The organism is Parabacteroides sp. AF17-28 (assembly GCF_003479205.1).
GTDB lineage: Bacteria > Bacteroidota > Bacteroidia > Bacteroidales > Tannerellaceae > Parabacteroides > Parabacteroides acidifaciens.
In genome coordinates, this window is record NZ_QUGV01000015.1 from 57672 (window position 1) to 115342 (window position 57671).

At 44.1% G+C, this 57671-nt stretch carries 41 protein-coding genes (2 of these 41 cut by a window edge); 27 read left to right on the forward strand and 14 right to left on the reverse strand.

What is annotated here, in order from left to right; genetic code table 11:
* On the forward strand, positions 1-443 hold the 3' portion of the coding sequence (ahpC, locus tag DWW90_RS12165) for an alkyl hydroperoxide reductase subunit C (RefSeq protein ID WP_115499644.1). It extends 124 nt beyond the left edge of the window; only the last 443 of its 567 coding nucleotides appear in the window; the start codon falls outside the window, past its left edge; it ends in the stop codon at positions 441-443.
* A gap of 5 nt (positions 444-448) precedes the next feature.
* The gene (gene ahpF / locus DWW90_RS12170; protein ID WP_122345158.1) at positions 449-2035 is read left to right on the forward strand and encodes an alkyl hydroperoxide reductase subunit F; all 1587 of its coding nucleotides are present in this window, start codon (positions 449-451) and stop codon (positions 2033-2035) included.
* A 90-nt stretch (positions 2036-2125) separates the two neighbouring features.
* Here the strand turns inward: ahpF and DWW90_RS12175 are convergent, their stop codons facing one another.
* Positions 2126-4594 (reverse strand): prolyl oligopeptidase family serine peptidase, encoded by a 2469-nt coding sequence (locus DWW90_RS12175; protein WP_122345159.1) that lies wholly within the window; start codon positions 4592-4594, stop codon positions 2126-2128.
* A 13-nt stretch (positions 4595-4607) separates the two neighbouring features.
* Positions 4608-6926: a glycoside hydrolase family 20 protein gene (locus tag DWW90_RS12180; protein ID WP_122345160.1), complete on the reverse strand. Its 2319-nt coding sequence runs from the start codon at positions 6924-6926 to the stop codon at positions 4608-4610.
* 196 nt (positions 6927-7122) lie between these two features.
* Here DWW90_RS12180 and DWW90_RS12185 point away from each other — a divergent pair, with 196 nt between their 5' ends.
* A complete protein-coding gene (locus DWW90_RS12185; protein WP_122345161.1) occupies positions 7123-8856 on the forward strand; it encodes a helix-turn-helix domain-containing protein in 1734 nt (577 codons plus the stop codon).
* A 24-nt stretch (positions 8857-8880) separates the two neighbouring features.
* Here the strand turns inward: DWW90_RS12185 and DWW90_RS12190 are convergent, their stop codons facing one another.
* Entirely contained in the window at positions 8881-9708 is an 828-nt protein-coding gene (locus DWW90_RS12190) for an MBL fold metallo-hydrolase (protein WP_122345162.1), read from the reverse strand.
* 98 nt (positions 9709-9806) lie between these two features.
* On the opposite strand from DWW90_RS12190, the gene DWW90_RS12195 reads away from it, so the two are divergent.
* Genes DWW90_RS12195 through DWW90_RS12210 form a run of 4 tightly spaced genes read left to right on the forward strand, consistent with a single transcriptional unit; the run spans position 9807 to position 13761 of the window.
* Positions 9807-10733, forward strand: coding sequence for a Mur ligase family protein (locus DWW90_RS12195; protein ID WP_122345163.1), 927 nt, complete (start codon positions 9807-9809; stop codon positions 10731-10733).
* Entirely contained in the window at positions 10730-11278 is a 549-nt protein-coding gene (locus DWW90_RS12200) for a DUF4924 family protein (RefSeq protein WP_122333218.1), read from the forward strand. Before DWW90_RS12195 ends, DWW90_RS12200 begins: the two co-directional genes overlap by 4 nt.
* Positions 11279-11285: 7 nt before the next feature.
* On the forward strand, positions 11286-12152 hold the full coding sequence (rfbD, locus tag DWW90_RS12205) for a dTDP-4-dehydrorhamnose reductase (protein WP_122345164.1): 867 nt from the start codon (positions 11286-11288) through the stop codon (positions 12150-12152).
* Between the two features lie 28 nt (positions 12153-12180).
* The gene (locus DWW90_RS12210) at positions 12181-13761 is read left to right on the forward strand and encodes a peptide chain release factor 3 (protein ID WP_122345165.1); all 1581 of its coding nucleotides are present in this window, start codon (positions 12181-12183) and stop codon (positions 13759-13761) included.
* A 92-nt stretch (positions 13762-13853) separates the two neighbouring features.
* Here the strand turns inward: DWW90_RS12210 and DWW90_RS20955 are convergent, their stop codons facing one another.
* The 6 genes from DWW90_RS20955 to DWW90_RS12235 all read right to left on the reverse strand — a co-directional run bounded on the left by DWW90_RS20955 (position 13854) and on the right by DWW90_RS12235 (position 19121).
* Positions 13854-13982, reverse strand: a complete 129-nt coding sequence (locus tag DWW90_RS20955; protein ID WP_255418864.1) for a hypothetical protein — start codon at positions 13980-13982, stop codon at positions 13854-13856.
* A gap of 81 nt (positions 13983-14063) precedes the next feature.
* Positions 14064-14759, reverse strand: a complete 696-nt coding sequence (locus DWW90_RS12215; RefSeq protein WP_122345166.1) for a YjjG family noncanonical pyrimidine nucleotidase — start codon at positions 14757-14759, stop codon at positions 14064-14066.
* Positions 14756-15628, reverse strand: coding sequence for a hypothetical protein (locus DWW90_RS12220; RefSeq protein WP_122333222.1), 873 nt, complete (start codon positions 15626-15628; stop codon positions 14756-14758). Before DWW90_RS12220 ends, DWW90_RS12215 begins: the two co-directional genes overlap by 4 nt.
* Before the next feature lie 18 nt (positions 15629-15646).
* The gene (gene rsmI / locus DWW90_RS12225; RefSeq protein WP_122345167.1) at positions 15647-16351 is read right to left on the reverse strand and encodes a 16S rRNA (cytidine(1402)-2'-O)-methyltransferase; all 705 of its coding nucleotides are present in this window, start codon (positions 16349-16351) and stop codon (positions 15647-15649) included.
* Between the two features lie 13 nt (positions 16352-16364).
* Positions 16365-17123 carry a hypothetical protein gene (locus tag DWW90_RS12230; protein WP_122345191.1) on the reverse strand — a complete coding sequence of 253 codons (759 nt, stop codon included), beginning with the start codon at positions 17121-17123 and terminating at the stop codon, positions 16365-16367.
* A 582-nt stretch (positions 17124-17705) separates the two neighbouring features.
* Positions 17706-19121: an ATP-dependent RecD-like DNA helicase gene (locus tag DWW90_RS12235; protein WP_122345168.1), complete on the reverse strand. Its 1416-nt coding sequence runs from the start codon at positions 19119-19121 to the stop codon at positions 17706-17708.
* Positions 19122-19214: 93 nt separating this feature from the next.
* On the opposite strand from DWW90_RS12235, the gene DWW90_RS12240 reads away from it, so the two are divergent.
* The 3 genes from DWW90_RS12240 to DWW90_RS12250 are packed head-to-tail and all read left to right on the forward strand — an operon-like array spanning position 19215 to position 21226.
* Entirely contained in the window at positions 19215-19844 is a 630-nt protein-coding gene (locus DWW90_RS12240; RefSeq protein ID WP_115499659.1) for a hypothetical protein, read from the forward strand.
* A gap of 9 nt (positions 19845-19853) precedes the next feature.
* Complete coding sequence (locus DWW90_RS12245) at positions 19854-20681, forward strand: DUF3822 family protein (RefSeq protein WP_122333225.1); 828 nt, start codon at positions 19854-19856, stop codon at positions 20679-20681.
* The gene (locus tag DWW90_RS12250; RefSeq protein ID WP_122333226.1) at positions 20669-21226 is read left to right on the forward strand and encodes an RsmD family RNA methyltransferase; all 558 of its coding nucleotides are present in this window, start codon (positions 20669-20671) and stop codon (positions 21224-21226) included. Before DWW90_RS12245 ends, DWW90_RS12250 begins: the two co-directional genes overlap by 13 nt.
* Here DWW90_RS12250 and cls read toward each other — a convergent pair.
* From cls to DWW90_RS20645, 3 genes are read right to left on the reverse strand one after another with little or no spacing between them, the layout of a single operon-like run.
* Positions 21198-22643, reverse strand: coding sequence for a cardiolipin synthase (cls, locus tag DWW90_RS12255; protein ID WP_115499662.1), 1446 nt, complete (start codon positions 22641-22643; stop codon positions 21198-21200). The two genes, DWW90_RS12250 and cls, sit on opposite strands and share 29 nt — an antisense overlap.
* A gap of 37 nt (positions 22644-22680) precedes the next feature.
* Positions 22681-23187, reverse strand: a complete 507-nt coding sequence (locus DWW90_RS12260; RefSeq protein WP_233547733.1) for a DUF6169 family protein — start codon at positions 23185-23187, stop codon at positions 22681-22683.
* Entirely contained in the window at positions 23184-23339 is a 156-nt protein-coding gene (locus tag DWW90_RS20645; protein WP_199662195.1) for a hypothetical protein, read from the reverse strand. The genes DWW90_RS12260 and DWW90_RS20645 overlap by 4 nt, the downstream gene beginning before the upstream one ends.
* A 198-nt stretch (positions 23340-23537) precedes the next feature.
* Here DWW90_RS20645 and DWW90_RS12265 point away from each other — a divergent pair, with 198 nt between their 5' ends.
* The gene (locus tag DWW90_RS12265) at positions 23538-24131 is read left to right on the forward strand and encodes a rhomboid family intramembrane serine protease (protein ID WP_122345169.1); all 594 of its coding nucleotides are present in this window, start codon (positions 23538-23540) and stop codon (positions 24129-24131) included.
* A gap of 110 nt (positions 24132-24241) precedes the next feature.
* On the opposite strand, the gene DWW90_RS12270 is transcribed toward DWW90_RS12265, so the two are convergent.
* Entirely contained in the window at positions 24242-27049 is a 2808-nt protein-coding gene (locus DWW90_RS12270; RefSeq protein ID WP_122345170.1) for a TonB-dependent receptor, read from the reverse strand.
* 229 nt (positions 27050-27278) lie between these two features.
* Entirely contained in the window at positions 27279-27830 is a 552-nt protein-coding gene (locus tag DWW90_RS12280) for an RNA polymerase sigma-70 factor (protein WP_122345172.1), read from the reverse strand.
* Between the two features lie 272 nt (positions 27831-28102).
* On the opposite strand from DWW90_RS12280, the gene DWW90_RS12285 reads away from it, so the two are divergent.
* The 16 genes from DWW90_RS12285 to DWW90_RS12360 all read left to right on the forward strand — a co-directional run.
* Positions 28103-29161 carry a FecR domain-containing protein gene (locus DWW90_RS12285; protein WP_122345173.1) on the forward strand — a complete coding sequence of 353 codons (1059 nt, stop codon included), beginning with the start codon at positions 28103-28105 and terminating at the stop codon, positions 29159-29161.
* 248 nt (positions 29162-29409) lie between these two features.
* A complete protein-coding gene (locus DWW90_RS12290) occupies positions 29410-32916 on the forward strand; it encodes a TonB-dependent receptor (RefSeq protein ID WP_122345174.1) in 3507 nt (1168 codons plus the stop codon).
* An 11-nt stretch (positions 32917-32927) separates the two neighbouring features.
* Positions 32928-34727 carry a RagB/SusD family nutrient uptake outer membrane protein gene (locus tag DWW90_RS12295; protein WP_122345175.1) on the forward strand — a complete coding sequence of 600 codons (1800 nt, stop codon included), beginning with the start codon at positions 32928-32930 and terminating at the stop codon, positions 34725-34727.
* A gap of 30 nt (positions 34728-34757) precedes the next feature.
* Positions 34758-37796, forward strand: a complete 3039-nt coding sequence (locus DWW90_RS12300) for a SusC/RagA family TonB-linked outer membrane protein (protein ID WP_122345176.1) — start codon at positions 34758-34760, stop codon at positions 37794-37796.
* Between the two features lie 4 nt (positions 37797-37800).
* Positions 37801-39540 carry a RagB/SusD family nutrient uptake outer membrane protein gene (locus DWW90_RS12305; protein ID WP_122345177.1) on the forward strand — a complete coding sequence of 580 codons (1740 nt, stop codon included), beginning with the start codon at positions 37801-37803 and terminating at the stop codon, positions 39538-39540.
* A gap of 34 nt (positions 39541-39574) precedes the next feature.
* Positions 39575-40549: a DUF5627 domain-containing protein gene (locus DWW90_RS12310; protein ID WP_122345178.1), complete on the forward strand. Its 975-nt coding sequence runs from the start codon at positions 39575-39577 to the stop codon at positions 40547-40549.
* 33 nt (positions 40550-40582) lie between these two features.
* Positions 40583-42433 (forward strand): heparinase II/III family protein, encoded by a 1851-nt coding sequence (locus tag DWW90_RS12315; RefSeq protein ID WP_233547735.1) that lies wholly within the window; start codon positions 40583-40585, stop codon positions 42431-42433.
* 116 nt (positions 42434-42549) lie between these two features.
* The gene (locus DWW90_RS12320; protein WP_122345180.1) at positions 42550-45747 is read left to right on the forward strand and encodes a polysaccharide lyase family 8 super-sandwich domain-containing protein; all 3198 of its coding nucleotides are present in this window, start codon (positions 42550-42552) and stop codon (positions 45745-45747) included.
* Positions 45748-45763: 16 nt separating this feature from the next.
* Positions 45764-47623: a heparinase II/III family protein gene (locus tag DWW90_RS12325; RefSeq protein WP_122345181.1), complete on the forward strand. Its 1860-nt coding sequence runs from the start codon at positions 45764-45766 to the stop codon at positions 47621-47623.
* 2 nt (positions 47624-47625) lie between these two features.
* Complete coding sequence (locus tag DWW90_RS12330) at positions 47626-48825, forward strand: glycoside hydrolase family 88 protein (protein ID WP_199662196.1); 1200 nt, start codon at positions 47626-47628, stop codon at positions 48823-48825.
* 229 nt (positions 48826-49054) lie between these two features.
* Complete coding sequence (locus DWW90_RS12335) at positions 49055-49603, forward strand: gluconate 2-dehydrogenase subunit 3 family protein (protein ID WP_115499675.1); 549 nt, start codon at positions 49055-49057, stop codon at positions 49601-49603.
* Positions 49593-51242, forward strand: a complete 1650-nt coding sequence (locus DWW90_RS12340) for a GMC family oxidoreductase (protein WP_122345183.1) — start codon at positions 49593-49595, stop codon at positions 51240-51242. Before DWW90_RS12335 ends, DWW90_RS12340 begins: the two co-directional genes overlap by 11 nt.
* Before the next feature lie 18 nt (positions 51243-51260).
* Positions 51261-52214, forward strand: coding sequence for a multiheme c-type cytochrome (locus tag DWW90_RS12345; RefSeq protein ID WP_122345184.1), 954 nt, complete (start codon positions 51261-51263; stop codon positions 52212-52214).
* A 1065-nt stretch (positions 52215-53279) separates the two neighbouring features.
* The gene (locus DWW90_RS20995) at positions 53280-56189 is read left to right on the forward strand and encodes a DUF6383 domain-containing protein (RefSeq protein ID WP_122345185.1); all 2910 of its coding nucleotides are present in this window, start codon (positions 53280-53282) and stop codon (positions 56187-56189) included.
* Between the two features lie 323 nt (positions 56190-56512).
* Positions 56513-57061 carry an RNA polymerase sigma-70 factor gene (locus tag DWW90_RS12355; RefSeq protein WP_122333302.1) on the forward strand — a complete coding sequence of 183 codons (549 nt, stop codon included), beginning with the start codon at positions 56513-56515 and terminating at the stop codon, positions 57059-57061.
* A gap of 77 nt (positions 57062-57138) precedes the next feature.
* Positions 57139-57671, forward strand: the 5' portion of a protein-coding gene (locus tag DWW90_RS12360; protein WP_122345186.1) for a FecR family protein. 406 nt of this gene lie beyond the right edge of the window; the window shows 533 of its 939 coding nt (coding positions 1-533); it begins with the start codon at positions 57139-57141; its stop codon lies beyond the right edge, outside the window.

The window sequence follows — 57671 nt, forward strand, 5'->3', positions numbered from 1 at the left end:
CCGACTTTACCTTTGTTTGTCCGACCGAACTGGTAGACATGGCCGACAAGTACGATAAATTCCAGGCAATGGGTGTTGAAGTATATTCCGTAAGCACAGACTCCCACTTCGTACACAAAGCATGGCATGATGCTTCCGAAACAATCCGTAAGATCAAATATCCGATGTTGGCAGACCCGACAGGCGCTTTGAGCCGCGCATTCGGCGTGATGATCGAAGAGGAAGGTATGGCATACCGCGGTACATTCCTGGTGAATCCGGAAGGCAAGATCAAGATTGCCGAAATACACGATAACGGTATCGGCCGTAACGCAGACGAACTGCTTCGTAAGGTTGAAGCTGCCCAGTTTGTAGCGTCCCACCCGAATGAAGTTTGTCCTGCAAAATGGAAGAAAGGTGAAGCAACGCTGAAACCGAGCATCGACTTGGTTGGTAAGATCTAAAAGCTATGTTAGATTCTGCAATGAAAAGCCAGCTTTCCGGAATATTTTCCGGGCTGGTTTCCCAATATGTATTTGAGATAGAAGTATCTCCCAATCACGAAAGCCGCCAGGAGCTAATCGAACTGTTAGGAGATGTGGCGTCTTGTTCGGATCATCTGTCATGCCATATCTCAGATGGTGAGGGGCTTCAGTTTACAATTGTAAAAGATGGTACGCCCACCGGTATCCGGTTTCGTGCAGTGCCCAATGGACATGAATTTACATCCCTGCTATTAGCTATCCTGAATAGTGACGGAAAGGGTAAAAATATACCGGATGAAAGCATCCGTGCCCGTGTCAGCGCCTTGAACGGCCCGATCAAGCTGACCACTTATGTATCGCTGACTTGTACCAACTGCCCGGATGTAGTGCAGGCATTGAACATCATGACGACGCTCAACAGCCAGATTACACATGAAACGGTAGATGGCGCTATCAACCAGAAGGAAGTTGAGGCCATGAAAGTGCAAGGCGTCCCTTCTGTCTTTGCCGACGGAAAACTGATTCACGTAGGCCGTAGCGATTTCGGCGAACTGCTTGCCAAACTCGAAGCCCAGTATGGGATTAATGAAGAGACTGTTGATAACTCTGTTGAAAAACCTGTTAAGAACTATGATGTGATAGTCGTGGGAGGCGGTCCTGCCGGTGCGGCGTCTGCTATCTATTCGGCGCGTAAGGGCCTGAGTGTCGCTGTCGTAGCCGAACGTGTCGGCGGACAGGTCAAGGAGACGGTCGGCATCGAGAATCTGGTCTCTGTTCCCCATACGACGGGCGAACAGTTGGCGAGTGACCTTCGCACGCATATCAACGATTACCCGATCGACATACTGGAACACCGTCGCGTTGTTTCTGTGTCCACGGAGACAGACGGCCGTCTGTATTCACCGCGATCAACGATATTGACAACTTCTACCGGTGAACGCTTTTCGGCTCCTGCCGTTATTGTTGCTACGGGGGCAAGCTGGCGCAAACTGAATGTTCCCGGTGAGGCGGAATATATCGGGCGGGGTGTCGCTTTCTGTCCGCATTGCGACGGCCCGTTCTATAAAGACAAGCATGTCGCGGTAGTCGGTGGAGGCAACTCCGGTATCGAAGCTGCGATCGACCTGGCCGGTATCTGTTCCAAAGTGACGGTGCTGGAATTTATGGACGAACTGAAAGCGGATCAAGTATTACAGGAAAAACTGAAAAGTCTGCCGAATGTGGAAGTATTCCTGCACTCCCAGTCTTTAGAAGTGATCGGTAACGGTGATAAAGTGACCGGCCTTCGTGTAAAAGACCGTAAAACGGAAGCGGAACGGGTGATCGACCTGGACGGAATCTTCGTGCAGATCGGTTTGGCAGCCAATAGCGGCGCTTTCCGTGATGTTGTCGAAACGAATAAACCGGGAGAGATTGTGATCGACGCGCATTGCCGGACAAACGTTCCCGGCATCTATGCCGCCGGCGATGTCTCGACCGTTCCTTATAAACAAATTATCATAGCAATGGGCGAAGGGGCAAAAGCGGCTTTGTCTGCTTTTGAAGATAGAATGAGAGGTTTGTTAAGTTAGTATTAGTACTTGCTATGATTAAGAGGGTGTGACCGTTGTCCTTACAGGACTTCTGCCATACCCTCTTTTATAATTTTTAATTCTTAATTCTCAAAGCGCCTTCTCCGAATACATTGCCTCCCACCATTCCGGCTGGTCTTTCAACCATTTGGCGAACCAGGCGTAGATTGTTTTATTCCATTCGGCCCGTTTCTTATAGTCGAATATCTGGTGGTTCTGTCCCATGACCTGGACGAAAGCAGTCGGTTTGCCCAACAGTTTAAGCGCTGTAAACATCTGAATACTTTCGCCGATAGGCACGTTGGTGTCGACTGAACCGTGCAGGAACAGAATCGGCGTGTTGATTTTGTCTGCATTGAACAAGGGACTTTGCTGTGTGTACATATCCCGTGCATTCCAGGGATAGCTGTTGGCACTTGCCAAGGCGCTGTAGGAATATCCCCAGTAGCCTTCGCCCCAATAGCTGGTGATGTCGCTGATCCCGGCGTGCGAGATAGCGGCGGCGAAGATATCCGTCTTCGTTTGCAGGTACTGCGTCATGAAACCACCGTAGGAAGCGCCGATACAGCCGATCTTTCCGGCATCGACAAACGGATGTTCCGCACAGAATTTCTTTGTCCCTTCAATGATTTCATCTCCCGTACGTTTACCCCACGCATTCACGTGGCGGGCGGCGAATTCCTGTCCGAAACCGGTTGCCCCGCTGGGCTGGATGATGTAAACGATATATCCCAATGCGGCATATACGTGCGACGGGTAACGGTTTTCGAGTGAACGCTCCGTCGGGCTGGTGCCGCCGTAGTAGTTGACGATCATCGGATACTTCTTGTTTGCATCGAAATGAGGAGGCAGGTAATAACGCCCGTAGATCGTGTCGCCCGCAGCCGCCTGGAAATTCCAGTCGTGCACTTCTCCCAGTGTCACATCTTTCAGGATGCCGGCAGAGAGGTCTTTCAGGCAAACGGAAGTGTTCTTCTTCAGGTTGACGGAGTAGAGACGTTGCGAGTTAGAAGCGCTTTCACCGAAGTAGACCAGTTCGGGCACCGTATTGGCCAGTGTGAAATCCGAGAGGATATCCTCTTTCAACGGTATAGGGCTGATCGACCCGTTTGCCGGATTCAGGACATAAAGGCGCACGCAATCCTTATCTTCTCCCTGCAGGTAGATCTGTTTGTCAGCCCTGCTCCAGACGAAACTCTGGACAGCCGGGTCGAAGTCTTTGGTGACAGCTGTCGCCTGTTTGCTTGCGGGATCGTAGAGGAAAAGCTGCCCGTCGCCCATATTGGAGGTCTGTCCCGGAGCGATATTCAAACCGATCTGGTTGAACGCTTCGCCGGAAGCCGCTATTGCGAGCTGCTTGCCGTCGGGTGAGAACTGGGCATAGTTGATGAACGGATCTTTCAGCAGCAATTCCGTCTCGAGCGTCTGCAGATCCATCCGGTAGAGCAGGGTGGTGGCGAAGGGACGTTTTGTCAAATCCCGTTCGCTACACGTAAAGAGCATGTAGCGCCCGTCCTCCGAAATGTCGTTGATCGAAGTGGATGTGTGTCCGTAGGTAAGGCGCTGGAACAGGCCGGTAGCCAGGTCGTATTTATGGATAAACGAGCGGGTGCGCCAGCCCGGCTGACGGTCGTCGGGTACAAGGATCTCCTGCAGGTCTTCTCCTTTTTTCGGCCCTTCTTCGGACACGTTGAAGAGCAGGAAGTCTTCTGTCGGGGCAAAGCTGAACCAACCGTCGGGAAGGTTAGAGGCAAGGACGGTTTCCGCCTTTGTTGCCGGGTCGACGGTGACCAGCTCTTTTCCCTGCATCCCTTTACGGGTGTAGTAGAGGCGGTTGCTGCGGGGCATCCAGCTATAATGGTTGCTGCCGCTTTCCATCAGAACTTGTCCGGTGGCGCGGTCGGTCACTTGCTGGAACGATTCGGTTTCGCCACCGGTGAAGGTCGTCTGGTAGGCCGTCAACAGGTATTTCCCGTTAGGTGAGAGGCTGACGGAGCGAAGACGTGTCCCGTCGAAAACGTCGTTCAGGGTATATCGCTTTTCGGGACTGGTTGTAGCCGTGACGACTGCTTTGCTATCTGTTTTAAAGGTAGCTTTCGGTGCGTCGTTCGTTTTGCCCGGAATCGCGAGATATTTGATAACGACTTCGTAGCGGCGGGGTTCGAGTGTCAGTTTGATTTCGCCGTTGGCGGGTGTCTGTTTCGCATTGTCGAGATAGACTTCGTATGTCTCCGGTCCGCTGATCAGCAAAGTTCCGTCGGTATAGCGGTCACTGTTCAAATAGAACGAAACAAGGCTGACGGAGTAGGCATCAGCTTGTCCTGCCGCTGTTCCGGCATCCAACGTTTGTGCGCTTTCCCGCACGTTGTCGAACGGGACAGCAGTTTTTAGCAGCTCTTTCTCTGTGAATTTCTTACTGTTCACGTCGAGGCTGTCGGCAAGGAAGGGTTTCTTTATTTCGTATGGCCCTGCATACCTGAATTGTTTCACCGTCACCTCCTCAGCAAACAGACTGCAACAGGCGCAAAGTGCAGATAGGATAAGAATATTTCTTTTCATGGAATATGTGTTATTACTGAATATTGATCTCATCCACAAACAAGAACGCCGGATTGCCTGCACCGCCGTGCCATGCCGGGAGTTTGTCGCTCTTGATGATGACTTCGACGTAGCGGGCTTTGACCGGGGTGAAAGTGATTTCCTGCGGGTAAAGTCCGTCTTTGTCGTCCTTGCCTAAAGACGGGATTGTCTTGGCGGCTACCTCTTTGAAGGTCTGGCCGTCGTCAGATACTTTTACGGTTATGCCGGCAGCGCCCATGATCCAGTCGCCTTTTACGACATTCGTGTTGAAAGCGACCCGGCTGAATTCGGTCGGCTCTTTCAGGTCGATGACAGCATCCACGTCTTTGCCTTGGAAGCCGAGCCAGCGTCCGGTCTTGTAGTTATCGTTACCGCTCAGGCCGTCGGTCAGTTCCGGACCGCCGTTGAAGTCGTAGCCTTTGCTGGGAGTTACCCGCAAGGTGACCGGTTTGGCCGTTGCCTTGTTGAAGTCTATCTTTTCGGAGAAGATGCGGCTGTTGCCGGTCGGACGGATGGCGACTGCTTTGATTTCTACATTCTCCTTGATGCGGAGAGGCGCTTCATATTTCGGACTGGCCGTGTTTGGTTCGCTACCGTCGAGCGTATAATGGATATCGGCATCGCCTTCCGTTTCAAGTGTGACAACCACTTCGCCTTTGTCGCCGTCGGTGGCGAAGGAAGCGCGGATGTCGAAGATATGTTTGGCATAGTTGTAGCCTAAGCGGTCGTACAGTTTCGTCATACGGACGAGACGGGACAAAAATGCTTTATAGTCTTTCGGGGCATTCGACCATTGTACGTCCGCCAAAGCATCCATACGCGGCATGATCATATATTCCACCTGGCTGAACGTCGGGATATATTCCGTCCAGAGGTTTGCCTGTGCACCGATCACATACTTCCGGTATTCTTCCGGTATTCCGTCTGTCGGCTCAAACGAGTAGACACGTTCGAGAGGCAGGTAACCGCCGATCGCCAGCGGGTCGTGTTCCGTGTCGGTCGATTGGTAATAGTCGAAATAGAGGTAAGAGTTCGGAGTCATAATCACGTTGTGCTGTTGCTTGGCTGCCTCAATACCGCCGCCGACACCGCGCCAGCTCATCACCGTTGCATTCGGAGCCAGTCCGCCTTCCAGTATCTCGTCCCAACCGATGATATGGCGTCCTTTGCTTTCGACAAACTTTTCCATGCGCGAGATCACGTAGCTTTGCAGATACTCTTCGGCACTGTGCTTGCTGTCTCCCTTGATACCTTCCGCCTTGATGCGTGCCTGGCATTTCGGGCATTTCTGCCAACGTACTTTCGGACATTCGTCACCGCCGATATGGATATATTCGGAGGGGAAGAGGTCGATCACTTCGGCGAGCACGTCTTCCAGGAATTGCATGGATTTCTCATTTCCGGCGCAGATCACGTCGTCCGACACGCCCCACTGCGTCCATACCTCATACGGACCTCCCGTACATCCTAACTCGGGATAAGTGGCGAGGGCTGCCAACTGGTGGCCCGGCAGGTCGATTTCGGGAATGATCGTGATGAAACGTTCCTTTGCGTAGGCAATGACGTCGCGTATCTCGTCCTGCGTATAGAAGCCGTCGTAAGGTTGTCCGTCATACTTCCCGGAGTTGCGTCCGATCACCGTCTCTTTGCGTTTGGAGCCGATCTGTGTCAGTTCCGGATATTTCTTGATCTCGATGCGCCAGCCCTGGTCGTCGGTCAGATGCCAGTGGAAACGATTCATATTGTGTAAGGCAAGAATGTCGATAAACTTCTTGACCGAATCCGTCGGGAAGAAATGACGCGACACGTCGAGGTGCATCCCGCGATACGGAAAACGCGGATAGTCGTTGATGCTGACTGCCGGCAGTTCGACCTGTATGCCGTCTGCCGCTGCAGGGATCGATTTGCGCAACGTCTGTACGCCATAGAAAATACCGGCGTTGGAAGCGCCTGCAATCTCGACACCGTTCTCGCTCACCAGTAGGCGGTAGCCTTCCTTGTTTTGGATGTCGGAAGCGATAGACAGGTGGATACCCTTGCCGGCATCTCCCGTCGTAACTTTCGGTTCATAACCGGTTACCTCTTTGATATAGGAGGCGAGGAAACGGGCGGTCTGTTCCATTTCCGCATCGCCTTCCTGATAGGTGATAGGCGTGGAGGGTTTCAACAGGAACGGGGCACTGCCCTGTACAGCCACCTCTTGCGGCAGCGGAATGACGGCGTAATCGCCTTGTGCTTTCTGACCATCCGAACAGGCTACTGCTCCGGCAATAGCTGTCAGGATACATGCGTACTTCGTTAGTTTGTTCATGCGTTTAAAAAATTAAGTTGAATGATGTTGCCAAAGATAGTGAAAAACCGGCAAACCATCCTTGACCAAGTTTATATTTCTTCTCTTGATGCAATATGGCGATTTGTCAATTCAGGGAGAAGCAAATTCTTGTTTTTGATTGTTCTAATGGAATAAAGCAGTATATTTGTAGAGAACAAAGTAAATAAGTGACATTATGAAAAACATCGTCAGCCCGGTTGTTCTATGGGGAACCCTGTTCCTGTTCCTTTTTTCGTCCCTTTCGGCGCAAAATTCCCGTCAGCGGGCAAAAGATTCTCTGCGGCTTGTCGTTTCAAAAACAGAAGGAGCCGAGCGGCTGGCAGCCAATAGGAAGCTGGTTGGCCTTTATCAGTTGGAAGTAAATAAAGACCAGGTGCTTGATACGATCCTTACCATTTACGATGCCATGAATGCCGATGCTCGGAAGCTTGGAGACCTGAAGGAGCAAGGAGTTATCCTCCACAACCGTCTGGCGGCAATCAGTAGCAAAGGCCTTTATGACGAAGTGATCCGTCAGGCCCCTGCCACTCTCGATTTCCTCGCAAAGAATGAATTGTGGAAAAACTATTACTTGGTGTGTAGTCAGTTTATCAATGCCTATAGTCGACAGGGAGAGTATGAAAAAGCCCTTGTTAAGGCCGACAGTATTTATAACTACGCAAAAGCACAGAACAACCGTGCCGGAATGGGAGTAATACTGCACGACATCTCCATGATATATACCTTTCAGAGGCGGTATCCCGAGGCAGAGAAATGTTTGCGCGAGAGTATTGACATGCTGCAAGATCAAACATCCTATCTAAATATGCTGGCAACCGTTTCTTACCATCTTGTAACGAATCTCATTGCCCAGGAGCGCTATGACGATGCCCTGAAGGCTGCCTGCGAAACCGAGGAGGTGAACCGTCGTTTCGATGCTGCAGCAAAGTCTCCGCAACTGTCAGCCTGGTGCAACCTCTGGTTCAGTTACATCGATTTATACCGCCAAATGAATGAATTCGACAAGGCGCAGCTCTACATTAATAAAGTAGACAGTGCTACGAAAGGTAGTGTCAAACTATACAAGGAACGCGGACATGTCCTTTACGGGAAAAAGCGCTATCACGAAGCGCTCGAAATGTTAGACAAAGCAATAGAACAATATCCCAACAAGCTCGAAGCGAAAGGATTGAAACTGATGACTCTTATCCAGATGGATGAGCCGGAGAAAGCGGTTGAACTGTTTTACAAATTTATTGAGGAGCGGAATGCGGATTTTAATAGGGACTATAACGCCAAGCTCGATGAGATCCGTACACAGTATGAGGTGGACAAATATGTTGCCGAGAAAGAACGCAACCGGATTTATTTCCTCTTCGCGCTTGGCCTCTGTCTCTTCCTCGTCCTGCTGCTTGCCGGGGTTGTTTACTATAACCGTATCATTGCCGCCAAGAACCGTAACCTGTACAGGCAAATCAAAGAGCAAGACCGGATGGCAAACGAATTATCACTGCTGTCCGGCACGCCTCCACCAGTGGAGGATACGAGTTTGGCTGCTGCCGAAGAACTGCCCGGCAGCAGCCAGCAGCGTAAACTGGTTGCGCAATTGCGTGAGTATCTGCTTAAGGACAATAACCTTTTTAACGCGAATCTCGCCCGTGACGAGATCGCTTCGGCTCTCGGTACGAACAAGAACGCACTGAATGAAGCTGTCAAGGCCGTTATTGGAAAAACTCCGATGGAATATGTCCGGACGATGCAACTCGACGAGGCTCGCAGGTTGTTGGAGAAACACCCTGAACTGACTGTCGAAGCTGTCGCGTTGAACTGCGGTTTCAATGTGGTCGAAACATTTTATCGCCTTTTCCGCAAACATTATGGTATCACTCCTGCGGAATATCGGAAGATTGCCTTGTCGGAACAGAACTGATAACTGCTATCCCAATATAGGGCTTCATATCTTAATTACATCCTCTTTCCTGTAGAAATCGTTAACCTTTTTCACCGTGCTGCAACGCGTATAGGCGTCGTGGCAATAAATAAGCGCCTGTTTCTCGCGGGCAGCTTCTTCCAGCATACGGACTTTTTCGCGGTAGGAGAGGACCGGGTAGGTGTCGTAGGCCGAAATCCATTCGGGTGACACGCTGGCGGCGAGCGGGATGACGTCGCCGGCAAAGACGTAGGTGCGTTCGGGCGTTGTGATGTAAGGTGCGATCTGTCCGGGCGTATGTCCGTCGAAAAGACGTAGGTTTACGGTGGGGCAAAGCTGTGTTTCTCCATCTATTAAACATAGTTTGCCGCTATCCTCGACTGCTTGCATATTTTCAATGAAATAAGAATCCTTTTCGAGCGCGTTCGGGTGGAGAAAATTTTCCCATTGCCGCCGGCTCACCCAATGCGTGGCGTTGGGAAAGGAGAGCGCGTAGCCCGGCTGTTGTGTTTTCCGGGTGGTGTAGCCGCAATGGTCGAAATGGAGGTGAGTAAGGATGACATCCGTAACCTCCTCGCACGCGACTCCCCGCTTTTGAAGCTCTTCGCCCAGATCGGCAAGGTCGAAGAAGTTGTAATAGCTGAGCTGTTTCAGGTGTTTGTCGCCCGCTCCGTTGTCGATCAGTATGATGCGCCCGTTGTCGTCGCGGACCAGGACGCTACGCATCGCCAGGACACAGCCGTTCTGCTCGTTGCTTGGATAACGCCGGCTCCAGGCTGTCTTGGGTATGGCGCCGAACATGGCACCGCCGTCAGCGTAGAAAAACCCTGTGTCTATTAGTTGAATATCCATAAATTATACTTTTTGATACAAATATAGGGAAGTTTTTTCTTCTGTTCCCATACAACGGGTAAATGAAATTGTTTACCTTTGCCAGCAAAATCTGAGTGATGCGAAAAGTTCATTTAATCTCCGTAACCGAGCCTCTGTTGTTTGATTTGGCCTTGGCTATTCACCAAAAAGGGTACGAAGTCAGTGTATCCGGTGACGGGCTGGCTGATGCGACGCTTGCCAGACTGGATGAAGAAGGTTGTACCTGCCATGGAGACGGATGGTTTCCGGAGAGATTAACTAAAGATATGCAATTTGTCGTATTGGGGGCTACGGTCCGGCAGGACAATCCCGAACTGATACGTGCAAAGGAACTGGGATTATTAGTGCTTTCGATTCCTGAATTTATTTTTCAACGGACGAAAGAGAAGACGCGGGTCGTTGTTGCCGGCAGCCGGGGAAAGAAAACAATCATTTCGATGATTGTCTGCGCCCTGAAGCGGCAAAAACTTGCGTTCGACTATGCGTTGACCAGCGAAGTGCCTTTGTTGCCTAACCGTGTACATCTGAGCTATGAAGCCCGGATCGCGATTATCGAGGGTGACGAGCATGTCACGTCTGCCCTGGAGAAACGCTTCCAGCTCGAGTTCTATCGCCCTCACATCGCAATCCTGACAAACTTGATGTGGACTTCCGCCACCGACCACGCCACGCCGGAAGCCTATCATACGACTTTCCGTACGTTCGCCTCGTCCATCGAGCGCGAAGGCAAGCTGATCTATTTCGACGGCGACCCGGTCGTGAAGCAGCTTGCGCAGGAGGTACGCGAAGATATTACGGCCATGCCCTACGACGAGCATGTCGTGATCGAGAAAGAGGGAAAGACCTTCCTGCAAACTCGCTACGGGGATTTCCCCGTCTATATTCCGGACCGCTTTTTCCTGATTAATTTGAATGCTGCCCGCCTGGCCTGCCGCCAGTTAGGTGTAAAAGATGCGGATTTTTATCAGGCATTATCCGAATATAGTGTATCTTTGCAACCATGATTATTGCGAGACAAAAAAGAAAAGAAAATATTGCCGAGTATCTGTTGTACATGTGGCAGGTGGAAGACCTGATACGTGCCAACAACTTCGATATGGATTCCATCCGCCGCACGGTGGTAGACCGCTACGACCAGCCGGAAGAGGTGAAGGAAGAGATTGCCCGTTGGTATGAGGAGCTGATCGAGATGATGCGTTCCGAAGGGGTGAAGGAGAAGGGACACATCCAGTTGAACCGGAATGTGATTATCGCCTTGACCGACCTGCACCTGCGGCTTCTGAAATCGCCGAAAGAGATGGTCTACGGCGCGGCTTATTATAAAACACTCCCTTATATCGTCCAGCTCCGTGCCAAATCGGGCGGCGAAGAATTGCCTGAACTGGAGACGTGCTTTAATGCCATTTACGGTTTCCTGATGCTGAAGATGCAGGGCAAGGAGATCAGTCCCGAGACGATGGAGGGTATCAAACAAATCAGTTCGTTCCTGGCGCTTCTGGCCGAGAAGTATCGTGAAGATATGAATGGGGAACTGAAATTAGAAGAATAAAAACAAGATGAAGACGATATTAGTAACAGGGGCTAACGGGCAATTAGGCAACTCGATCCGTCTGCTGGCTGCCGGCTATCCGCAGTTCGCATTCGTGTTTACGGATGTGGATACGCTCGATATCTGCGACGCTCCGGCGGTGGATGCGTTCGTGCGGGAAAAGAAAGCGGACTATATCCTGAACTGTGCCGCTTATACAGCGGTGGATAAGGCTGAGGATGACGAAGCGCTTTGCCTCCGCATCAACCGCGATGCAGTGAAGAACCTGGGCGAAGCGGCCCGTGCCGTAGGGGCGAGGGTGATACATGTCTCTACGGATTATGTGTTTGACGGAACGAACCATCTTCCGTATGTGGAAACGGATGCGACTTGTCCGGCTTCTGTCTACGGGCGTACGAAGTTAGCGGGGGAAGAGGCGTTGTTAGCGGTTTGTCCGGATGCGGTGATTATCCGTACGGCATGGTTGTATTCCGAGTTCGGGAATAACTTTGTCAAGACGATGTTGCGGTTAGGTGGTGAACGTGAACAGCTGTCGGTTGTTTTCGATCAGGTCGGTTCGCCGACGTATGCAGGTGATTTGGCAGCGGCTATCCTAACTGTGTTGGTGCAGGCTGAGGAAGGCGCTTTCGTTCCGGGTATCTATCATTTCTCCAATGAAGGCGTTTGCAGCTGGTACGATTTTGCGGTCAAGATCATGGAGTTGGGAAATGCTCCCTGCCATGTCCTCCCGATCGAATCGAAAGATTATCCGGCAAAAGCAGCCCGCCCGCATTTCAGCGTCCTGAACAAAGCGAAGATTAAAGCGACATACAAAATCGATATCCCGCATTGGGAAGCGAGTTTGCGTAGGTGTATAAATACGCTTTCCAAATAAGTAACAAAACGAAATAAGATAAATAACAATGAGTCAGTATTCAGAAGAGATTGAGAGAAGAAGAACGTTTGCTATTATCAGCCACCCGGATGCCGGTAAGACGACTCTTACCGAAAAACTATTGCTCTTTGGTGGTGCCATTCATGTGGCAGGTGCCGTAAAGTCCAACAAGATCAAGAAGACGGCAACTTCCGATTGGATGGAGATTGAAAAGCAGCGTGGTATCTCTGTCGCAACCTCCGTGATGGCTTTTGACTATTCCGGTCATAAAATCAACATCCTTGATACTCCCGGTCACCAGGATTTCGCCGAAGATACGTTCCGTACGCTGACGGCTGTGGACAGCGTTATCATCGTGATCGATACTGCAAAGGGTGTGGAAGCGCAGACCCGCAAACTGATGGAAGTCTGCCGTATGCGCAAGACCCCCGTGATTGTTTTCGTCAACAAAATGGACCGCGACGGTAAAGACCCGTTCGACTTGTTAGACGAGATCGAGGAAGAACTGCATATCAACGTCCGCCCGCTCAGCTGGCCAATCGACATGGGACAGCGCTTCCGGGGTGTCTATAATATATACGAACAGAAACTGAACCTCTACACGCCGAGCAAGCAATATGTGACGGAGAACGTAGAGTTTAAGGATATCAACAGCCCGGAGCTGGAAACTTATATCGAACCGGAACAGGCCGAAAAGCTTCGTTCCGATATCGAACTGATAGAAGGCGTTTATCCGGAATTTGACGTCGCTACCTATCTGAAGGGCGATATCGCGCCGGTATTCTTCGGTTCTGCCTTGAATAATTTCGGTGTGAAGGAATTGCTGGATTGTTTTATCAACATCGCCCCTTCCCCCCGTCCTGTTGCGGCAGTGGAGCGTGTGGTCGATCCGGAAGAGGATACCTTCTCCGGCTTCATTTTCAAGATTCATGCCAATATGGACCCGAACCACCGCAGTTGTATTGCTTTCGTCAAGATTTGTTCCGGCCGCTTCGAGCGTAATGCGAACTATAAGCATGTCCGTTTCGGCAAGATGATGCGTTTCAGCAGTCCGACGGCTTTCATGGCGCAAAAGAAAGAGGTGGTGGATGAGGCTTTTGCCGGCGATATTATCGGTCTGCCGGATACCGGAAACTTTAAGATCGGTGATACGCTGACTTCCGGCGAAGATCTCCACTTTAAGGGCTTACCGAGCTTCTCGCCCGAGATGTTCAAATATATCGAGAATGCCGATCCGATGAAGGCAAAGCAGCTGAACAAGGGTATTGAGCAGCTGATGGACGAAGGTGTCGCACAGCTTTTCACGAACCAGTTCAATGGTCGCAAGATTATCGGTACGGTCGGGCAGTTGCAGTTCGAGGTAATCCAGTACCGCTTGCTGCATGAATATGGCGCGCAGTGTAAGTGGGAACCGATCAGCCTTTATAAAGCCTGTTGGATTGAAAGCGACAATGCCGTCGCCCTCGAAAACTTCAAACGGCGTAAAGCCCAGTATATGGCACTCGACAAAGAGGGACGCGATGTCTACCTGGCCGATTCGGGATATGTCCTGACAATGGCTCAGCAAGATTTCCCGGATATTAAGTTCCATTTTACGTCGGAGTTCTGATAATCGGGACTGAAATAAATGAATAAGAAACGGGGAACCGGCAGAAGAGTTATTCTTCACCGATTCCCCGTTTTATTTATAGAGAATATAAATTACTTCTTGTCATCCTCATCTCCTTTCAGCCATTTGCGGCCGGAGCGTGTGCGGGTGGTCCACCACATCAGGATAAGTACGATTACTATCCCTGTCAAATACACTTGTGTCAACGGATCTATTATCATGAGTTTGTTTGTTATCCAATAATAGATAATGATGCAAATATAGTATATCCTTTAGATTATAATGTGGGAAGGACGGAAAACTTACAAAATATTTTTTATCTCCAACAGGCTGCCAACCGTATATGTCGGTGTAAATCCTTTTGCCGGCAGCCCTTCCGGGTTAAGCCATAGCTGGTCTATCCTGGAGTTGTGGGCACCGACGATGTCGGCTTCCCAGCTGTCGCCGATCATTAGGGTTTCGCTACGGCGGGAATTGGTGTTTTTGAGGGCGAAGTCGAATATCCCCTTATGCGGTTTCTGGATGCAGGCATCTTCGGAAAGAACCATCTTTTCGAAGTAAGGCGCGAGGCCGGAATTGCTGAGTTTCTTGAATTGTACTTCCCGGAAACCGTTGGACAGGATATACAGGCGGTAGGAGGGGCGCAAGTATTCCAACAGCTCGATTGCGCCCGGCACGAGGCGTGTCTTGCGGGTAGTGCGTTGCAGGAAGTCGTTGTTGATTGCCAATACCGCATCCTTGTCTTCTATCCCCATCGGGCGGAGCATGTAGCGGAACCGTTCGACGATCAGTGTCATGCGGTCTATCTCATTGTTGCGGTATTGTTCCCATAGCAGGTTGTTGTGTGGCCAATAGATGTCGAAGAAAGCCTCGAAGGAGGCATAATACCGGTCAAAGTGGTGAGCGGCATATAGTTCTTCGAGGCATTCTTTATTGTTGTGGTACGTATCCCAAAGGGTGTCGTCCAAATCTATAAAAAGACTTTTATATCTTATCATCCTACTTCTATCACCAGATATTTACCTAAGCTCCAGAACGCTTTTTCGTCTGTAATCTTCAGCGTGATGTTGCCGTCTTCATCTTTTACAAACTCATAAGAACCTTCCGGATGGTTGGATTTCAGTTTTGCTTTGCCGGCGAACAGAGGAATCTCTTTCACTTCGCGGATGTCGATAGAGATGAAATAGTCCTTGTTGAAGCCGCTCTGCAGCACTTTGGACTTGGAGAACAGGCCTCCGCCTGAAAGAATCTTCTGGTCTTTCAGCTCTTTGGATGTACCGAAGCAGTAGTAAGCTGTGTTAAGAGCCTTGTCCTGTTCCTGTAGCTTTTCAGACTGTGCGGCGGTTGTTGTTGCCAAGCCTTCCACATCTTCGTTCAGCGAAGCAACCATTTCGTCCAGTTCCTGGATGCGTACGTTCTTCTTTGCCAAGTCTTCCTGCAAGGTGACGATCATGTTTGCCTTCTGGTCCAGTTCGGAAGAAAGGCGGCTGATTGTTTTGCGCAGGGCTGCCGACTGAATTCCGCTCTTTTTCAGCTTCTCTTCCAGTTCGCTGATCTGCTGTTTATTCTTTTTCAGCGTTTCGCTGATCAACTGCATATTTTCTTTGATCTGTTCGCGGTTGCTCTTGTTCAGATCGCCTTTTTGCTGTTGGATATTGAGATAGTTTTCAGCATCACGGATAGACTGGATGTCAGCCTCCACGTCGTTGAGTGTGCCGAGTATCTCGTCCATCTCGGAGTTTGCTTTCGTGTTTTCAATTCTCAGAGAGTCGTTTTCTGCTTTCAGCTTCTTGTATTCCGCTGAATTTTGTCCGCAGGAAGACAGCATGGCTGCGCAAATCGTTGTTGCAATTAATACCTTTTTCATTTTCTTTTTGTTGTTACGTTAAACTTCTGTTCCTGTCTCTTTGTCCTTTTTATCTTTTAAGCCTGCTAAAACTATAACAATTTCTCCTTTCGGTTCGTTCACGGTGAAGTGGGCGATTACCTCTTCGAGCGTGCCGCGCACTGTTTCTTCGTGTATCTTGGATATTTCGCGCGATACGGAAACGGGACGGTCATTCCCGAAAAACTCGGTAAGCTGTGTCAGTGTTTTGACCAGCCGGAAAGGGGATTCGTAAAAGATGATGGTGCGAGGTTCCGTCGAAAGTTCTTTCAACCGGGTCTGCCGTCCCTTTTTCTGGGGCAGGAAACCTTCGAAGCAGAACTTCTCGTTGGGAAGTCCTGATGCGACGAGTGCCGGCACGAAAGCGGTTGCTCCCGGCAGGCATTCCACCTCCACGCCCTGGCGTACACACTCGCGCACGAGCATGAAACCGGGATCGGATATCGCGGGGGTTCCGGCGTCGGACACCAATGCGATGTTTTCGCCCGCCTTGATACGGGCTGCCACCTGTTCCACGGTCTTATGCTCGTTGAACTTGTGGTGCGACTGCATCCTGTTCTGTATCTCGAAATGCTTGAGCAGAATGCCGGTAGTACGGGTGTCCTCCGCTAAAATGAGGTCGACCTCTTTCAGCACGCGAATCGCCCGGAAAGTCATGTCCTCCAGGTTTCCGACGGGAGTGGGTACTACTGTTAATTTTGCCATAATCCTTTATTCTTTAGAGGAAACGTTTTTCGAGCAGCTTGATAAAATCGGCCACCGCTTCATCTTCTATGTTCCATTTTAATTCGTTATTCAAATATGTGATCGAGTCTTCATAAGAATGAATCTCGTTCAGGTCGTTGATAGCCTTGTTCATCCGTGCTTCGTCACCTCCGAACAGTTCGCGACGGAAACGGAAACGGTCGTTCAGGCTGAAGGCTTTCCTGAAGTCGGAAAGGTTTTTCTTTTCCAGGATATCGTTCAGGAATAATCCTCCACGCTCTGCCGTCGTCGCCTTATTCGGTACTTCCACTGCGGGCGGAGCCGGTTCGACGAGCGGTTCGGGCTTGACGGCCACCGGCTCTTTCACCGGAATTTCTTCGCGGGGTGCTTCCGTGACAACCTCTTCCGGAGTGGCTTCTACTTTTTCCGGTTGTTCGGCAATAACCGGGTCGGCTACTGCGGAAATTCGCTCGGGAGCGATATTTTTTGGTTCGGGAGCTATAATTTTTGGCTCCTGTACCGTTTCTGCCGGGGCGGCAACCGATGGAGGGATGGACTGGATCAAAGCCTGATGTTCTTCCATCTGTTTGCGCAGCATCTCGATCTGAGCAGCTTCCAGCGAGTGGAGGTCTTTCAGAATCTTATGCGTGAGGTCGAAAGTCTGGCTGAAGAAAGACACCGGGTACACTTCTGCATCCCGCATTCCGGCAACCAACGTTTCAAGCTCCCGAATATCCAGAAGCAGATAATCTATTTTTTCTTTATTTGCCATTCCTTTTTTTACCATTCATGAAAACCAATAAGCCGGCTTTCGTTTATATTGCAACAAAAATAGGCATTTCTTATATATGTAACGAGTTTATTGTATGAAATATTGTTATTCCTTCACGGCCCTTTCGGTGTATGCACATCGACAAATCATCATTTATCGGTTCAAATATTCTTAAAACTTAAACAAGTGGGAAGGTCCTGACTCGTCAAGATCGCTTGCGAAATGGTATTGCAGTACTTCATGGGTTTATAGTGCCGTAAAGGAATGAATAACCCGGCAGATAGAATGAACGATGCGGGAGGTGTACTCCTTCCATACCCATACGCTATTCATGTTACAGCCGTGAAACAAAAGAAATCCAATTGTAACATAGAAGGAAAACGGTTGTAACATGAAAAGAATACAGCTGTAACATGCAATAGAAGACCGATGTTTACCCGTTATTGATTCACTTTTTGCCAGATGTGAAACAAATGATGATTTAACGGGGTGTTCTTCGATGCACACGGAAATACCAAACAGACTCTGCCGAAACAAAAACAAGCCCCGAAGGTGGAAACACTTCCGGGGCTTCGTCGTTTATTATTCTTCAAACTCTTTCGGCAGGTTGACCAGATAGAGTCGGTGGGTCGCACGTGTAAAGGCCGTGTAGAGCCAGCGATAAAAATCTTCGCCCAGCATCTCCTCGGTGATGTAGCCGATATCCAGGAAAACGTTCATCCATTGTCCGCCCTGTGCCTTGTGGCAGGTGACGGCATAGGCAAACTTGACTTGCAGGACGTTGTAGTGCGGGTCGGCCTTCATCTTTTTCATCTTGCCCGCCTTTGTCGGTATGTCGTCGTAATCTTCAAGGATGGTGTAAAACAGTTTATCGTTCATCTCTTTCGGTAGTGCAGGCGCGTCTGTCTGCAACGTGTCGAGCAGGATTTTGACATCCATCTCGAGGTCGTAGTCCTGAAAACGGACCAGTACGTCTGCGAAGCGGAAACCGTAAAGCTCGTACGTCCTTCGTACACGGAGCACCTGCACGATCTCGCCGTTCGCGATAAAGTCCATCTCCTTGCAATCGGCCGTCCAGAAATAGTTGTTTTTGGCCACCATCAGGCGGTCGCCGGACGAAAGTTCCTCCTCGCGGTAGAGGATACGGTTACGGATGCCGTTATTATATATGGTAGCCCTCTTATTGGAGCGGGAGATGATCATGGTATCCTCGATCCCGTCCCGGCTGTAGGCGGAAGATATCTCTTCGATCAGTTCGTCTCCGTTCACCTTCCTGAAGTCGGTAAAGCCTTTCAGCCGGAGCTTGGGAAATATTTCCACTGCATCATTCCGTAAGGCGTCCCTGAGGCGAGTGGCATTGAACAGGATTCCGGAGTCTTCACTTTGGCGGACCACTTGGGTAAGCGTGATTTCCTCTACTTTCAGATTGTATCCCTGCAGGACTTGCTGGCTGAGAGCGGGGCTTTCGGACTGCATGACAGGAGGTAGCTGCGCCACGTCGCCCATCAGGATCAGCCGGCAGTTCTCGCCGGAGTAGACATATTGGATCAGGTCGTCCAACAGACGTCCCGTTCCGAAGACGAACGAGTCCAACCCGTCGTTGGCGATCATGGAGGCTTCGTCAACGATGAATAACGTGTCTTTGTGCAGGTTGTCAGCCGGATGGAAGCCTGTCGGTTCGTTGGAGAACGCTTTCTGGCGGTATATTTTTTTATGGATCGTGTAGGCTTTCTGTCCGGCATAACCGGAAAAGACCTTTGCCGCCCGTCCGGTCGGAGCCAGAAGAATACTTTTTTGCTTGAGTTCCGCCATCGTCTTCACCAGTGCGCCGACCAGCGAAGTTTTTCCCGTTCCTGCATATCCTTTTAGCAATAGCAACGAATCCGTCTCTTCCGAAAGCAGGAAATCAGTCAGCCTGTTTAATGCTAAAAACTGGTCTTCGGTCGGATTATATGGGAAATTTTGTGTAATTTGGCGGCTTAAATAACTATTTATCATTTTGATCGCAATAATTTTCGCGATAAAGGTAGTGTATTAAATATTCTTTTTTAAATTTGCCGAACGAAATAAATTCAAAAAACAATATAAACCATGAAAGTTACATTAAAGATTTTATTGGCTGTGGCAGTATTACTGCTTGTGTACATGTGTTACAGAAGTATTATGGGTCCGATCGAGTTTAAAGAAGAAAGGGATCGTCGTGAAACTTTAATCAAGGCGCGCCTGATCGATATCCGTAAGGCTCAGATCGAGTATAAGAACCTTCACAAGGTGCACGCAGCAAATTTCGATGAACTGAGTAAGTTCTTAAAAAACGAGAAAATACCGTTCTTGATTAAGGAAGGTGTATTGACTGACGAACAGCTCGAGAAAGGTATGACAGAAAAAGAAGCCGTGAAGAAAGGCTTGATCAGACGTGATACCAACTGGGTAACTGCAGTGGATACATTGTTTGGTAGCAGTTATAATGTAGACGACATGCGTAACGTGCCGGGAACAAGCGTGCAGTTCTCAATGGATACGGCTACACTGACTTCCGGTTCCGGATATACAGTGAAAGTATTCCAGTGCGGTGTTCTGTATGACGACTATCTGGGCGATCTGGACAAACAGTTGGTTTACAACTTGAAGGATAAAGCCGAAAAGATGAACAAATATCCGGGTCTGCGTGTCGGTTCTATTGAAGAAATCAATAACAACGCAGGTAACTGGGAAGATTAATGACAGCCTATGGCTATCGACGTATCTGATAAGTTAACAGCAGATTATTCGGAAAGTTATATAATGTCCATCCGGCTTCGGTCGGGTGGACTTTCTTTTTCCGCATACAGTCCTTCGGTGAGCGAAAGTTTCCTGTATAGGGATATGGAGTTTGACCGGGCTAAACCGTATTTCTCTTCCCTGAAGGAATGTTTCTTCGAGAATGATTTCCTGACCTGGTCTTATAAGCAGGTCAATGTGCTTTGTGCATCTCCCCAATATACGCTTGTCCCGAAAGAAGTCTTTCAGGAAAAGCAGAAAGCGGAGTTGTTGGCGTTTACTTTTTCCTCGCCGGAAGGGTATTGTCTGAGTAATGAACTGAAAGACGAGCAGGCCGAACTGATATTCGGAGTAGATGAGGAAGTCTATGAGTTTTGTTCCCGCTCGTTGATCAATCCCCGTTTCGTTCATCATGTCACCCCGCTGCTTTCTTTGTGGAAGAAGCAGAGCCGTACGCGCCTGCCACGCCAGTTGTATGCCGTGTTGCATCGCCGGAGGATGGATGTGGCATGCTATGCACAAGGGAACCTGCTTTTCGTCAACTCGTTCGAGTATGAACATCCGGACGATATTTTATATTATATATTATATGTATGGAAGCAGACCGGAATGGATCAGCAAAAAGACCAGTTGCGCCTTTTCGGTGAAGCAGCCTTGCGCAGCAATATCACGAATACGTTGCGGAATTATTTACAATATATTGATCCGCTGGAGATTCCTTCCGAAGCCTATCTTATGGGGCCGGAGGTGATACAGGCTCCGTTGGATCTAATTGCCTTATCATTATGCGAATTATAAGTGGAATATACGGACGGCGTCGTTTTGATGTCCCGTCTACGTTCAGTGCCCGTCCGACGACGGACTTTGCCAAAGAGAATATCTTCAATGTCATTTCCAACCATATCGACTTTGAAGGATTGGATGCGCTCGACCTGTTTGCCGGAACGGGGAGTATCTCGTTTGAGCTGCTTTCACGTGAATGTCGTAGCGTGACGGCTGTCGAGAAGAACAATGCGCATGCCTCTTTTATCGCCAAAGTAGCCAAGGAATTGAAAACGGAATCGTTGCACCTGATTCGGGGCGATGTCTTCCGTTATCTGCATTCCGCCCCGGCAAAGAGCTTTGATTTTATTTTTGCCGATCCACCCTATGCTTTAAAAGAATTGCCGGAAGTGCCGGGACTGGTTTTTGAACGTGACTTGTTGCGTGATGGTGGAATCTTCGTGATGGAGCATCCGAAGACAAACGACTTCTCCGGTTTGCCTTACTTCTACCAGCACCGTGTCTACGGTTCGGTGAACTTCTCTATTTTTATCAAAGAAGAGGAGAAAAGAGACGCATAAACGACTCGGCTAAGCGTTGCTTGCGCGGGCGTTTGAGCCAGCGTGACGGGACCAGCCTTTCGCAGCTGTGCATGTCGTGCATGAATACCTTTTTCATCTGCCGGGCAAAGGAAGGCTGGTAAACAAATGCATTGATTTCGAAATTGTGTTCGAAACTGCGGAAGTCCATATTGGCGGAACCGATGCAAGTGAGCGCATCGTCCGTCACTAACAACTTTGAATGCAGGAATCCCGGTTTATAGAAATAAACCTTTACGCCCGCCTTTACCATTTCATCGATAAAAGAATGTGTTGCCATGTTTGCCGTGCGCGTGTCCGAGCGTTTGGGGAGCATCAGGCGTACGTCCACGCCACCTAAGGCTGCTATCTGCAAAGCCTGGTTGAGTCCTTCGGTCGGCAGGAAATAGGGCGTTTGGATAAATACATACTTCTTGGCGTTGGCAATCGTGAAGATGGCGGCCTGCAGCAATGTGCGCCATTGCCCGACGGGGCCGCTGGTGCATATCTGCATGATGTTGTCATCCGAATAGACCGGGACGAGCGGGTAATATATCTTATCGTTCAGAAGTTTCTTGCTGACTACGTACCAGTCGATCAGGAAAGCCGCCTGCAATCCGTGTACGCCTCTTCCTGTGATCTTGAAATGTGTGTCCCGCCATGTTCCCCAATCCGTTCCTTTCGTGTAGCGGTCTGCAATGTTCATGCCACCCATAAAGCCTACTTTGCCGTCTATGACGACAATCTTCCGGTGGTTCCGGTAGTTCACCTTGCTGGTCAGGACCGGGAACGCTACTTTCAGGAAGGCGTTAACCTCGATACCTGCATCCTTCATCTCATTGAAGAACTTATCTTTTACTTTCCAGCAGCCCACATCGTCGTAGAGGAGACGTACTTCGACGCCCTCCCGTGCCTTTTCCATTAACAACGTCTTTACTTTGTTCCCGATTTCATCATCGCAGAAAATGTAGTATTGGATATGGATATGATGTGTTGCCTTGGCAAGTTCTTCCAGCAAGTCGCGAAACTTGTCCGTCCCGTTCGTATAGATCGTGATGTTGCTGCCGTAGAGCAGGGACGACTGGTTGCTGTTTGTCAATAGCGTGACTAATGGCTGGTAGGGGGCAGGGACAGAGCAGCTGTCCTGTGGGAGTTTCCCTCCCTGCGGCCGTTTCATGATGCGCTTGTAGGTGCGGCGCGAGATGATACGCTGTTTCCGGTTGTCCTGTCCGAAGAAGAAATAGAAGATGATCCCGACACCGGGGGCAAGTAGTAGTACGACTACCCAGGGAATCGTTTTCAGCGGGTTCCGGTTTTCAGTGATGATAACCAGCACCAGTCCCAGAATAGTGACGCAATATAATATGATGAATATTATCCCCACTATCCATTGTATATGTATGTGTATAAGTGCCAGCATTCCGGATGTTTCTGTTTCTTTTTTCAGCCGCTTACTGTTATTCAGGTTTTTGGCTGAGTAGTTGAATCGATTCGGTAAACTCCGCAATAATTTCAGACAGATGCGGATTATTGTTGCGTAAAATGATTGTTGCAAAGTTTACAATACCGTCAGCATCTACTATTGACGATGACAACATTGTGAAAAGAGCCTTTCGATTATAGGTGGAAAACCAATATTCGAACAGGCGGCTGCGCATACGTTGCTTGTTGTCTCCTGTTTCACAAATGTAGAGGAGTGTGGAATTATTACAATAGAAGAACTCGTCAACGATCGAGATGATTGTGTCGCGGACTTTCCGGTCACGAGGAGATTTGTGATTATTGATATTGGCAATAATCAATTGGAATGAATCTCTTGTAAGCAAAATATCATCCTCCATGAAGCCGATGGAATAATGCGCACCGCCATCCGTGAAGAACTGATAGAATCCTGCTTTGCCGATCGACTCCACCAGATAAGGGGCATCAGCGTTGATACGTTCAATCGATAAAGGCTCTATCATAGAGCAAAGAATTTTTCAGCATCTTTGCCTGTGCGTTCTTTATATGTCTCTTTCATGGATTTCTCCAATAGGGTGAGGCATTCTTGTTTCTTTACCTTTGCTGCTTGAAATTTGGCAAGGGCCTCCTCTCTTGTTATCTTTCTTTTCGTCATACACTTGTTTTTTTATCCTTTGTACCACAAAAATAATGATTTGTGCTGACAATTAATCTTATTTCGGGAGTTTTGTTCCATTGGAATGATATATCTCCATGTAAGCAATAATGTCAGGTTTACTTAATAAGCGGCTTGTTAGATATGACTCTGTTTGGAATTTTACTACTTTTGCCGCCATTAAATATTGAACAGGTTATGATTACTTATATTATTATCGGGATTACGGTTGTCGTGTCCTACATCTGCTTCGGCAACCAGGAGTTGTTCCGGAAGTTGGCTTTCATCCCTTACCGCACGGTTCATAATCATGAATGGTACAGGCTGATTACGCATGGCTTTGTGCATGCCGACATGACACACTTGCTTGTGAACATGTTTACCTTCTGGTCATTCGGGACGTATATGGAGAGTGCTTTCCGTTATATGGGACTCGGTACGGGCGGTTACTTGGGACTGTACTTCGGCGGAATGGTCGCAGCTTCGATTTACGACATGATCCGCCGTCGCAATGATCCTTATTACGTCTCGATTGGGGCTTCGGGAGCTGTTTCGGCTGTTCTGTTTTCCTCCATCTTACTAAACCCTTGGGGGAAGATTCTGTTTTTTGCCGTGCTGCCGATACCGGGTATTATTTTCGGTGTGCTCTATTTAGCTTATTGCCAGTATATGGCAAAGCAGGCGGGCGATAACATTAATCATAATGCCCACTTTTACGGTGCACTTTATGGCTTGCTCTATCCGGTTATCCTCGAACCTTCACTCCTTCGGGTTTTCCTCTCTCACTTCTGATAATGGCAAATTGAAAACGTCCTGTCCTTTGACGAAAAAGATGCCGTCCATTTATATAAAAGATGCCGCCCTTTCTGAGAAAAGGACGGCATCTTTTTGAAACGGATTTATTAGAACCTTCCACCCGGGCCACCATGGCGCGGGCCTCTTCCGCCCGGTCCCTGTACGTCGTTCATGCTGGCACCACCTTTAAAGACGCTGAAGCGGTAGATGAAATGTACCATAAAGTAGCTGCTTAGCGTGTTATACTCCGTATCCTGCGTATAGCTGGCGGTTACACTACGGGAGATGTTGCTGCGTTGTTTCAGGATATCGTATATCTTGAAACGAAGCGTTGCCTGCTTCCCTTTCAGGAATGATTTGGAGGCGGAGGCATTCCATAATACTTCCTTTTGCTTGAATCCGTCGGAATATCCGGAGTTTGTCGACCAGGTGATGTCGCTTTCAACTTTGAAATCGAGCGGGAGGTAGATTGTTGTTGTTCCCCCCAGCCCATAGTTGAAAGCGTTCAGGTCACTTTGCCCCTGGAGTGAGTTCTGAGTCCCGTTATAGCGGATGTTGCCGTTCAGTCCGAGGTCCAGATAGTCGGAACGGAAGTCGATACCGGCGCGTTCCATCAAAACAAGGTTCTTATTCGTATTCTTTTCATCGTTGATGAACCCGTTACTGTTGGCATAGGAACCCATCGTCATCGAGTTGATCGAGAATTTCCGGTTCTTGAGCGGTGTGTTGAACAGGATGCGGAGGTTACCGTTGTAATTCCCGTTCACGTTGTCATACGTCGTCATTTTCTTACCGGTATTTCCGACATAGACGGATTTGTTGACGATGTCGTTGATGATATAGTTGAAGTTCAACATCATCATCATAGCCGTTTGCTTCTCAGGTATGAACTTCTGGAAGCGGGCGGACAGGTTGTTCGTGTAGGTCGGTTTCAAGTCCGGATTACCCATTGTCGTGTTCAGCGGGTCGGATATATCGGCAACGGGCTGTAACTGCGTCATACTGGGCTGGCTGGTCCGGCCGCGGTAGTTAATGCGGAGGTTTGTCCGTTTGTCAAACTTGTAGTTGAAGCGAACCATCGGTGAGAGGTTCACTACGTTGCGCGACAGTTTGGATAGTGTCGTGTCACCTACGAAGTTCTCACTTGTGCTGTGTGACGGGTCCACAGTCAGACCGACCGTGTAATCGTATTTGGCGCGGACAGCCTTGAATGCAAGGCTGACCTGCTGGTTGATGAAGTTATTCCGGTAACTCTTGCTGTAGGCCGTATCGAGCAGATTATAGTCGTCGCTGCCCTCTTCCCGCGTGTAGGAGTTTTTCAGTGACTCCTGTTTGTTCTGGCGAATGCTGTAGGTCGCCTGGATAAAGTTGTTATGCCCGATCGGTTCCACCCAGGAAAGGTAAGCCCGGTAGTTGTAGCCTTTATTGTCGTAGCGGAAACGCTGGTCAATCAATTCGTTTTCCTGTCCGGCGGCCATCATCATGTATTCCGTATTGGAATAGTTCAGTCCCTTATTATAGGAATCGCTCAAGCCTCCCGAGAGAGAGCCGCTGAAGACACGTCCTTCACTGTTCAGCTTCCGGCTGAATTCGAGTGTGGCATTGACATTGTAGCCTTCGCCATCGGAGAGGTAGTCCGATTCGCCGACGTTGACAGTGTCTCGCAGGCCGTTCAAGGTGTTGAAGCGGCTTCCCTCGCGGCTATGGCTGTTGCTGTAGCTGAAGTTCGGACGGAAGATGATTTGGGTGAGCGAGTCCGGCTTCCATTCCATACGGATGTCAGCGGCCACATTGTCGCTCCGAGTGTTGCTGTTGTTGTTTTCATTATAAAAAGAGGTGCTATCGCCGGGCAAGATATTTTGCCGGTTACTTTTGCTGATAGCGTCGTTATCGGAATGGGAATACCGGAGGTTTCCGCCGACAGTCAGTTTCGGATTGAACTCTTTACTGAAGTTGAGGCCGATATTGCCGGAAGTCGTGATACCGTTACCGGCTCCGCCACCGCCCCGCCTGCCGCGCGGTCCGCCCATTCCTGAAAACATGGTGGAAGCAAGATCCGAAAACCCCATATTGTTCGTATTGTTGATACCTCCCATCAAGGTCAACTGGTCGTTGTTAATAAAGCGATTCACCATGAAGTTCCCCTCATACCGGTCCTCGCTGCCGTAGCCGGCAAAAGCGTTCCCGAACCAGCCCTGTTTCATCCCGGGCTTGACAGTCAGGTTGATGACGGTCTCTTCATCGCCGTCGTCGAATCCGGTCATCCGGGCCATATCGCTCAGTCTGTCCAATACCTGTACTTTGTCAATCATCTTCGACGGCAGGTTCTTGGAAGCTACTTTCGGGTCGTCGGAGAAGAACTCCTTCCCGTCGATCAGCACTTTTTTGATTTCTTTTCCGTTGACGGTGATTTTTCCTTCGCTGTCTATTTCCACGCCCGGCATCTTCTTCAACAAATCTTCCAGCATGGAACCTTCCGTTACCTTATAAGAGTCGGCATTATATTCCATCGTATCGTTGCGCACCGTCACTTCCGGGGCTTTCCCGATCACGACTGCTTCACCCAGTTGGATCGCTCCGTCGCTCAAGGCGAGTTTACCCAATTTGACCGGATTTGTCTTTCCCGTAATCTGCAGGGGTTGATAAAGCGGATCGAATCCGACAAACGATACGTGCAGCAGATAGCTGCCGTTTTTAATATTCTTAAGAGTGAAAGCCCCGTTACGTGAAGTCGCGACACCTCCGACCATCGAACTGTCTTTTACGCTAAGCAAACGAACCGTCGCCTGTTCGATCGGTTCATTAGTCCCCTCCTCAACCACCGCTCCGGTGATGTCTACGCCGCCGCGCTGTGCATATGTCGGCATAGTCAACAGAATTAAAAACAGAATTGCAAAATACCTTCCCAGTTTCATAACTTTTGTTTTATCTTATCTGATATTAAGTACGAAAAGATAGACACGGAAGCCTCCCGGAAGTTTAACAAGACTTGGACGGATTTTGATTTATTAACGAATAAGTGTTGCATTAGGCCAGCAGGAAACTTGTTAATGAGGATGTCATTAATATTTTTGCCACCCTCGAAAATATTGATGGGGGCGTCGGAAACATTTATGAGGGTGTCGAAAATAAATTTCCTGCTTATCAAAAGATAAAAGCAAGAAGCGGCAAATAGTCCTTTAAACTGTGACGGAGTATTTTTAAAGCCTGTGATATTCTATACTCGACGGTTTTTATGGATATACCGAGTCTATCGGCTATCTGTGCATTTGTCTTTTCTCCGAAACGGCTAAGTATGAATGTATCCCGGTAAGTCTCCGGCAGGTCGTCTATGGCTTTCCTGATATTTGCAGTCAGTTCGTTGACAAAATAGTAGTCCGGATCTTCAAACTGATCTTTGATTTTTTCATAAATCTGGTTATGGATGCGTTCATGATATTGGTTTTTTTTGATCGCGTTCAAGCAGCGGTGTTTAGTGGAAATAAACAGATAAGATTTCAAGGACGTCTCAATTACGAGATTTTCTTTCGTCTCCCAGATGAAGAGCATGAGTTCCTGAACAAGTTCTTCTGAATCATCATCGGAAATATATTGGGAGGCATATTCACAAAGTGGTGAGTAATACTTGACAAATAGTTGTTTGTAAGCATCTTCATTCCCTTTTTGTAATAAAGTTATCAGATCATTCTCTTCCATATCCCTCTACCATATGAATTAAAAATTACGTTTTTTCATAATCTTTGGACAAATGTAGGAAAAAAACAGATAGATCACCATGTCGGATTATATCTTCCAGGTCAACAGTACCAAAATTTGCGTTCATTTTTTCTTGAAATCTATGTAGTTGGCTATTCCTCTATTGATTTGTTATTTTTTTTAAAGATATAATTCGGTCAAAGCAAAAATTCCGGAATATTTTTGCAAAACTGTTTAGGGTGACTCCTCTTGGCATTTGTCGTATATATAGAATGAGATCAGAAAAGACATCTATGACGGTTGATAATCCGGGGAGTTCTGCTATTTTGAAATACATCCGGAATACTGCTTCTGAAGAGGAGCGGGTACAAATTGATATTTGGTTGAAAGAAGATCCGGAGCATGAGAAAACTTTATTGCAAATAGCCCGCATCTATTATGCCAATCAAACTCAAGAACGTATTGCTTCACGTAATTCTTTGTGGGCTTATAAGAAGGTTAAAAAACGAATAGATAATAGAAGAAAAAAACTGTGGCTATATCGGGCTTCAGTTGTTGCTGCTTGCTTTATAGGTGTTTTGGCCATGTCGACAGTCATTTCGTTTTTGTTGCATAAGTCTTCGATGCTTACACCGCAACAAATAACGGTTTGTGCGAATAGAGGCGTGCGAACTTGTTTGGACTTGCCCGATGGCTCAATCGCTTATTTGAATTCCGGAAGCACACTTTCTTATCCATTATCCAATGATGGAAAAGAAAGGCGGGTAATGTTATCAGGGGAAGCTTATTTTTCTATAAAACATGATGCGGAGCGTCCTTTTATCGTTAGTGTGTTCGAAGACAAGATGAAAGTGAAAGTCCTCGGGACAGAATTTAATGTTCAGGCTTATAAAAATGATAATATCATACAGACAACTTTAGTAACAGGATCGGTTAACATTGAAACGAAAAATATAAATGGGGAGACAATTGAAAGAAATTTGTCTCCGGCTGAAAAAGCTATTTATGATTTGTCGAATAAAACCTTGGACGTTATAAAAGTGGATGTTGAAAGTGAGATTGCTTGGAAGGAGGGACGCTTGATTTTTAAAGAGACACCTCTACCCGATGTATTGAAAAGCTTGGCTAACTTTTATGACGTAGATTTTGAAATTCGGGACTCGGTACTTAATTCATACCGTTTTACAGGTACTTTTAATAATCGGCAGTTACCGCAAGTCCTGGATTATCTACGGATATCTTCTCGAATTAATTATTCGATAAAGCGAATGGAGGCGGATGACAGCTTGTCCGAACAACGAGAACTGGTGGTACTTCAAAAGATGAAATGATAATAAGTTTTCTGAATATAAATGTTGAACTTAAATTTAATGCTTATGAGATAAATTAGAGAAAAAGGATGTAAAAGTAGAGAGTCTGACGAAGAAATATTCGTGATTTCCTTCGCCAAAATAATTAAGAGTCTGTATTTCCAGACTAAATTTTAATCTTAAATCAATAATTACAAGTATGGCTAAAAATGATGATGGCTGGCTGGATAAGATATCTTATCCAATACCAGATTTAGGAAAATCTGGTATTGGATAAGATATCTTATCCAATACCAGATTTAGGAAAATCTGGTATTTGTCGTGTATTCAATTTGATTTTTTTACTTCTGTTTATATCTGTTGAAGTGGCATTCTCTTCTAATACTTATGCCCAAAACACAGTGTTATCCATAAGTGCCGAGAAAAAGAGTATAGCAGAAGTATTGGACGTTATAGAAAATAAATCGGATTTCCATTTTTTCTATAATAGTAAGTTAGTAAATGTAGATCGCAAAGTTACATTTGAAGTTAACAACAAAGATGTTTTTACAATTTTAGAAATCTTATTCAAAAACACCAATATCGCTTATAGAGTTGTTGATAAGGATATAATCTTAACGGCATCAGCAGCTTCGAAAGGTGAAAAACAGCAACAAGCGAGTATACGGATTACGGGAGTCGTTCTTGATAAAAACGGGGAACCTTTGCCTGGTGCGAACATTATGGAGATCGGAACGACTAATGGAACACTGACCGATGTTGACGGTAAATTTGTATTAAATGTAAAAGAAAAAGCTTCATTACGTATATCTTATATTGGATATGAAACAAAAGATGTGGTGTTAAAAGGAACCAAATCTTTAAAAATTATTCTTGAAGAAGATGCAATACAAATATCAGATGTTGTTGTTGTTGGATATGGCGTACAGAGAAAGGAAAGTGTTGTTGCTTCTATTTCTCAGGCAACAGAGGAGGATTTACGTCGAACGGGTAATTCAGGAAACCTGACAGAGGCGTTGACTGGACAACTTCCAGGTCTTGTGACAATGACTTCTTCCGGAGAACCTGGAGGAACTACAACAGGTGAGAGTGCTACCAATATGTTTATTCGTGGACAGAATACATGGAATGGCGGACAGCCACTTATTCTTGTTGATGGAGTAGAACGAAGCATGAATAATTTGGATATAAACGAAGTAGCTAGTGTGTCCATTTTGAAAGATGCTTCTGCTACAGCTGTATTTGGTGTGAAAGGTGCAAATGGTGTTGTGTTGATTACGACCAAAAGAGGGGAAGAGGGAAAAACACAACTTAATTTCAATTATACTGCTACAGGGACAATGCTGTCTAAGCAACCGGATAAGTTAGATTCCTATGATGCAATGATGGCTAAAAATGAGATGATTGAGCGTGAAGTCGTTTTAAACGAACCTTCCTGGGATGCATATGTACCTTATGAAATAGTCCAGCGTTATCGTAGACCTCAATCAAAAGAATATTCGATTATATATCCGAATGTGGATTGGGAAAAAGAAATGTATAAAACGATGGGACTTTCGCACCGGGCGACTTTGAGTGCGCGTGGTGGTAATAAAAATGTCAAGTATTATGGTCAAGTTTCTTATCTGCATGAAGGTGACATGTTCAAAAGGATAGATAACGGTAAAGGATATGATCCTAATTATAATTTTGACCGTTTTAATTTCCGGAGTAATATAGATTTTAACTTGACAAAAACAACAAAGTTGTCTGTTGACTTTTCTGGCTTCTACTCACAAAAAAACACTAATTTTAACAATGAAGGAAGTACATCGAGAGCTGATCAATGGATTTGGTCTGCCACTTATTTTCTTGCACCTAACCTTTTTATCCCTTATCATGAGGATGGATATTGGGGAGCTTATCAGGAAGGTGGCAATAATACGGTTAATCCAATGGCTGTGATTTATAATTTAGGTGTTCGCCAGACAAAAAGGACACAGTTAAATTCTAATTTTACAATTGAACAGAAGCTTGATTTTATAACTAAAGGATTGTCGTTTAAAGCGTCTCTTTTTTATGATAATGAAATAAGAAGTGAAGGTGGTATTTATGACATTAATAATCATGTAAGACCGGGCGAGGAAGCCTCGAATGTAAGATATAAACAGATTTATCCTTTATTGTATGAAGGTCCAGATCAAGATCCTTCTGAATATACGGTGTATCTTCCTGTCAGTACTAACGATTATGACTGGATTGTACGTCCTTGGACTATCCGCAATGAAGAAGTTAAAGCGGCTAACTGGGATTCCAATATTCCGGTGAAAAGGCGTTCTATGTACCAGTTCCAATTAAATTATGCCCGTAGGTTTGATGCTCACAACGTAAGTGCTATGGCTATCATGAAACGTGAAGAATATGCATATGGCAATATGTTTAAAAATTATCGTGAAGATTGGGTAGGACGTATCACTTATGATTATGATTCTCGTTATTTACTTGAATTGAATGGGGCATACAATGGTTCGGAGAAATTTGGACCTGGTTATCGTTTTGATTTTTTCCCTTCGTTTGCGGTAGGATGGTATGTGACAAATGAAAAATTTTGGAAAATAAAATGGATTGACCGGCTTAAACTCCGATATAGTAAAGGATGGGTTGGTGACGACAATGGTGGAGGACGATGGATGTATACGTCTCAGATGAGTTATGGTACATCTGCGCGCTTAAATAATGCATCTAACGGGTCAAGCCCATATACCATGTATCAAGAAACTTCTGTAGGAAATCCAGATGTACATTGGGAAAAAGCGGTAAAGGACAACTACGGGTTTGAAATTGGTTTTTTCAAGAGCCAATTAGGATTATCAGTTGACTATTTTACAGAAAAACGCACTGATATCCTTATTAATGGAAGTAGCCGATCTGTGCCTGTCTTTTTTGGAACTACGCCTCCAAGTGCAAATCTTGGAAGGGTAAACTCAAAAGGTGTAGAGGTAGAACTTAGTTTTAATAAGCAGATTAATAAAGATTGGGATATTTGGTCAAAATTAGCTATTGCCCACAATCAAAATGAAGTGATATTCAGGGATGACCCTCCTTTGCAATTCGATCATCTTAAATCCGCAGGTTTTCGGATAGGACAGGCTAGAAGCTTGATTTCAACAGGTTTTTATAATAATTGGGATGATGTATATGCCAGTGTTCCTACTGAGACAAACGATTTGTCTAAATTACCAGGTTACTATAATCTACTTGATTACACGGCTGATGGTATCATAAAAAGTTCAGAGGATAATGTACCAATAGGCTATTCTGAAGTACCACTAAATACGGCTACATTGACTCTTGGTATTAATTACAAAGGTTTTAGTATTATGTGTCAGTTCTATGGGGTCAATAACGCTACTCGTGTTATATCTTTTAATAATTTTAGGAATGACACAGATATTGTATTTGGTCATGTAAGGGATTATTGGTCGAAAGAAAATCCAAATGCTACATCATTCTTGCCAAGGTGGAAAACATCTGGAGAGAACATTGGAGATTATTATGTATATGATGCTTCATTTTTACGTTTTAAAACACTCGAATTAGGATACTCGTTTAATAAGCATAAATGGGTTAAAAAGATGGGAGTTGAAAATATGCGAGTGTTCTTGAATGGTAATAATCTGTTTTTCTGGTCTGATTTACCTGATGACAGAGAAACTACTTACAGTGGTGGTTCTGCTACTGATGGAGCATATCCTACATTGAAGCGGTTTAATCTTGGAGTTGATATCACTTTTTAAATGAATTTAAGATGAAAAAAATAAATTATATAATGAGTGTCTGTTTGATATTGTTATCAGGTATCAGTATGATTTCTTGTGAAGATTACTTGGATAAATCACCGGATTCCGATATTTCAGAAAAGGACGCATTTGGAAGTTTCAATAGTTTTCAAGGATTTATCGAACAGATGTATAACTGTATTCAAGATCCTGATAAAGGTGGGGCATGGAATAGGTGTTTGTTTGCGGATGAGACGTTAGGTCCATCTCCATATCCATTTGACCAAGGGAACTACTGGAGCAATGAAACTTATTTTTTTGGACATGCGGCCTCGCCGACAAGTCTCAATAGTCGTGATAAGAGAATTTGGGAAAATGCATGGTATGCTATTCGTGTTGCAAATTTAGCTCTTGCAAAGTTAGAGGAAGACGGGCTTTTTTCGGGAACTGAAGAAGAAAAGAATCATCTGAAAGGGCAGGCTTTGTTTTTTAGGGGATGGTTTTACTTTGAAATTTGTCGTTTCTGGGGCGGTATGCCTTATATCCAAAAAGTAATAGACCCGGTGGAAGATATGTTTTCGGAGGAATACAGTAGGTTGAATTTTAAAGAAACTGCGCTCAAAATGGCAGAGGATTTTCGTGCAGCTGCTGATATTTTGCCTAATCACTGGGATTTTTCAGAGCCAGGACAGGCGACTAAAGGCCATAACAGAGATCGAATAAATAAATTCCATGCATTAGGTTATCTGGGTAAAGCTTATTTGTTTGCTGCAAGTCCGATGATAAATGAAGAAGCTACAGGAAATAGTTCTTTTGATCCAGAGCTCTGTGCGAAGGCGGCACAAGCTTTTGGTGAATTGTTACAATTGGCTGATGAAACGGGCATTTATAAAATGCAAACTTGGGAAACATGGACAGATTGTTTTTGGCGTTGGAATTATGAACGTCCGGGGGGAACAGAATGTATCATGATGCCTACGATTTATGATCGTAGCCGTGTCCGTTGGTCTACAACGGGAGGTATGGTTCCTTCTTCCATCGGAATGAATAGCGGTTCGTCAGCAGATGTGCCAACCCATAATTATATAAAAAATTATGCAATGGCTAACGGCCTTCCGATAGATGATCCAGCATCCGGATATGATCCGAATGATCCTTGGACGAATAGGGAACCACGATTCTATAAAGATATACTTTATGATGGATGTCAGATTTGGGCCACTGAAGGTGCTGATAAATATGCTCAGTTATATAATGGCGGTCGTCATCGTAATGGAATTAATCCGGCGAGTGCTACCGGATATTATTACTTAAGATATGCTCCTCTTGGAAAGGATTTTACAGTGTCTAAGGCTGAGCAGCTACAAGCTTATAAGCCCTATTTAAGGCTTGCCGATATTTATTTGATGTATGCTGAGGCTTTGAATTTTAGCTCAGGTGGCGGGCCAAATGCAAACGCATCTAACTATTCGTTGACAGCAGTTGGAGCATTGAATATTGTACGGAATCGGGCCCAATTACCGAATCTTGCCGAGAAGTATTGTGCAAATAAGGATGTCTTTTTTGAAGAAATAATTCGTGAGCGTGCTGTGGAGCTGGCATTTGAAGGACAACGTTTTGATGATTTACGTCGCTGGAATCGTAATTACGATTCTCGTTATCTTGAAAAGACTGCTGTTGATTTTGATCGAGGTAGTGATGGTAAACCTATTAATATAAGAGAACGTTTGGTTATCAAGCGGGCTGTTGAGCAAAAACATAATTGGTTGCCTATCCAAACTAAATATACGACGCAATATTCAGGATTTCCACAAAATCCGGGATGGTAAAATTTTTATAACTCTAAAAATTTGTCACGTATGAATAAAAATATAATATATTTCATTATAGCTTTGTTTGTTTGGAATTTGTATTCAAACAAATTGATGGCTCAAAATAAAAGCCAGATAACGGTTCAATCCAGAATTGTAGATGAATCCGGCAAGGCTATTGTAGATGCAAATATCTACAGTGGAAATAGCCATACTCAAACAAATGAAGATGGTAACTTTACATTAAGAATAGGTGAAGATTCAAAAATAACAGTTGAAGCGGAAGGATATCAGAACGTAGAACTTTTCGGCAGCGAAATAAAGGAGGAAATTAAAATGGTTCAATCTCCTCTTTATTATGACAATAATGATATGGTAAATTTACCATTTCGGAGTGTGAAAAAAGGGGATGTTGTCGGAGCTGCAAATAGTTACAATGTGAGTGACATTCATTCATATGATAATTCTATTTGGTTGAATGGTATTATGAGTGGAAGAGCTATTGGTATGTTGGGATCTAATAATATTCGTGGTCTTGGAGTTAGCTTAGACGTTGGAGCTATTATTGGAACAAGTACAGGAACTGCAATGGTTGTTGTAGATGGAATGCCTCGTGATATAAACGGAGTTCGCCTTTCAGATATAGAGAGTATAACTGTTTTACGTGATATAAATTCCGCTATCTTATATGGCTCAGAGGCGATGAATGGTGTTGTTCTTATTACAACAAAGCGAGGAAAAGCATATAAAAAAAGTGCTGAATTTTCAGTCGATTATGGAGTTTCTTTCCCTCGTCCTTCATCTATGCCGGAATATCTTGGTTCTGCTGAATATATGGAATATTATAATCAAGCCAGAATAAATGATGGCTTTTCTCCTACCTACTCTGATGAAACAATTAATAATTATCGAAATGGAAACAAATACCGTTATCCGGATGTGGATTATTATTCAAGCGAGTATTTGAAGTCATCAAAGAATTCTATTGACTTGAATGCTCAGTTTTCGGGAGGAGATGAAAATGTAAGATATTTGGCTGATTTGGCATGGAATTCCCAAGGTAGTATTTTGAATTTTGGCGAAGGAAAGAATGCAAGATCAAATAACTTTAACGTGAGGGCGAATATTGATCTCAAAATTAACAATTGGATGAATACGGCAGTCGATGTTACGGGGCTGTTTTACAATGCAAAAGGAGCAAGAGGTAATTTTTGGGGAAATTCATCTACCGTGCGACCATTCGAATTTTCACCTCTTTTGCCAATCAGCATGATTGATCCTGAAAATGCATTATTACAAGGTCGAAAAAGAGATATTGATGGGAAATATCTTATCGGTGGTAACAGTAATTATGTTACGAGTGGAATCGCTGACGGTTATGCTGCTGGAGAAAGTAATTTAATATGGCGTACATTCAGTTTTAATAATCGTTTTAATATGAATCTGGATATGATTACGAAAGGGCTTTCATTTCATACGAATGTTAGTTTTGATTATTTTTTGCAATATAATCAAGATACGCCAAAAGGTTATTCTGTTTATGAACCAATATGGGATGATGATGATCGAATAATCAGCCTTAAACAGCATGGAAAAGATTCTAATCCGGGAACTCAAAATGTAGAGGGACGCTATTTTAGAAGACGAATGGCTTTTTATGGATTATTCAGCTATGATCGGACTTTTGAAAATCTTCACCATGTAACAGGATCGTTAATGGGGTATGGAACGACATTTAAGGATAATGATGGCTCTTATAATGATTTCCAAGGTGTAAAATCCTCTCATTTAGGTCTTCAATTAGGTTATGTATATGATCGTAAATACATGATTGATTTTAGTAGTGCATTAGTTAATTCAGTTAAGTTACCCCAAAAAACGAAAGTTGGTTTTTCACCTTCTCTCGCTTTAGCTTGGGTACTTAGTAAAGAAGATTTTTTCAACAAACCCGATTTTTTGGATTATTTGAAATTGAAAGTTTCAACGGGCATTTTAAAATCTGATATTCCAATAGGTGACTTCTTTTATTATGATAATCGATATACAACTTCTGGCAGTTATAATTGGTATGAGGGAGGTAAGAGCCGTCCAGGGGTTATTTCAAGTTGGCCCTCAAGTACAAACTTGAATTTTGCTACACGTAAGGAAATCAGTGCTGGTTTCCAAACGTTGTTATTTAACACGTTTGGTCTTGAAGCAAATTACTTTTATGATGTTTATGATGGTTTGGTTGTTCGTCCAACATCTACATATCCGAGTTTTTATGCAGATTTTGTTCCATACGAAAACTTTGAAAAAGATTCATACCAAGGAGTCGAAATAGGGATTAATCTAAATAAAAAAGTAGGAGACTGGAAATTTTATGCAGGCTTGAATGTTTTATATTCTGTATCAAAGCGTTTGAAAGTGAATGAAATATATGCCAATGATTACCAGTATCGTAAGGGGTATGGCAAAGATGCGACCTTTGGTTTAGAAGCCCTTGGGTTCTTTCAGTCACAGGAAGAGATAGATAGAAGCCCTTTCCAAACATTCGGAACTGTAAAACCAGGGGACCTGAAATATAAAGATCAGAATGGAGATAATATTATTGACTCGAGAGATGAGGTTTTTTTACGTAATTGGCAAGCTCCTTGGTCACAAGGATTGGAATTGAGAGTAAGTTATAAAAAATTTACATTATTCCTAATTGGTGAAGGACAACAGGGTGCGAAAAACTTTAGAGAAAGTTCCTATTATTGGATGGATGGCAACGATAAATATTCTATAATAGCAAGAGACTGCTGGACTCCTGAAACACAAAATTCAGCTAAATACCCACGTCTTAGTTCTGAATCAAACAATAATAATTTGCGGCGTTCATCATTCTGGCTGTATAGTAATAATTATTTTAATATGCGGCGTGTTCAGCTAAATTACAATATTCCGTCGAAAATCGCTTCTTATTTGTATATGAAAGATTTGGACATAGCATTAAATGCTACTGATTTATTCCAAATAGCTCCTAATTTGCATGAGCGTGATTTACGTATAGGAGCTGAACCTTATTATCGAACATTTACAGTAACTTTAAAAGCTAAATTTTAATGCCATGAGAAAGACTAAGTTATATATGATTTCTTTTGTTTCCGTTTTAATTTTGGGCGGATGCGAATGGGGATTGAATCCGGAAAATGATAATCATAGTACGTTTGACCGAATATATGATGATCCTGCTTATGCAGAAGGTTTACTTATTACGGCTTACACACTTATACCAACAAACAGCTATCGTTTTGACGAGACTGCTACAGATGATGCGGTTACAAACGACTTGACAAATACATATCTGTATATGGCTAAGGGTATGTGGACGGCTGAGTATAACCCACAAGATCTTTGGAAAAATTGTAATCGAGGGATATTGTATATTAATGAGTTTTTAGATGTCATTGATGAGGTTGCTTGGAAACCAAATGATTCGGAACTCAATAGTTTATTTATCCGGAGGCTTAAGGGAGAATCGTATGCATTACGTGGGATTTTGAAATATTATTTACTTCGTAATCATGCTGGACCGGGAACTTCAGGAGAAATGTTGGGTATACCTATTTATGATTCATTTATTCAACCATCTGATTTTGCTATGCCTCGTGCTTCGTTTACAGAATCAGCACAAAGTGCGTATGATGATTTTGAAAAAGCGTTGTCTTTATTGCCTCTTGATTATGGAAATAAAGCAGATCTTCCTGATGGATTTAAAGAGTTAAATGGGGTAGACTCTTACAATTTTGTAATGGGAGATGCAGTTCAACAACGTATTAGTGGACGTATTGTTAAGGCTTTTAAAGCAAAGTTGGCTATTTTAGAGGCAAGTCCTATCTTTAATGTGGATAATGATTTGACATTATGGACAAAAGCTGCGAATTTGAATGCAGAGTTGCTTGATATGGGTAAGTTTGATCCAAAGGGAAACTTGTTTTATCTGAAAGCACAGATTGATGCCGGTAACATTACAGCTAATGATCAATTGGATAATAACGAAATCGTATGGAGGCGTCCGATTTCTTCTTCACGAACAATGGAGGTGGATAATTTCCCTCCTTCATTGTATGGTAATGGACGAATTAATCCTACGCAAAATTTAGTAGATGCCTTTCCTATGAAAAACGGATATCCGATAACGGATTCGAGATCTAATTTTGATCCTTCTAATCCTTATGATAACCGTGATCCCAGATTAGAACTTTACATTATTTATGATGGTAGTACTTATAAGAATAAAAAAATTAATACAGGAGTTAATGCTGGAGATAATGGTTTGAATGCAAGGGTGAATTCTACAAGGACAGGCTATTATATGAAAAAACTGTTACGAGAAGATGCGAATCCAAATCCAGCTTCAACGTCAGACCAGCAACATATAATAGTACATATCCGTCAAACAGAATTGTTTTTGAATTACGCAGAAGCAGCAAACGAAGCTTGGGGACCTTCTGCTAATGCTGGTAATCATTTTTCCGCGAAGGATGTGATAGCGGCAATTCGTAAACGTGCGGGAATTACACAGCCAGATACTTATCTCGAATCTATTACGACAAAGGATGATATGAGGGAGCTTATAAGGAACGAACGGAGACTGGAGCTTTGTTTTGAAGGTTTTAGATTTTGGGACATACGCCGTTGGAATTTGGATTTAACTGAAGTTGCAAAGGGTGTACGTATTGAGAACGGGCAATATAACTATTTTATGGTTGAAGATCGTGTGTATGACAATAGCTATATGCATTATGGTCCGATACCTTATACAGAAGTGCTTAAGTATAGTCTTGAGCAAAATGCAGGATGGTAACAAGTTGATTATTGATTTAAAATTATAATACACAATGAAACTAATATATAAACTATTATTTACAGTGGGCATTGCCGTTTTGCTATCGGCATGTAAAAATTTTGATGAAAAATTTGCTGATTATAAATATACAGCAGGTTATTTTCCTTATCAATATCCCGTAAGAACACTTGTTTTGGGAGATTATATTTATGATAACTCCAATGATAATGCACACAAATTTATTATTTCTGTGGCAATGGGTGGTGTATATGAAAATAAAATGGATAGAGAGTTTAAGGTTGCAGTGGATGAAAGTCTGTGCCGGAACTTACTGTTTTCATCTGGAGGTGATGAGGTGAAACCTCTTCCATCAAAATATTATTCGCTTAGTTCACAGGATAATATTGTTATACCTAAAGGAAAATTTAATGGGGGCATAGAAGTTCAGCTGACTGATGAATTTTTTGAAGATCCGTTAGCTATAAAAAATACTTATGTTGTCCCAATTAAGATCATATCCTCAATAGATGTGGATTCTATTATTCCGGAGAAAAATTTTACTCTATTTTGTGTGAAGTTTATTAACGAGTTTCATGGTACTTATTTTCATTATGGAAAAAGCTCTGTGAAAGATTTGTCTGGAAAAACAGTTGAAGAAACTGCCTATGATACTTATAAATTTATAGAGGATTGCCCTCTATTGAATTTAATAACGACAGGGCAGCATCAAGCTTTACTATCATTGGGTTTCAAGTCAAAAATATTCACGGGTGATTTGTCTTTGTTATTGAATTTTAATGGGAATAATTGTACGATATCCTCTTCTTCTGATTCAAAATATATAGTAACAGGGACTGGAGAATATAAATCGAAAGCTTATTCATGGGGTAATAAAGAACGTGACGGGCTCATTCTTAATTATACAGTTAAGGATGAAAATGGCTCTTTATATACAGCGAGCGATGTCCTTGTTATCCGTGATAGAGATGTTGTTATGGAATTGTTCTCACCTGTTGAGAAAAATTAATTTAGTGAATGTCTCTTATTATATATGATAATAATGAAAAGTATATACATAATCATTTTTCTTTTTGTGATATCTATTGGTGATTTGTTTGCGCAGCAAAAAGAAAATATTCCGAGATTGGAAAATCCGATGTCGGTTCAATACCTGGGAGCAAAATTGGAAAAGGCACATCCTCGATTAGTTCTTAATCCAACAATTGAGAAATATGTTAAGAAAAAGATAGAGTCAGATCCTCTTGTGAAGAATTATTATGCAGCAATTAAATTGAATGCGGAAAAAATAAAAGGGCAACCGCTTCTTGAACGTATTGTAACAGGGCGCAGACTACTCTCTGTTTCGCGTGAGATGTTATACCGCGTTAATATGTTGGGCATAGTTTACCGTATGGAAAAAGATTCGGAAATATTACATCGCCTAAATGAAGAAGTGATTGCCGTATGTAATTTTTCAGATTGGAACCCGTCGCATTATCTTGATGTAGCAGAAATGTCACTTGCTGTTGCTTTAGCTATTGATTGGGGATGGGATGGTTTACCGGATGAAACTATTAAGATGGCAATAGATGCTTTAATAGAAAAAGGCATAAAACCGAGTTGGCCTGAGGATGGAAAAAATCCAGGTTGGGCATTTGGTACAAATAATTGGAATCAGGTATGTAACGGAGGAATGATTGCTGCATCTATTGCAATTGCGGAAAAAAATCCTGAACTTGCGGCAAAAACGATTAAAAGGTCTTTGGATGGAATACCAATGGCATTGTCTTCTTACTTGCCTGATGGTGTTTATCCTGAAGGTTCTACGTATTGGGGATATGGTACCGGTTTCTCAACCATAACATGTGCGATGTTGGAAAGTGCATTTGGAACAGATTTTGGACATACTAAACATTCTGCATATATGGCAAGTGCAATGTTCAGGGTCATGTGTAATGCTCCTTCCGGTATGTATTTTAATTATGCTGATTGTGGAGATCGGAGGGGACAAAGTGCTGATGTCGTTCTTGCTTGGTTCGCTTCTAAAACCGGGAATAAGGCGTTCTTTGAAGCAGATCGTTTACTCATAGAACCAGGGAAAATGGGTAAATTGTCTAGATTGGGAGGCGCTGCCTTAGTTTGGATTTCCCAATTCAAAGAGAACAGTGACACTGATATGCCAGCTGTTTGGTATGGTCGGGGGCATAATCCGATAGCGATATTTACGGGAGATAATGGCTATTATTTCGGAGGGAAAGGTGGTCATGCTACAACAAGTCATGGTAATATGGATGCCGGTTCTTTTATTTTTGAACTTGATGGAATCCGTTGGGTTGTTGACCCAGGAAATCAAGACTATCATGAGTTGGAGAAAACAGGATTTAATTTATGGAGTAACTGCCAAGATTGTCAAAGATGGACACTTCTTACTAAAAGTAATTACGGGCATAGTACACTAACTGTTAATGGTCAATTGCAGAAGGTGAATGGACATGCAACATTGCTTGAGGTGAAAGAGGGTGTGCAACCGGAAGCTATATTTGATATGACTGCCCCTTATGAAGGTTTATTGAAAAATGCCCGGCGTTCATTTGTAAAAGAAAGCTCAACATCACTTGTTGTAACGGATGAGATAGAACTCCTTCCTGAAGCTAATTTGATAACATGGCAATTGATGACAACAGCTGATGTTGAAATAACAGAAAGAGGAGCTTTACTTAAACAAGATGGGAAAATTTTGAGAATAGAAAATTTATCACATTCGGATTTAAGATTTTCTGTTATTTCTCTTGATCCACCCCCGTTGGTTCTTGATAGAAAAATAAAAGGATTGAAACGTATAGAGTTACGTATTCCCTCGTGGACAGTTAAAGGAAGAAAAGATGTTATAAAAGTAAAATTGACTAAGTAAGAATTTCTTTCTTTAAAATCAGATAATGAGAATGCTAAAGTTTTTTCATCATTGTAAAGTCAGTGGTGAAAAACTTTAGCAAATCAGGATTTTTAGTAATCAATAATACTATCGAAATGAATACACACATATTAAAATGGTTGTTGTGCTTTATGCTTTTATTAAGTGGACAGTTGGTTATGGCGAATCATAGTATGCATCCACTGAAACAAATAGCCTTTGTAAAAAAGATGATAGAACGGCAACAGGAGCCGTATCGTACGGCTTATGTGCAATTGATTCATTATGCTGATTCGATTCAACTTGTTACTCACCATGCACGAAATGATTTTGCAGTTCCTGGCTACTATGTGAAACCCAAAGAGCATCGAGCCAATTCGTTGGCGTTGCAACAGGATGCTTTTGCCGCTTATTGTTCTGCATTAGCTTATCGGTTGTCTGGTAAGAAGCATTATGGAGAAAAAGCGTGTTATTTTATGAATGCATGGGCTACCATTAATAAGAAATACTCAGAGCCGGATGGACCATTGGTGATGAGTTATTCTGGAACGGCATTTTTAATGGCTGCAGAATTAATGGATGATACGTCATTATGGGATGACCGTGAGAAGCAACTCTTTAGGAATTGGGTAATGGCTGTTTATCAGAAAGCGACAAATGAAATTCGTGAGCGGAAAAATAATTGGGCTGATTGGGGGCGCTTGGGTTCTTTGTTAGCCGCTTCTTTTTTGAACGATAGAGAGGAGATAGAACATAATGTCAAACTTATTAAAGGTGATTTGAGTGATAAGATAGCAAGTGATGGTCACATGCCCGCAGAAGTGGTTCGCGAGAAAAATGGTATTTGGTATACCTATTTTTCGTTGGCTCCTATGACAGCTTCTTTTTGGGTTGTCTATAATTTGACTGGTGAGAATCTGTTTTTATGGGAACAGGAGGGGAAGTCAATTAAAAAGGCGTTGGATTATTTGCTTCGTTATCAAAAAGCCCCTTATGAATGGAAGTGGTATAAAGAACCTAATGTGGGGACTCATGTCACTTGGCCGGATAATTTATTGGAGGCTATGGCCTGTATATATGGAGAGGCTGCTTATGTGGAGTATGTCGCAAATAGTCGTCCTCATATTTATCCGGTACATCATTTTGCATGGGTTTTCCCAACATTGATGCCGCTTTCTTTAAATGGATATGATCTGGGTAGGCAATCGCTTGTGGCGAAAAAAGATGCTGATATAGAAAAACTAAGAAAACGTTTTTCTGCTCAGTTATTAAGAGCATCGGTTTCTAATGACCGGATCAAAGCATTGGTGGAAACTCTTCAACCAGACGGAACTTGGCCTGGTATTGATTATGTCGATACGACCCGTACAGCTTTTCAACATGAACGGCATCTTGGTAATATGTTGGCATTGAGCGTTGCTTATAAAAAAGACGGGTCTCTTTACAAAGGAAATAAGCAGGTGAGAAAGGCTATTCACCAATCATTGGCTTTTTGGTTGGCAAATGATTTCATTTGCGAGAATTGGTGGTGGAATCAAATAGGTACACCTAACACAATGGTGAGTATGTTATTGATACTTGATAAGGATTTGTCTTCAGACGAATCGGACCGGATGTTGAAAATCGCAGATCGTGGAAATATTAATGCTTCGGGGGCACGGCCCAGCGGGGATCGTATAAAAATTGCAGGGTTACAGGCAAAAGCAGCCCTGTTTAAAAGAGATGCGGAAGAGGTTGCCATGCTAATGAAAATCATAGAGGGAGAAATCAAGTTCTCAACCGAAAGAGGTATGCAACATGATTTTAGCTTCCATCACCGGACGGATTGGGTAAATAACACTCTTTCTTATGGTTCCGGTTATGCCAGTGCTTTTATAGAATGGGCATCGAATGTGGCAGATACGAAATTCCGCTTTTCGGACCAAGCAGTCAGATTGCTGATTGATTATTATATTGATGGTATTTGTAAACAGATGATCTATGGTAAGATTTCGGATCCAGGTATCTTGAATCGAGACATCACTCGACCGGGTGAAGAGAAGGTTTGGGGGGCTTCTGATCCTGAAAAATTGAAAAACTTGACGAATTATAGGCAAGCTGAATTGGAAAATATTATTTGTTTGAGAAAAGGAGACCCTTCATGTCGACCAGCCTCTTTCGCTAAATTCTTTTGGCGTACGGATCATTTTGTTTTCCAACGTCCTGATTTTTACACCTCAGTCAGAATGTATTCAACTCGTAATGCGAATATGGAAGAACCTTACAACGGAGAGGGACTGATGAACCATTTTAGAGGAGATGGAACAAATTATCTTTCAGTCCGGGGAGATGAATATAAAAGATTGACGCCTGTTTGTGATTGGATGAAGATTCCGGGAGCAACGATTGTGCAATTGGATAAAATGCCTGGTGAGAATGAAGTGCAGAAATGGGGACTGACTGATTTTGTGGGTGCGGTTACAGATGGTTTGTATGGTGCTGTCGGTTTCAATTTCAAGAGTCCGCATACAGGTTTGGCTGCCAAGAAAGCATGGTTCTTCTTTGACAAGGAATATGTTTGTCTGGGCACGGATATCTCAAGCCGGATGAAGTATCCGGTCTCAACTACAGTCAATCAATGTATTTTGAATGGAGAGGTCACGGTGAGCGAAACAAAAGGCATCGATGTTCAAAAGCAAGGCGTTCGCAACATTGATGGTGCACAATGGGTGATCCATGATAAAGTGGGATATTATTTCCCTCAAAAGGAGAATATTACGTTGCTCAATCAGAAAGTTAGCGGGAGTTGGAGTATCGCAAACCGTCAAACCAGTACACCGAAGGAAACCGTAGAGCAGGAGGTTTTTACCCTTTCCATAGATCATGGCGCACATCCGGACAAGGGCGACTATGCATATATTGTGATCCCTTCCACGGACCGTTCTTCTATTGAAAGGCAGGTGAGAGAAGCAGGGATCGTGACTTTGGCGAACAATAAAGAGTTGCAGGCTGTCCGCCATGATGGACTGAACATGGCTTATGCCGTATTTTATAAAGGCGGGACTCTCCAAGTGAATGAAAAGATTGTAGTGACGATGGATTCTCCGGGAATGTTGATGTTGAAGTATAGTGAGTCTGGTGAAATCCTTACATGGGGTGTTGTTGATCCGACTCATTTTTTGAAGAAGATTCATTGGTCTGTCAATCAGAAGTTAGGTGACTCCGGTCAGGAATGTATTCAGAGCGAGTGGGATGAAAGCACCGGCTCTTCTCGTATTGCGGTGGATTTACCACAGGGAGAATATGCCGGAAAGAGTATTGTGTACCACAAATAATTTAAATTTAATAAGTATGAAAACACGAATTATTGTTTTTTTGATGGCATTGTTGTGTTGCCATTGTTTCTCTTTTGCACAAAAAGAGTTTGTGTCCCAATCTACCCGCCTTGGCGGGCATCCTCGGATTCTATTGCAGAAAGGCGAAGAGAAAGCTTTGAAAAAGGTGATAATGAAAGATGCGATATGGAAAGATATTCATCAGTCACTATTGGATGAGGCTGAAGATATTGTAAAATTACCATTGAATGAACGGATAAAGACGGGCAAACGTTTGTTAAGTGTATCAAGAGAAAATTTGCGCCGTATTTTTATTCTGAGTTATGCGTATCGGATGAGTGGGAAGAGTGAGTTCCTAAAACGGGCAGAAAATGAAATGTTGAAAGCTGCTTCTTTCTCTGATTGGAATCCGTCTCATTTTCTGGATGTGGGAGAGATGACGATGGCATTGGCTATCGGCTACGATTGGCTCTATCCCCAATTATCGGCGCAGACAAAAACTGTAATAGAGAAAGCTATTGTTGAAAAGGGTTTGAAACCTTCTTTTGATGAACGATATAACTGGTTTGTTGATGCTGTTCATAATTGGAATCAAGTCTGCCATGCTGGTGTTACTTATGGAGCTCTGGCGATATGGGAGAAAGAACCGGAACTGTCCCGGACAGTAATAAACCGGGCTATAGATAAAATATCCATTCCAATGGGGCATTATGCTCCTGATGGTGCTTATCCCGAGGGTGTCGGTTATTGGGATTACGGAACGTCTTTTAATGCAATGTTTCTTAGCGCTATTGAAAAGATTTTCGGAACGGACTACGGCTTGAGCCAGTTGCCCGGTTTCTTGAAGACAGGTGAATATATATTACATGCGGTAACGCCGGGCCTGAAAAATTTTGCATATTCGGATAATGGCGCAAACGCATTCTTGGCACCGACTATGTTTTGGTTTTATGATAAAACAAAGGACGCTTCCATTTTGTATAATCAGGCACAATTGTATAAGAAAGATGGGCAAAAACGTATCAAAAGAGATCGTTTGGCTCCGGCAATGCTAATTTGGGGTGCCTCTGCTTCATTAGCTAATCCGCAGAAACCTGTACAATTATCATGGAAGGCTCAAGGTGATAATCCTGTTTGTTTTATGCGTTCTTCCTGGAATGATCCTTTGGCTGTTTATGTGGGAGTGAAAATGGGATCTCCATCTGTTAATCACGGACATATGGATGTCGGTAGTTTTTTGTTTGAAGCAGACGGTGTCCTTTGGGGCATGGATTTGGGCGGAGAAGATTATAATAGATTGGAGACGAGAGGCGTTGATTTGTGGAATACGAAGCAAAATTCCCAACGTTGGGATGTTTACCGCTATAATAATTTAGCGCATAATACATTATCATTTAATCATAAATACCAGAATGTAAAAGGGAAAGCTCAAATTGATGGATATTCGGACCAGGAAAATAATATGTATGTTATTTCTGATTTGACAGCTGTCTATAAAGATCAAGTGAAAAGTGCAAAACGGGCTGTTTCTTTGGTTAATAAAGAATATGTAGTGGTAGAAGACATGGTTGAAGCAACCCAACATTTTACAATGATGACATGGACTATGGTTACCCCTGCTTCGGCTAAAATCTTATCAGATAATGTGATGCTATTGGAAAAAGATGGAAAGAAACTATATGTAAAGGTTGAAGGCCCGAAGAAAGTCCGTTGGCATATTTCACCTGCTCAATCTGATTTTAGTTGTGATTCTCCTAATCCGGGTATTTCGGTTATTGGATTTGATATGGACTTGGAATTATCCGCTAAGCAAAAAATTAAAGTATTCCTTTTGCCGGGAGAAAATAAAAATGTTACATATCAATCAGTATTATAAAAATGAAAAAAGTATCCTCCTTTATCTGCATGGGGTTAATAGCTCTTTCCTGTTCGGGAGAAAGAGCGAGTGATTTGGTAAGTCAGGATTTTTCTTTTGCAGACAAACAGTTACGTTATGCTTTGACTGAGGTCGAGAATGTTCGGAATTCTTTGGGAAAGACGCCGGAAGAATTACCTTCCCCTCGTAATATTCAGGCTGACGGCTCTTTGCGTTTAGTTCGTGCCCGGGATTGGTGTAGTGGTTTTTTCCCCGGTGAACTTTGGTATATGTATGAATATACAAAGGATAACTTCTGGAAAGAGAAGGCCGAGTTTCAAACTGAATTATTGGAACCCTTAAAATCATATACGGGAACTCATGATCTGGGCTTTATGCTATATTGCAGTTATGGAAACGGATATCGTTTGGAGCAATCTGAAAAATATAAACAGGTTTTACTGGAGGGGGCGAACTCTTTAGCTTCTCGTTTTAATCCGGTAGTCGGCTGTATTCGTTCCTGGGACCATAATGGCGACAAATGGGAGTATCCGGTTATTATAGATAATATGATGAATCTTGAATATCTGTTTTGGGCGACTAAAGCTTCCGGCGATTCTACATTTTATAAAATAGCAGTAACACATGCTGATAATACGATGAAGAATCATTTCAGAAAGGATTATAGCTCTTATCATGTTATTGATTATGATACTATAACCGGCAACGTTCGAAATAAACATACACATCAAGGTTATGCGCATGAGTCTGCTTGGGCACGCGGGCAAGCATGGGGATTATATGGCTATACGATGTGTTACAGGGAAACGAATGACAGGAGATATTTAAAACAGGCCGAGCAGATTGCTTCTTTTATCTTTAATCATCCTAATATCCCGTCGGACTTAATCCCTTATTGGGACTATAATGATCCGGAAATCCCTGCCTCACCCCGAGATGTATCGGCTGCCACTATAACGGCATCTGCTTTATATGAGCTTTCTACTTTTTCAGATAAGGGTAAGCAATATAAAGAATGGGCTGATACAATTTTGAAGAATTTGACAGAATCGTATATGGTTTCTTTAAATCAGGGATATGGTTTCTTATTGCGTTCAAGCACCGGCCATAAACCAGCAGGAACAGAAATTGATGTGCCAATCGTTTATGCTGATTATTATTTCTTAGAAGCGTTGACTCGGAAAAAGAATCTGGAAAAATAAAATGCAACTGGGGTTTGCCTTTGTAAAGAACATAGGATGAACAAAAAGAGCTTCCGTCTCTCATTATGAGGCGGAAGTTTTTTTGTTTGCCCGGTGTGGGTATGTTATTCTGTATAAAACAAAAAAGTCGACAATTTTTGTGAATCCTTTTAGGGAAATGTAGCCTTATATTACTCTTTATATAAAGGGGGATAACTAAAATGGATATAACTACTTAAATTTATATATTATGAGATGTAACCGACGAAAATTTATAAAGCAGTGCATTGCTTTATATGGAAGTTTACTTCTACTGCCTGCCTGTGATTTGAAAAAGGGAAGGCAGTCCTTTGTTTCCTTCACCGAAGAACAGGCCGGTTGTATCGGGGCGATTTGTGAACAGATTATTCCTACGGATGAATATCCCGGGGCGTTGGATGCCGGAGTGTTGAACTATATTGATAAACAGCTGTATCAACGTTTCCCGGAACAAAAGGCGCGTTATGAGGCCGGTGTAAAGGCAGTGAATGCCTATTGTAAAGAAATTCTGGGGAAAAACTTTGTAGCCTTGGAGTGGGATGTGCAGACAAAAGTCTTGCAGGATATGGAATCGAATAAGCTGCCGGAGAAGTATTGGCAGGATATCTCTCAATCCGGTTTCTTTTGGATGGTGCGCCAGCACACTATGCAGGGCTTCTACGGCCCGCCACATCACGGGGGGAATAAAGACTACGTCAGCTATCGCATGATGAAATTAGATTATCCATTTTTAGTAGGACAAAACAGGTATGGCAAATAAACAATATACAGCAATCGTCGTAGGCGCCGGCGCCGGAGGTGGAATCGTGGCAAAAGAACTGGCATCTAATCATATTAAAGTTACCCTTTTTGAACGTGGAGACTGGCCCTCTTACGATAAGCATTTCAATGACGAGCTGATTTCCCAGCGTGTACAGGATTTGGGTGCGTCTTTTGGACCCGATGGTAAAAAAAATCCGAGAGTCATCAATTCGTTGGATGGAAAACGGTGGGTGGCCGATTATGCCGTCAATCATGTGGCGGCTTGCGTAGGTTCCGGTACTGTTTCCTATGGCGCGATGGCGTGGCGCTTCATGCCGGAAGATTTTAAGATGAAATCGACCTATGGAGCGGTGGAAGGCTCGACTCTGGAAGACTGGCCGATTTCTTACGACGACTTGGCTCCCTATTATGACAAGGCGGAGCGCGAGATCGGTGTTGCAGGAGATATGTCCGACAACCCGTTCGCACCGAATCGGCACGTTCCTTATCCGATGCCCCCGTTTGAATATAGCAAGGAAGGCGGCTATCTGGCGGAGATGTGTAAAAAGATCGGGCTTCATCCTTTTTATGTCCCGATGCTTCGTAACTCGGTTCCCTATAATGGACGGGGCGCTTGTATCAGAAACCGATACTGTGTCGGCTTTGCCTGTCCGGTGAATGCCAAAAACGGCACGCATAATACCGTAATCCCCGTTGCCATGCAAACCGGGAATTGCACGGTGAGGACCAATTGCAAGGTCTACAAAGTGCATACCGACGGAAAAGGGCGTGCGGTCGGCGTCTCTTATTTTGATGAAAACGACAAGTCCCAAACGATAGAAGCCGATATTGTCGTGATTGCCGCGTCGGCTGCTGAAACGGCCCGTTTGCTGCTGAACTCCAAATCTCCGGAGTTCCCCAACGGGATCGGTAATAATAATGACTGGGTCGGGCGCAATTTTCAAGGACATTCCTATACGGGTGCATCCGGATTGTTCGACTTCGATATCCTGGATGTGACGACCGGTCCCAATACGTCGATGGGTATTATGGATTACAACCATCATAATGAAGGAATTATCGGGGGCGGATTGCTCGCCAACGAGTTCTATATGGGGCCTTATTCTTTTTCCGGACATCGTCCGCCCGGTGCACCTCAATGGGGAAAAGAACACAAAAAGTTCCAACGGGAGAACTATAACCGTATCGGACGCCTGTTCGGCCCTATCCAGGAAATGCCCCTTTTTGAGGCGCGGGTGACTGTTGCGGAGGATGTGAAAGACTATTGGGGAGTTCCTGTTGCCGAATTTTCAGGAGGGCATCATCCGTTGGATGCAAAACATTGTGATTTCCTTGCGGCTAAAGCGGACGAGATATTGAAAGCGGCGGGAGCTGTGCAGACTTGGCGTTACGGCGGCGGAACGGGCGAGCAAAGCGGCGGACAGCATCAGGCCGGAACATGCCGCATGGGTAACGATCCGGCGACATCTGTCACCGACTCTTATGGCAGAATACATGATATGGAAAATCTCTATATAGCGGATGGTAGCATCCATGTGACGAATGGCGGCTTAAACCCGGTTCTGACAATTATGGCTCTGGCTTTCCGCATAGGCGAGCATATTGTGGAGAAATGGACGGGAGTAAAAACAAAGTAAAACAAAAAAGATACTTGAATGAAAAAGAAAATACTTTATTGGGGAATACTGCCGGCGGCTGTTCTTGTCGTGATAGCTGCCTCTTATGCCACATGGAACCGGTTGGACCCCGACTATACTTGTGCCCGATGCCATGAAATAAGCACGGCATGTGCAAAGTGGGAACAGTCGGCCCATGCAGATGTCACCTGTACCGACTGTCACGGTACGGCTCTCGAAAGCTTCAACAGCATGTCTGAAAAGCTGAATATGGTTTATAAACATTTCACCACGAAAAAGACTTTCGAAGATATCCATTTGGCGGAAAAGCAATCTTTGGCCCTTGCCAACCGGTGTGCGGAATGCCATCAGGCTGAACAGGCATCGTGGATGTCGGGTGCTCACTCCACTACTTACAAGGATATTTTTATGGATGTCGAACATAATAAGATGGAAAGGCCATACTGGGATTGTTTCCGTTGCCATGGTATGTTTTATGACGGGGATATAGACGACTTGATGGCGTTGGAAGGCGGGCCGGAAGACTGGCATATCAAAGACGCCTCCCAGATGGATAAACCGGCCATCACGTGCCTTGCCTGCCACCAGGTTCACCACGAACAGCCCAGAGGTATGAATTATAAGGATATGGACGAAGCTTCCCGCGGCGCATTGGCCCAAAAAGCCAAATATCCTCCGACAGCTCTCTATATGCGTGCCGATAAACGGCATATGCCGGCGGATAAGTTGCTGAAAGAACAGATATTTGCAGGCGATTCCCTTGTTGCTGAAATAAAGGATGCCAATACTTTGCTGTGTATGCAATGTCACGCTCCGGGCACGAATCACCAGTTGGGTTCCGGAGATGACAAAACAACTATAGGAGATTTCAAGGATATGTCCTGTATCACCTGTCATGATCCGCATTCCAATCAGTTGAAGACATCACACCGGAATGTCCACAAAAAGCTTTTTAGCGCGCTGTCAAAATAAGGGCTTATTGTATAAAACGTATTTTTAAGGCTTGGAAGAGAGCCGAAAGCGAAGAAATGTTAATCCGCTTTTTTGACCTCAAAAAGGGACTTTTTCGCCTTTTTTGAGCGTTTTCCCCAATTACGACCGTCCTCTTTGCCATTACGACCGTGCTAATGTGTAGTGCACTCGGCACCTCGCGAAGATTAGGACGGTCGTAATGGCGATTTAGACGGTCGTAATTGGGAAGAGGACCGTCTTTAGGGCAAAAAAGCCCCTGAATTTCCTTGGGATATTTGGAACGCCGTCCGTTTTATTTTCAAATATTCGATTCTCCGGGAGTTGAGGTTTATCACATTGTCGGCGTTTCCGGCTTTCGGCAATCAAATTGTACGCTTTCCGGAATGGGCTGCGCACCTCATTTTTTCTATTGTCATTCGATCAGCTTAAAACCATGAAAAGAGTCAAACCAAAATCGATCAAGATTTCGGACGAAATAGAAAAATGCCTGAAAGAGGGGGTTATTGTAATTTTCGGTTTGCGGGAGTCTCATGTGTCCTGGTTTTAGGTAAACCTATAAGTTGTTTTTGCCTCTTTTTACCCCCTTTTTCGCCCTATCCCTTCAAAAACAACAAATTTGCACTTCGAGCACTACTTGAATGAAAGGGGTGTAAGTCATTATAAATAAGAAATATATGGGCGAAGACGGGAGAACGCGAAAAAGCCCGTTTTTTAGGGGTAAAAACGACCTGTTTTTGACTTGTAACTGATTGGGAATAAAAAAGATAGGAGACAAAAGCGAAATGACGAAAAAAAACGTACGTTTAAATTCGTCACAAATTTACGCATACTTTTTAAACCTGCAATCCTTTTCTCAAAGTTTTTTCCTTTTTCTATGTCCTTTCTTATCAATTAGATAACTAAATAAGGACGAAAATACCGCTTTTCACGACAAACTCCAAAAACCCCTCAAAAAATGACGAATTTAAACGTACGTATTTGTAGTCAAAATACAGTCGTTAACATTTACAGAATGCTATACATTATATAACACATAAGTTTTATTACTAATTAAATTATTAAATTATGAACAAGAAGTTTTTTACTCTGGCTGCTGCCTTTGGTTTAGCAGCAAGTTCATTCACGACTGCACAGGCTGCTGCTCAGGTTAAAGGTCCTCAGGGCATTGACAAGGCAGGGGTGAGTGTTTTGTTAGGGGTTACTACAAGTAGCTTTGATGGATCAACGCCTACTTTTACAGGAACTACAGGCCTTGAAGTAGATGGAGCTACTTTAAAATTAGGAACAGCTATGACAACTCCTGATTATGCAGACGTTAAGCCAGCTATGTGGACAGTCTCAGCCATTAAGACTACCTCTACAGGTAGCAAGCTCTATTCTTTCATAAACAATACAACAGGAACTCCGCTGTCTGTTAACCGTAAGGTGGCAATAGAAGCTGGGTCTACTGCTGCAGTTTCTAGTAAGGCTGTTGCTGTTGAATTGTCTGATAAGAATGCCATTACAGAATGGGCATGGGACGAGACTACCGGTCAGTTGTACACTTACAATGCAGCCTTAGACTCTACTTATACTTTAGCAAAAGATGGTACTACAATTGCTTTGTTTAGAGCAAAAGGTAGTGCTATCTCTGTTCATTCTGACAATCAATTAGCTTTAACCGACGGTTTCACCGCTGAACAGCGTGCAACAGCCCTGAAGTTCACATTGAAAGCTTCTGATTTAGGAACTGCTGCTTTCCAACTGTACTTCAACGGTGGCAAAGATGCAACCGCTAAGAATAAACAGGGCGAAAAGAACCCGTTGACGGCTCATAAGTTTACGGCTGTGGCAAATGGTTCATATCTCTCTTTCAAATCAGACAAAGCCCAGACTAAAGGTAAAAAAGCTGATGGTTCTGAAGAAATGAAAGACTGGTACCTGGCTGTCGATACCAACAAGTTTGAAGGTGGTGGCTTTATGCTGATGCTGGATACATTGAAAGATAATAGTTCTGTGACAACTGGTGGTACAAAGAAAGCTGTCGGTTACTATCAGTTTAAAGCTGAATATTATGCCGGCCAGGATTCATTGGTACTGACTACTACAGGCGAACCTCAAAAGGCACAAAGTGGTTCAAGCGAAAACTACTTCGATGGTGATGTTGTAACTCCTGCAGCTCTTAATACTACACCTGCACAAGTACAACTTACCACCCTTACCAACGTAACCGTATTGAACTTGGCTTCAACGATTACAGCTCCGGGTACCGGCAAAGAAGCCCTTATCCAGTTCTCAAAGAACGGCAATCCGGCTGTTGATGCTGATGCATTTATTTTCCCGGCTGCTGACTTGAAGAAGGTTTATTTCGTACAGGATGCTAAAGTGGCTAAACAAGACGGCACAGTGAAGACTGGTTGGTCTTATATCTTGGACAATGCAAAACTTAATGATAAGATCGTTGCTAACGTGAAAGGCGACAAGGCTCTTCCTTATACTCAATGGGTAATGAAGAAAGAAATCGCAGGCGGTACTTATACATTGATGAACCGTGAAGCAGCAGATGTTACTATCTCTGGTGCATTCTATAAAGTAGCAGGCAAAGAAAATGTATATGCTGTCGATGGTGACACAATCAAGTTGGTTGATGCTGAGATCGCTGCTAAGGGTGGCCACCAGTATGATGGTTTCAAACATATCTCTGCAGGCGACCTGAAGAATATGTCTTATGCTTTCGCTTCTGCTTCTACGCTGACAGCTGACAAGTTCCTTGCGATGAAGAAAGACTCTACTGTTGCTTTGATGGACAACGAACAGCGTTTCCGTTTTGAAGTAGATGTTAATGAAGTAGCCTATGGCGCAATGGTTGAAGGCGTTGATACATTGTATCGCGAAGAATATAAGGTTAAATCTTTGGATGGTAACTATGTTGCTCAGAACATCAAGAATGATGTTGTAACATTGGCTTCCCCTGTTGCTGATGAAATTTACGTAATAAGCGGTTTGATGAAAGCCATCGGTACGGATTCTACTTATGTATTCTATGGTACGCATGACGGCGCATTAGTTCCTGCAGGACAGATCATGATCAACGCTCAGACAGGCTTGGCTACTATCGGCGAACCGACTATCAGCAGCACATTCTATATCGTTCCGGAAGAAGCTCCCGAATATAAGATGATCGCAGACAAACCGACTCACCGTGAGTTCCACAAGGCTGGCGACGAAGGCTTTATGTTGGCAAACGTAGACGGCTTCCTGGCTGAACGTCAGCTGACAGACCTGAAGGCTTCTTTGGATGATCCTGCTGCTTTCCGTATGGCTATCGACACAGCTTATGTAAACCGTGAAAACAACGTTCAACCGTTGTATCTGATCGGTCAGGACGTAACATTCGCTGCAACGGCTGCCGATACGACTAAGGGTCTGTTCCTGGTATCCATGAAAGACTCTGCCGCTGTAGACGCTGCTCACAAAGAAATGTATTCTTATAACGATATGCCGAGATTAGGCTTTGTTGCTGCAAGCCACATCGGTGATTCTCTGATTATCGAACGTCCGAATGCAACAGATGCAGATACACTGCAGTCTGCTAAGAATAAAGCATTCGAAAGCCTGGTAGCTATGCCTGCTACATTCTCGTTCAAGGTTTCTAAAGAAAACAAGAGCGAATATTCTATCGTAGCAGCCGATGGTAACCTGGCAATCCTGAACGGTGTTGCAGTTCTTTCTGATGGCGAAGGTCAGATGTTCACTGAATCTGCTCCGACAGCTAACGAAGCAGCTCCTTCTGTATCAGAAGTGAAGGTGATTGCTACCAACGGTGCTATTCAGGTAATCGGTGCACAGGGCAAGAAAGTTGTCGTAAGCAACATCTTAGGCCAGACAATCGCTAACACAGTGATCGCTTCTGACAACGCAACCATCGCTGCTCCTCAAGGCGTAGTAGTTGTAGCTATCGAAGGCGAAGAAGCTGTAAAAGCAATCGTAAAATAAGAATGAAATTATAATCAAATAATTCTAAAACAGGCCGCGCGGGGCTTGCGCCCCAATTACCCTGTGACAGGCGAACAAGCGGTCAAGTTTAATATTAATAATACTAAAGTATATTGAATTTAAAAAGTTCAATGTAGCCGGTAACCCTGTGAAGGACGAAAGCATACAAAAGATAAGCCCCGGAGGTGGTCAAACATCTTCGGGGCTTTATTTTTTTCATCACTATATGGACCGGACATATATTTTGAACCGGATGCGGTAAACATTCTTCTTAAAAAAGATTACATTTGCAAAAAAGAATTCATTGGAGATCTGTCTGGAAAATGAATACCATTAGTTTTAGTGATATATATACCAATTACTACAAGCGGTCGTTTCTGTTTGTGAAATCGTATGTCCGGGATGATATGGTTGCAGAAGATATTGTTTCGGAAGCGTTGATCCGTTTTTGGGAAACCACTAAAAAAGAAACCGTAGAACATCCCATGTCACTGCTTCTGGCTATTTTAAAAAATGGGGCGTTGAATTATCTGAAACACCAGACGGTGAAAGATTCTGCAACAGAATCGATCTCATCTAAAATGATCCGCGACTTAAATTACAGGATAACCACTTTGCAAGCTTGTGATCCGGAAGAAATCTATTCTTCTGAAATAACCGGGATCGTAGAAAAAACCTTGCAATCCTTGCCCGAACAAACCCGGCGTATCTTTGAGATGAGCCGCTATGAATCCATCCCCGTGAAAGAAATAGCCCAAGAACTCTCTCTCAGTACAAAAAGTGTTGAGTATCACATCACAAAAGCGTTGAAACTCTTGCGAGTCGCGTTGAAAGAATATCTTCCTCTTTTTTACTTTTTATTTATGCGATAAAATATTTCGAGAAATGACGATTTTGTTTTAGGGATTTCCATCTATGTGTTGTCTCTTCTATTAAGAGGTAAAAAAAGATGGATAAGAAACTATTACAGAAATATGTAGATGGAACGATCTCGTCTGATGACGTAGAGACTGTTGTGGATTGGTTGGATGCGGATGAAAATCACGTGAAAGAATTTATGGCTTTGCATAAGCTGTATGATATTTCCATCCTTAACCAATCGATACAGGGACAAAAAAAGAAAAAAGGATATCGGGTCGTTTTTCGCAGCATAGTAAAAGAATTATTGAAAGTGGCGGCTATCGCCTTAATCTTGTTAGGCGTAAACTCCTTGCTGCAAAAGGAAATAGTAGAAGATCCCCCTCTTTTGTATCAGACCTTATATGTTCCGGCCGGACAGCGTGCCGAGTTGACGTTGCCGGACAGTACGAAGGTTTGGCTGAATGCTCATTCAAAGTTAGTCTATCCGGTTAACTTCCGACAGGGAAGTCGGCAGGTAGAACTCGACGGTGAAGCCTATTTCGATGTCAGGCATGATGATGAAAGCCCTTTTATAGTTAAAACGAAATCAATGGATGTAAAGGTCTTGGGGACGGAGTTTAA

Excerpts from the sequence above, each read along its gene's own strand:
- DWW90_RS12345 (WP_122345184.1), top strand. The coding sequence starts at position 51,261 with ATGAAAAAGAAAATACTTTATTGGGGAATACTGCCGGCGGCTGTTCTT.
- DWW90_RS12305 (WP_122345177.1), top strand. The coding sequence starts at position 37,801 with ATGAGAAAGACTAAGTTATATATGATTTCTTTTGTTTCCGTTTTAATT.
- DWW90_RS12210 (WP_122345165.1), top strand. The coding sequence starts at position 12,181 with ATGAGTCAGTATTCAGAAGAGATTGAGAGAAGAAGAACGTTTGCTATT.
- DWW90_RS12250 (WP_122333226.1), top strand. The coding sequence starts at position 20,669 with ATGCGAATTATAAGTGGAATATACGGACGGCGTCGTTTTGATGTCCCG.
- DWW90_RS12230 (WP_122345191.1), bottom strand. The coding sequence starts at position 17,123 with ATGGCAAATAAAGAAAAAATAGATTATCTGCTTCTGGATATTCGGGAG.
- DWW90_RS12245 (WP_122333225.1), top strand. The coding sequence starts at position 19,854 with ATGGCTATCGACGTATCTGATAAGTTAACAGCAGATTATTCGGAAAGT.
- DWW90_RS12325 (WP_122345181.1), top strand. The coding sequence starts at position 45,764 with ATGAAAACACGAATTATTGTTTTTTTGATGGCATTGTTGTGTTGCCAT.
- DWW90_RS12315 (WP_233547735.1), top strand. The coding sequence starts at position 40,583 with ATGAAAAGTATATACATAATCATTTTTCTTTTTGTGATATCTATTGGT.
- DWW90_RS12340 (WP_122345183.1), top strand. The coding sequence starts at position 49,593 with ATGGCAAATAAACAATATACAGCAATCGTCGTAGGCGCCGGCGCCGGA.
- DWW90_RS20995 (WP_122345185.1), top strand. The coding sequence starts at position 53,280 with ATGAACAAGAAGTTTTTTACTCTGGCTGCTGCCTTTGGTTTAGCAGCA.
- DWW90_RS12320 (WP_122345180.1), top strand. The coding sequence starts at position 42,550 with ATGAATACACACATATTAAAATGGTTGTTGTGCTTTATGCTTTTATTA.
- DWW90_RS12300 (WP_122345176.1), top strand. The coding sequence starts at position 34,758 with ATGAATAAAAATATAATATATTTCATTATAGCTTTGTTTGTTTGGAAT.
- DWW90_RS12215 (WP_122345166.1), bottom strand. The coding sequence starts at position 14,759 with ATGATAAGATATAAAAGTCTTTTTATAGATTTGGACGACACCCTTTGG.
- ahpF (WP_122345158.1), top strand. The coding sequence starts at position 449 with ATGTTAGATTCTGCAATGAAAAGCCAGCTTTCCGGAATATTTTCCGGG.
- cls (WP_115499662.1), bottom strand. The coding sequence starts at position 22,643 with ATGCTGGCACTTATACACATACATATACAATGGATAGTGGGGATAATA.
- DWW90_RS12240 (WP_115499659.1), top strand. The coding sequence starts at position 19,215 with ATGAAAGTTACATTAAAGATTTTATTGGCTGTGGCAGTATTACTGCTT.
- rsmI (WP_122345167.1), bottom strand. The coding sequence starts at position 16,351 with ATGGCAAAATTAACAGTAGTACCCACTCCCGTCGGAAACCTGGAGGAC.
- DWW90_RS12235 (WP_122345168.1), bottom strand. The coding sequence starts at position 19,121 with ATGATAAATAGTTATTTAAGCCGCCAAATTACACAAAATTTCCCATAT.
- DWW90_RS12190 (WP_122345162.1), bottom strand. The coding sequence starts at position 9,708 with ATGGATATTCAACTAATAGACACAGGGTTTTTCTACGCTGACGGCGGT.
- DWW90_RS12220 (WP_122333222.1), bottom strand. The coding sequence starts at position 15,628 with ATGAAAAAGGTATTAATTGCAACAACGATTTGCGCAGCCATGCTGTCT.
- DWW90_RS12280 (WP_122345172.1), bottom strand. The coding sequence starts at position 27,830 with ATGGAAGAGAATGATCTGATAACTTTATTACAAAAAGGGAATGAAGAT.
- DWW90_RS12195 (WP_122345163.1), top strand. The coding sequence starts at position 9,807 with ATGCGAAAAGTTCATTTAATCTCCGTAACCGAGCCTCTGTTGTTTGAT.
- DWW90_RS12200 (WP_122333218.1), top strand. The coding sequence starts at position 10,730 with ATGATTATTGCGAGACAAAAAAGAAAAGAAAATATTGCCGAGTATCTG.
- DWW90_RS12270 (WP_122345170.1), bottom strand. The coding sequence starts at position 27,049 with ATGAAACTGGGAAGGTATTTTGCAATTCTGTTTTTAATTCTGTTGACT.
- DWW90_RS12265 (WP_122345169.1), top strand. The coding sequence starts at position 23,538 with ATGATTACTTATATTATTATCGGGATTACGGTTGTCGTGTCCTACATC.
- DWW90_RS12330 (WP_199662196.1), top strand. The coding sequence starts at position 47,626 with ATGAAAAAAGTATCCTCCTTTATCTGCATGGGGTTAATAGCTCTTTCC.
- DWW90_RS12180 (WP_122345160.1), bottom strand. The coding sequence starts at position 6,926 with ATGAACAAACTAACGAAGTACGCATGTATCCTGACAGCTATTGCCGGA.
- DWW90_RS12310 (WP_122345178.1), top strand. The coding sequence starts at position 39,575 with ATGAAACTAATATATAAACTATTATTTACAGTGGGCATTGCCGTTTTG.
- DWW90_RS12260 (WP_233547733.1), bottom strand. The coding sequence starts at position 23,187 with ATGATAGAGCCTTTATCGATTGAACGTATCAACGCTGATGCCCCTTAT.
- DWW90_RS12295 (WP_122345175.1), top strand. The coding sequence starts at position 32,928 with ATGAAAAAAATAAATTATATAATGAGTGTCTGTTTGATATTGTTATCA.
- DWW90_RS12175 (WP_122345159.1), bottom strand. The coding sequence starts at position 4,594 with ATGAAAAGAAATATTCTTATCCTATCTGCACTTTGCGCCTGTTGCAGT.
- DWW90_RS12355 (WP_122333302.1), top strand. The coding sequence starts at position 56,513 with ATGAATACCATTAGTTTTAGTGATATATATACCAATTACTACAAGCGG.
- DWW90_RS20645 (WP_199662195.1), bottom strand. The coding sequence starts at position 23,339 with ATGACGAAAAGAAAGATAACAAGAGAGGAGGCCCTTGCCAAATTTCAA.
- rfbD (WP_122345164.1), top strand. The coding sequence starts at position 11,286 with ATGAAGACGATATTAGTAACAGGGGCTAACGGGCAATTAGGCAACTCG.
- DWW90_RS12285 (WP_122345173.1), top strand. The coding sequence starts at position 28,103 with ATGAGATCAGAAAAGACATCTATGACGGTTGATAATCCGGGGAGTTCT.
- DWW90_RS12185 (WP_122345161.1), top strand. The coding sequence starts at position 7,123 with ATGAAAAACATCGTCAGCCCGGTTGTTCTATGGGGAACCCTGTTCCTG.
- DWW90_RS12335 (WP_115499675.1), top strand. The coding sequence starts at position 49,055 with ATGAGATGTAACCGACGAAAATTTATAAAGCAGTGCATTGCTTTATAT.
- DWW90_RS20955 (WP_255418864.1), bottom strand. The coding sequence starts at position 13,982 with ATGATAATAGATCCGTTGACACAAGTGTATTTGACAGGGATAGTAATC.